Here is a 55,271-nt window from a genome sequence, read left to right as displayed (position 1 = left end):
GTTCCTCTTCCCCACGAACAGAGCAACGAGCATCTGAGCTGACAGTCACACCATCAGCCGACTTCTGTTAGGACCTCTTAGTCGTACGCCAGGCGCGGGCGGCACACCCGCTGCTTCCGCTGCGCGTGTTCCGGTCCCGTGCCGTCGCCGGGGCGATGGGCATCCAGGCCCTCATGATCGCCGGGATGTTCAGCTTCCAGTTCCTGTGCGTGCTGTACGTGCAGAAGGTGCTCGGCTTCGACGAGATCCACACCGGTCTCGCCCTCTTCCCGGTCTCCGTCGCCATCGGCGCCCTGTCGCTCGGCCTCGCGCCCGCGCTGATCGCCCGCTTCGGCCCACGCCGGGTCCTGCTGCCGGGGCTCGCCCTCATCGCGGCGGGGCTCGCGGTGCTGGGGCGCGTACCGGCGGACGGGAGTTACGCGGCGGACGTCCTCCCGGCGCTGCTGCCGCTGGGCATCGGCTTCGGCCTCGCCATGCCGTCGCTCGCCACGCTCGCGATGTCCGGGGCGACGCCGGAGGACTCGGGCATCGCGTCCGGCATGTTCAACACCATGCAGCAGATCGGCAGCGCCTTCGGCCTGGCGGTCCTCAGCACCCTCGCCGCCTCGCACACGGACACCCTGCTCGGCGAGGGCGCGAGCACGGCGGAGGCCCTGACGTCCGGCTACCGGCTGGCCTTCCTCACGGGGGCGGGGCTGGTCGTGGTGGCGTGGGTGGCGGCGGCGGTGGTCCTGCGGAAGGCGGCTCCGGCGCGCGGCGGAGGAGCATGCGGTGGAGGAGCGCGCGGCCTCCACGGAAGCGGAGGCGCCCCGGCAGCCGGCCCGCTGAGCCGCCGGAGGGCCTCGGGCGTCGCGGCGCCGCCGGTGCCTCGACGCCCGCCCCGGCGCCCCGCATCATGGACGCATGCGCACCCCGCCCGACGAGTGGATCACCGTCGCCGCCTACGAGAACCTGCCGGGCCGCCTCACACCGATGGCGGCCGTGCGCGGTTGACTGCGAGACCGGGGCATCGACTGGATGCCCTTCGCGCCGGACGAGATCCAGGTGAACCTGGCCTGCGGGGTCGGCGCGGACGGGCACTGGCACGGCTGGTTCGACGTCCGCGTGCCCGCCGACGCGCTGCGGCCGCTCGGGCTGCATCCTGACCAGCCGCTGTCGCGGGTGACCGGCGTCTCCCCGCCCCGATGGTGGCACGCCGAGGCCGAGCGTCGGGCGCGCTGACCGGCACCGGCGGAGTAAAAAATCATGCAAGCATGCTTGATTGTTTTACGCTCCCCTGGCAGGCTCCCGGGCACGCCGTCACGCCCCGAGGGGAGCGCACCGTGTCCGATGCCTCAGCCGTGCTGGACGATCTGCGCAGCGAGAGCCTGGAGCTCGATCTGCTCGTCGCCGGGGCGACCGCGAGACAGTGGGCGGGGGAGACCCCGGCCGAGGGGTGGACCCTGGCCCATCAGATCGCCCACCTGAGCTGGACCGACGACGTCGCGCTGATCTCCGTCACCGACCCCGGCCGCTTCGGGGACGAGGTGGCGAAGGCCGTGGCGGACCCCGAGGGCTTCGTGGACCGGGCCGCCGAGGAGATCGTCGCCGCCTACCCGCCCGACGCGCTGCTCGTCCGCTGGCGCGAGGGCCGCGAGCGGCTGGGGGAGGCCCTGCGCGCGGCGCCCGCCGGGGTGAGGTTGCCCTGGTACGGACCGCCGATGAGCGTCGCGTCCATGGCCACCGCGCGGCTCATGGAGACCTGGGCGCACGGCCAGGACATCGCCGACGCCCTCGGGGTCACCCGCGCCCCGACCGCCCGGCTGCGGCACGTGGCCCGCATCGGGGTCCGGGCCCGCGACTACGCCTTCCTCGTACGGGGCAAACAGCCGCCCGCCGAGGAGTTCCGGGTGGAACTGGTCGCGCCCGGCGGCGAGTTGATCACGTACGGCCCCGAGGGCGCCGGCCAGCGGGTCACCGGGTCGCTGCACGACTTCTGCCTGCTCGTCACGCAGCGCGCCCACCGCGACGACCTGGCGGTGTGCGCGCAGGGGGCGGACGCGGACGACTGGCTGTCCATCGCGCAGGCGTTCGCGGGGCCCGCGGGGGCGGGCCGGGCGCCGAAGGGGGAGCGATGACGGAGCCCCGGCCCGCGCCCGCGCCCCTGCGCATCGGCAACGCCTCCGGCTTCTACGGCGACCGCTTCGACGCCCTGCGCGAGATGCTCACCGGCGGCCCGCTCGACGTCCTCACCGGGGACTACCTCGCCGAGCTGACCATGCTCATCCTCGGCCGCAGCCGCCTCAAGGACCCGGCGCGCGGCTACGCCACCACGTTCCTGCGGCAGCTGGAGGACGGGCTCGGGCTCGCCCACGAGCGCGGGGTGCGGATCGTCACCAACGCGGGCGGCCTCAACCCGGCCGGGCTCGCCGACGCCGTCCGGGAGCTGGCCGAAAAGGTGGGCGTGCCGGTGCGGGTCGCGCACGTGGAGGGCGACGGCATCCCCGTACCGGACGGCTTTCTGACCGCCAACGCGTACCTTGGGGGAGCGGGCATCGCGGCGTGCCTGCGGGCCGGTGCCGAGGTCGTCGTCACCGGCCGGGTGACGGACGCCGCCCTCGTCACCGGCCCAGCCGCCGCCCACTTCGGCTGGGGGCCCGAGGACCACGACGCGCTCGCCGGGGCCGTCGTCGCCGGGCACCTCCTGGAGTGCGGCACGCAGGCCACGGGCGGCAACTACGCCTTCTTCCGCGACCACGACGTCCGCCGCCCCGGCTTCCCGGTCGCGGAGATCCACGCGGACGGCAGCTCGGTGATCACCAAGCACGACGGCACCGGGGGCGTCGTGGACCTCGGCACGGTCACGGCCCAGCTGCTGTACGAGACCGGCGGCGCCCGGTACGCGGGACCGGACGTCACCGCCCGGCTCGACACCGTACGGCTGAGGCAGGACGGTCCCGACCGGGTCGCGGTCTCCGGCGTACGCGGCGAGGCCCCGCCGCCCACGCTCAAGGCCGGGCTGACCCGGTTCGGCGGCTGGCGGGGCGAGGTCGTCTTCGTGCTCACCGGTCTCGACATCGAGGCCAAGGCGCGGCTGGTGCGGGACCAGTTCGCGGACGCCTTCGCGCGCGCCGGACGGGAGCCCGAGGAGGTCCGCTGGGAGCTGGCGCGTACGGACCGGGCCGACGCCGACACCGAGGAGACCGCGAGCGCCCTGCTCCGGCTGGTGGTCCGGGACCGCGAACAGGAGCCCGTGGGCCGCGCGTTGTCCGGTGCGGCGATCGAGCTGGCCCTCGGCAGCTACCCCGGCTTCCATGTCACCGCCCCGCCCGGGAAGGGCGCGCCCTACGGGGTGTTCGAGGCGCGGTACGTACCGGCGGGGGACGTGGAGCACGTCGCCGTACTGCCCGACGGGACGCGCCTCGAGTTGGCCCACCCCGCGCGGACGCTGGAGCTCCGAGACGTCGAACAGCCCCCGCTGCCCCCGCCGTCGGAGCCCGGCCCCACCCGCCGTGCCCCCCTCGGCCGGGTCGCCGGGGCCCGGAGCGGGGACAAGGGCGGGGACGCCAACGTCGGGGTGTGGGTCCGGGACGAGGACGCGTGGCGGTGGCTGGCGCACGAGCTGACCGTCGACCGCTTCCGCGCGCTCCTCCCGGAGACCGCCCGGCTCACCGTCGTACGCCATGTCCTGCCCAACCTGCGGGCGTTGAACTTCACCGTGCACGGGCTGCTGGGGGAAGGCGTCGCCGCGCAGCACCGGTTCGACCCGCAGGCCAAGGCGCTGGGGGAGTGGCTGCGCGCCCGCCATCTGGAGATACCCGTGACCCTTCTGGAGGTGCCCGCATGACCGTCCTGCCCACCGGCCTCGACACCGCGAGCCCCGACTACGCGGCCAACCGGGCCGCCATGCTCGACAAGCTGGCCGAGCTGGAGGCCGCGCACGCCAAGGCGCTGGAGGGCGGCGGCGAGAAGTACGTCGAGCGGCACCGGAGGCGCGGCAAGCTGCTCGCCCGCGAGCGCGTCGAGCTGCTTCTCGACCCGGACACGCCGTTCCTGGAGCTGTCGCCGCTGGCCGCCTGGGGCAGCGAGTACGCGGTCGGCGCGTCGCTCGTCACCGGGATCGGGGTGGTGGCGGGCGTGGAGTGCCTGATCACCGCCAACGACCCGACCGTACGCGGCGGGGCGTCGAACCCGTGGACGCTGAAGAAGGCGCTGCGGGCCAACGAGATCGCCTTCGCGAACCGGCTCCCGGTCATCAGCCTGGTCGAGTCCGGGGGCGCGGACCTGCCGTCCCAGAAGGAGATCTTCATCCCGGGCGGCGCCCTCTTCCGCGATCTGACCCGGCTCTCCGCGGCCGGCATCCCGACCGTGGCCGTGGTCTTCGGCAACTCGACCGCCGGAGGCGCGTACGTCCCCGGCATGTCGGACCACACGGTCATGATCCAGGAACGGTCGAAGGTCTTCCTCGGCGGACCGCCCCTGGTCAAGATGGCGACCGGTGAGGAGAGCGACGACGAATCGCTCGGCGGCGCCGCGATGCACGCCCGCACGTCCGGGCTCGCCGACCACTTCGCGGTGGACGAGCACGACGCGCTGCGCCAGGCCCGCCGCGTCGTCGCCCGCCTCAACTGGCGCAAGGCGCACGCCGACCCGGGCCCGGCCGAGCCGCCGAAGTACGACGCGGACGAGCTGATCGGCATCGTGCCCGGGGACCTGAAGGTGCCGTTCGACCCGCGCGAGGTGATCGCCCGGCTGGTCGACGGCTCGGACTTCGACGCGTTCAAGCCGCTGTACGGGACGAGCCTGGTCACCGGATGGGCCGCCCTGCACGGCTACCCGGTCGGCATCCTCGCCAACGCGCAGGGCGTGCTGTTCAGCGAGGAGTCGCAGAAGGCCGCGCAGTTCATCCAGCTCGCCAACCAGCGCGACATCCCGCTGCTGTTCCTGCACAACACCACCGGTTACATGGTCGGCAAGGAGTACGAGCAGGGCGGCATCATCAAGCACGGCGCGATGATGATCAACGCCGTCTCGAACTCCAAGGTCCCGCACCTGTCGGTCCTGATGGGTGCCTCCTACGGCGCCGGGCACTACGGGATGTGCGGCAGGGCCTACGACCCGCGCTTCCTCTTCGCCTGGCCGGGCAGCAAGTCCGCCGTCATGGGCCCGCAGCAGCTGGCCGGGGTGCTCTCCATCGTCGCCCGCGCCTCGGCCGCAGCGAAGGGCCGCCCGTACGACGACGAGGCGGACGCCGCCCTGCGCGCGATGGTCGAGCAGCAGATCGAGTCCGAGTCGCTGCCGATGTTCCTGTCCGGGCGGCTGTACGACGACGGGGTCATCGACCCGCGCGACACCCGGACCGTCCTCGGCCTGTGCCTGTCCGCCATCCACACCGCACCGGTCGAGGGCGCCCGGGGCGGCTTCGGCGTCTTCCGGATGTGAGGGGGCTCCCCTTCCGCGGCTGTGCCGCCGCCGCTCTCGCGGAGGTGGTCGCTCGCCGCCGGGTTCCTCAATCGATGGTCGCGGTGTTCTAGCGGAAAGAGTTCTCCCTTGACAGTCACCGTTCACTCACTGCTCGTCGCCAACCGGGGCGAGATCGCCTGCCGGATCTTCCGTACCTGCCGGGCCCTCGGCATCGCCACCGTCGCCGTGTACTCGGACGCGGACGCCGGCGCGCTGCACGTCCGGGAGGCCGACACCGCCGTACGGCTGCCGGGCGCGGCCCCCGCCGATACGTATCTGCGCGGCGACCTCGTCGTGGCCGCCGCGCTCGCGGCCGGGGCGGACGCCGTGCACCCCGGATACGGGTTCCTCTCCGAGAACGCCGACTTCGCCGCCGCCGTGCTGGACGCCGGGCTGCGGTGGATCGGGCCGCCGGTGAAGGCGATCGAGCTGATGGCGTCGAAGACCCGCGCCAAGGAGCTGATGGCCGCCGCCGGGGTGCCGCTCCTCGCGCCGGTGGACCCGGCCGCCGCGACCGCCGAGGACCTGCCGCTGCTGCTGAAGGCGGCGGCCGGCGGCGGGGGCCGCGGGATGCGGATCGTACGGGAACTCGGCGACCTGCCTGGTGAGTTGGCCGCCGCCCGGGCCGAGGCGCGGTCCGCGTTCGGGGACGGCGAGGTGTTCGCCGAGCCGTATGTGGAGCGCGGCCGGCATGTCGAGGTCCAGGTGATGGCCGACGAGCACGGCGGGGTGTGGGCGCTGGGGACCCGGGACTGCTCGCTCCAGCGGCGGCACCAGAAGGTCATCGAGGAGGCGCCGGCGCCGGGCCTGCCGGACGGGCTGCGGGGGCGGCTGCACGAGGCGGCGGTGGCCGCCGCCCGGGCCGTGGGTTACCGGGGGGCCGGGACCGTGGAGTTCCTGGTCGCTCCCGGCGGGCGGCCGTACTTCCTGGAGATGAACACGCGCCTCCAGGTGGAGCATCCGGTGACCGAGGAGGTGTTCGGGCTCGACCTCGTCGCGCTCCAGCTCCGGATCGCGGAGGGCGAGCCGCTGCCCGCCGCCGCGCCCCCGGCACCGGCCGGACACGCCGTGGAGGCCCGGCTGTACGCGGAGGACCCGGCGCGGGACTGGCAGCCGCAAACCGGAGCACTGCTCTCGCTGGATGTGCCGGAGGAGCCGGGGGTGCGGCTGGACACGGGGTACGCGGGCGGCGACACGATCGGCGTGCACTACGACCCGATGATCGCCAAGGTGATCGCCCGGGCGCCGAGCCGGGCCGAGGCGGTGCGGCTGCTGGCCCGCGCGCTGGAGCGGGCGCGGATACACGGGCCGGTGACCAACCGGGACCTGCTCGTGCGGTCGTTGCGCCACCCGGACTTCGTGGGCGGGCGGCTGGACACGGGGTTCTACGACCGGCACCTGGCGGAGCTGACGGGGGTTGTCGATGCGGCCTCCGCCCGGCTCGCGGCGACCGCCGCCGCCGTGGCCGAGGCGGCGCGGGGCGCCGGGGCGGGCGGCGTCGCGCGCTTCGGGGCCTGGCGGAACCTCCCCTCCCGGCCCCAGACCCGGGGGTACCGCAGCGAACCGGACGGCGGCGAGCACGAGATCGCGTACCGCTCGGCCCGCGACGGGCTGTCCGTCGCCGACGACGGCGTCCGCGTCGTGGCCGCCGCCCCCGACCGCGTCACGCTGGAGACCGACGGGGTGACGAGGACCTTCCGCGTAACCCTCCACGACACGAAGGCGTACGTGGACACGGCCTCCGGCGCGTACACCTTCACCGCCCTGCCCCGCTTCACCGACCCCGCCGGCCGCGCCGAACCCGGCTCCCTGCTCGCACCCATGCCCGGCACGGTGGTCCGCCTCGCGGACGGCCTCGCGGAGGGGGCCGCCGTGGTGGCCGGGCAGCCGCTGATCTGGCTGGAGGCGATGAAGATGGAGCACCGCGTCCTCGCCCCCGCCTCCGGCACGCTCACCGCCCTGCACGCCGCGCCCGGCCTCCAGGTGGAGGTCGGCGCCCTGCTCGCCGTAGTCACCGACCCCGCTGAGGAGCAGCCCGCATGAGTACGAGCACCGTCCTCGAAACCGAAGAGCACCAGGCCCTGCGCGCCGCCGTCGCCGCCCTCGGGAAGCGCTACGGCCGCGCCTACACGCAGTCCCTCGCCGGCGAGGGCGGCCACCCGCGCGAGCTGTGGGCGGAGGCCGCGAAGGCGGGCTTCCTCGGCGTGAACCTCCCCGAGGAGTACGGCGGCGGAGGCGCCGGCATGGCGGAACTGTCCATCGTGCTGGAGGAGTTGGGCGCCGCCGGCGCCCCGCTCCTGATGATGATCGTGTCGCCCGCGATCTGCGGCACGGTGATAGCCCGCTTCGGTACAGAGGAGCAGAAGCGGCAGTGGCTCCCGGGCCTCGCCGACGGCTCCCTCACCATGGCGTTCGGCATCACCGAGCCGGACGCCGGTTCCAATTCGCACCGCATCACGACCACGGCACGCCGGGACGGCGGGGACTGGCTGCTCACCGGCCGCAAGGTGTTCGTCTCGGGCGTCGACATCGCGGACGCCACGCTGATCGTCGGCCGCACGGAGGACGCGCGGACCGGCAAGCTCAAGGCGTGCCTGTTCATCGTCCCGCGCGAGACGCCCGGCTTCCAGCGGTCGCGGATCGACATGGAGGTCCAGGCCCCGGAGAAGCAGTTCGAACTGGTCCTGGACGACGTGCGGCTGCCGGCGGACGCGCTGGTCGGGGATGAGGACGCGGGGCTGCTCCAGCTCTTCGCGGGGCTGAACCCCGAACGCATCATGACCGCGGCCTTCGGCATCGGGATGGGCCGCTACGCGCTCGGCCGGGCCGTCGACTACGCGAAGACCCGCCAGGTGTGGAAGGTGCCCATCGGCGCCCACCAGGCCATCGCCCACCCGCTGGCCCAGGCCCACATCGAACTCGAACTGGCCCGCCTGATGATGCAGAAGGCCGCCCGGCTGTACGACGCGGGCGACGACTTCGGCGCGGGCGAGGCGGCGAACATGGCGAAGTACGCGGCGGGCGAGGCGTGCGTGAAGGCGGTGGACCAGGCGGTGCACACGCTGGGCGGGAACGGCCTGACGCGCGAGTACGGGCTGGCCTCGCTCATCACGGGGGCACGGGTGGCGCGGATTGCCCCGGTCAGCCGGGAAATGATCCTCAACTACATATCGCATCAGACGCTGGGGCTCCCCAAGTCGTACTGAACACCCCATAGTTGCCCGTACGCACGCGAGAGGCCACTTCCCCGCACCGAAGGGACCGACCCGACATGGCGCACGTGTTCCGCAGCGATTACCCCGACGTCCAGCCGCTCGACGCCGCCATCCACGACGCGGTGCTCGGGCACGCCGCCGAGCGCTTCGGGGAGACCGTCGCCCTGATCGACGGCACGAACGAGAGCAGTCGCCTCACCTACGCGCAGCTCGACGCCTTCCACCGCAGGATCGCCGCCGGGCTGGCCGCCGCCGGCCTGGTCAAGGGCGATGTGCTCGCCCTGCACAGCCCGAACACCATCGCCTACCCCGCCGTCTTCCACGCGGCGACCCGGGCGGGCGCCACGGTCACGACGGTGCACCCGCTGGCGACGGCGGAGGAGTTCGCGAAGCAGCTCCGCGACTGCTCGGCGCGCTGGATCGTCACGGTGTCCCCGCTGCTCGCGGTCGCGCGCCGGGCCGCCGAACTCGTGGGCGGCATCGAGGAGGTGTTCGTCTGCGACCACGCGGAGGGCCACACCTCGCTTCTGGACATGCTCACCACGACCGCCCCGGAACCGGTGGTGGCCGTGGACCCGGCGGAGGACGTCGCGGCCCTCCCGTACTCCTCGGGCACGACGGGCGCCCCGAAGGGCGTCATGCTGACGCACCGGTCGATGGCGACGAACCTGGAACAGCTGAGCCCGTTCGTGCCGTTGGGGGAGGGGCACCGAATATTGGCGGTACTGCCCTTCTTTCATATATATGGGCTCACCGCTTTGATGAACGCCCCCCTGCGCCTGGGCGCCACGGTCGTCGTCCTCCCCCGCTTCGACCTGGCCCAATTCCTGGCGGCGATCGAGACGCACCGCATCAACGGCCTGTACGTGGCCCCGCCGATCGTGCTGGCCCTCGCGAAGCACCCGGTGGTCGACCGCTACGACCTGTCCTCGCTGGAGTACATCGTCAGCGCCGCCGCCCCGCTCGACGCGGACCTGGCCGCCGCGTGCTCCCGCCGCCTGGGACTGCCGCCGGTCCGCCAGGCGTACGGCATGACGGAACTGTCCCCGGGCACCCACGTCGTCCCGCTCGCCGCCGAGAACCCGCCGCCGGGGGCGGTCGGCACCCTGCTCCCGAGCACGGAGATGCGGATCGTGTCCCTGGACGACCCCGCGCTCGACGCCCCACCCGGGGAGCCCGGCGAGATCCTGATCCGGGGCCCCCAGGTCATGAAGGGCTACCTGGGCCGCCCCGACGCCACCGCCGCGATGATCGACCCGGACGGCTGGGTGCACACCGGCGACGTCGGCCGGGTCGACGAGGCGGGCTGGCTCTTCGTGGTCGACCGCGTGAAGGAGCTCATCAAGTACAAGGGCTACCAGGTCGCCCCCGCGGAGCTGGAGGCGCTGCTGCTCGGCCACGAGGGGGTGGCGGACGCGGCGGTGATCGGCGTCCGGGACCCCGACGGCAACGAGATCCCGAAGGCGTACGTGGTGCGGGGGCCGGGGGCGGCCGGCCTGACGGGGGAGGCCCTGATGTCCTGGGTGGCCAAGCGGGTGGCGCCGTACAAGAAGGTCCGGGCGGTCGAGTTCATCGGGACGGTGCCCCGGGCGGCGTCGGGGAAGATCCTGCGGCGGGAGCTGCGGGGGCGGGCCGGGAGCCGCTGAGCGGGCGGGGGCATCACATCGCCCGGCTGCCCGGTCCGGCGTGCGCGGCCTCGTGGCCCGGACCCGGCCGAGTCGATACGGTTGAGCCATGACCGCACTGCCCGACTGGATGCGGCCGCCCCGCGCGGAAGGCTGGGACGCGGAGGATCTGGACCGCCTCCCGGGAGCGCCGCGTCACATCGAGTTGATCGACGGAGCCGTCGTCTTCAGGAGGTCCCCGCAGCGGTGGTGGCACGGCCATCTCGTCACGATGCTCACTGTGGCTCTCATGGAGCAGGCACCGGCCGATGTACGGGTCGGACGGGAGATGACCGTCGAACTCGACCAGCGCAATCGGCCCGAGCCGGATCTGCTGGTGACGACGGCCGACTTCGACGGTGACCGCACCTGGTTCGCACCGGACGAGGTGCGACTCGCCGTCGAGGTCGTCTCCCCGGAGTCCGCGCACCGGGACCGCACGGTGAAGCTGCGGAAGTACGCGGAGGCCGGCATCCCGCACTACTGGTGCATCGAGGACGAGGACGGGGCACCCGTCGTGCACGTCTACGAGTTGGACGGGCCGACCGCGACCTACGTACCCGTCGGCATCTTCAGGGGCTCACTCACCAGGCCGGTGCCCTTCGAGATCGACCTCGACCTGGCGAAGCTCGCGCCGCCCCGCCGCGGCTGAGGCGGCTTCCGGCGCCGCCGGCGGGACGCCCGCGTCGTTCCGCCGGCGGTGAACCCCGGCCCGGCCGTGCCCGACGCCCACTACGGTCCGTCCCATGACGACGGTTACCACGCGCACGGTCGAGTACCCGGCCGACGGTCTGACGATGGTCGGGCACCTCGCGCTCCCGGCCGGGGCCGGCCGCCGGCCCGCCGTGCTGCTCGGGCCGGAGGGCATGGGGCTCAGCGACGTCGAGCGGCGCCGGGCCGAGGCCCTTGCCGAACTCGGCTACGTAACGCTGGCCTTCGACCTCCACGGCGGGCGGTACCTGGGCGAGCCGGCGGCGATGCTGGCCCGTTGCCTGCCGCTGCTCGACGACCCCGGCCGGATGCGGGGCATCGGTCACGCGGCGCTCGACGTGCTGCGCGCCGAGCCGAGGGCCGACCCCGACCGGATCGCCGCCATCGGCTACGGCACCGGCGGCATGATCGCGCTGGAACTCGGGCGCGACGGCGTGGACCTGCGTGCGATCGGGACCGTCAACGGCCTGGGCACCGGCCGACCCGGCGAGGCCGCGCGCATCCGCTGCCCGGTGTGGGCCGGGGTCGGGTCGGAGGACCCGATCATGGCGCCCGCGCAACGGGACGCGTTCACGGCCGAGATGCGGTCCGCGGGCGTGGACTGGCGTTTCACGGTCTACGGCGGCGCCCTGCACGCCTTCCACCACCCACCCGTCGACCACGCCGTGCTCCCCGGCGTCGGACACCACCCACGGCATGCGCGGCGCGCCTGGCGCGATGTCCTCGACCTGCTGGCGGAGTGCCTGCCCGTGACGGAGTGATCCGGCCGGCCCGTGTGGACGGCGACGACCTGCGGGTGCGCGGTGGGCAAGCCGGCCAGGACGTCGGGCTGTTCGAGCATGCCGGAGTGGGGCAGGGGGTGGTGGAGTGGCACCCGGCGCGGGTCTCGGGGAGGCGTACGGGCCGGATGGTGTCACCCGTTTCGCGCAGGCGCACCCGGGGGACACGGATCGACCGGGGCAGACACGTACGGCAGGTTTCCCACAGCGCCCTGGCTGTTTCCGGCTCCGGGCGGCGTCAGTAGGGTGCGCTTGTGGAGACGGACATCACCTACGAACGCTTCGAGCAGGCCGACGCGGAGGAACTCGTCGGGCTCCTCTCCGGCGACACCTGGCCATTTCACGGCCGCGACGTGGTCGCCCCTGCCGAGGTGCGCCGTTGGATCGACGAGGGCCGCTTCGGGGGCGAGGACAACAGGGCATTCTGGATCACGCGGTCCGGTGAACGCGTCGGCTTCGTCCGCCTGATGGACCTGTGCGACAACGCGCCGCTCTTCGACCTGCGCATCCGCTCCGAGCACCGGGGTCGTGGCCTCGGCGGCCAGGCCGTTGCCTGGCTCACGCGGTACGTGTTCACCGAGTTCCCCCAGGTCCGGCGGATCGAGGGCAACACGCGGCAGGACAACGCGGTGATGCGCCGTACGTTCCGGAAGTGCGGTTACGTGAAGGAGGCGCACTACCGCGACGCGTGGCCGGCCGCCGACGGATCGGTCCACGATGCCGTGGGGTACGCGATCCTGCGCCGCGACTGGGTCTCGGGCACCACGACGGTTCCGGACTGGAACGACGAGCGCGTCGCGCCGTCGCGCACGAGCCGGGAGAGGCCGACGTAGGCGCCTTTCGCCGGACGGAGTCGCCATCGGCCATCACGACGGAGTGGCCCGGTCCCGCGACGAGGAACAGTGGCCAGGTCTCTGCCGAGACGGGGGCGCCGGGGGCGCGGTCGTAGCGCGGACACGCGGACGACGACGGAGTGCCCGTGCCGCTCGGGGATGGAGGCGGCTGTGGGACCGGTCCGGCCGGCGTCGTCTCGTGGCCGGGTGCGGCGAATGGCTACGGTTGAGCCATGACCGCACTGCCCGACCGGATGTGCTCGCCCCGCGCGGAAGGCTGGTACGCGGACGACCTGGACCGCCTCGCAAAAGCACCGCGTCACACCGGGCCGATCGACGGAGCCGTCGTCACCCGTCCGGTCGGTGAGCGCCCCTTCGTCGAGCTGGAGCCCACCGGCCCCCCTCTCGCCGTCGAGCAGCGCACGGGGATCAGCCTGGAGCGCGTACGGGAGATCGCGTCGACCGTGCTCCACGCCGGTGACGGGGAGGGCGGCCGTGGCTGACCAGCCCGTATCCTCCGTCCCGGTCGCGCCTGACGGCCTCAGCTCCAGGGCCCGCTGGTTCATCGAGACGCAGGGTGTGCGCGTGCACCGACGGGACATACGGCGGCACCGTGACGCGTGGCTCCAACGCGGTGTCCCCGCCGCGGAGATAGAGCGGGCCACAGCCTTCCAGGACCGCTGGGGCGGCCTCGCCCTGCCGCCGGCCCCGTTCTACGAGGGCGGTCCGCGGGTCTTGGGCGCCGGCCGTCCCGAGGAGACGCCCGCAGGCTGGTCGTTCGGGGCCGGGGACTGCCGGGTGTCCATGGCTTACGGCTTCATGATCGGCCCCGAGGGTGCGTTCGGGATCGACGCCGACCGCTGGACGCCCCTGCACGCCGGCATCGAGGGGTGGGTGGAATCCCTGGCGCTCGCCGGCCATGCCCGCCGCTGGGCGACCACCGTCACCAGGGTCACGGGCCGGGCCGTCGAAGCACTGGATCTCGGGGCGTTCGAGCCGGTGCCCGAAGTGCAGGGCGTGACGGACTCCTGGTGGCGGGGCGAGGACTCCCTCATCGCCGTGTACCGGGGTGAGGCCGTGGGCCTCGACGCCCCGCGGTGCCTCGAAGCGCTCGTCTACGGAGGCCTCGACGAGTGGGGCCTCCACGGCGGCTGAGCTGCGGGTCTCCCCGCACTCCGGAGCCTCGGGCGACAGCTCCGCGCGTGGGCCGACACGTCGCCGAGGCCGCAGCCGGACGCGGGTGGGTCCGCGGCATTCGGGGGCCGGGGTGCCGGGGCTGCGGTGCGGAGGGGATCATGGCGCGCGCATACGGGTTCTACGGAGGGGGCGTACGTGTTCGGCAAGGTCTCACGCATGGTGCGGAATCTGGAGGCGACCGGGGTCGGGCTCGTGCCGGATCACGCGGTCGAGGTGGACGCGCCGGACGCGCGTGCCGTCGAGGCGCTGGGCGCCGCCCGCCGGGGTGCGTACGCGCCGGCCGCCGCGCTCCTCGCCGCCGCCCGCGCGGAGGGTGACTGGACGCTCCGGCACGAGGTGGTCACCGCCCTGGCGGAGATCGCCGTGGACGACGCGGCCTGGCTGAACGCCTGGTCGGACGCGTCGCCCGACAGCCCCGACGCGCTCGCCGTGGAGGCCTTCCGGCGCATCCAGGAGGCGTGGGGGGTCCGTACGGCCGCGTGGGCCAAGGACGTGGGCGAGGAGCGGTTCCGCGCCTTCCACGCGCTGCTGAACGACGCGCTGCCGGTCATCGAGGCGGCCGTCGCGGCGAGCCCGGGCGACCCGGTGCCGTGGTCCGCCGCCCTGGCCCACTGCATCGGTGCCCAGGCGCCGCGCGAGGTCTTCGACCGCTGCCTGAACCAGGCGGTCAGCCGTGCGCCCCACCACCTGCCCACCCACCTGAACGCCGTGCAGTACCTCACCGCCAAGTGGCACGGCAGCCACGAGGAGATGTTCGCCTACGCGGCCCGCGTCGCCGCCGGGGCGCCGGAGGGTTCGCCGCTGCGCGCCCTGGAGATCGTGGCCCTGACCGAGGTCACCCCGAGGGAGGCGAAGAAGGCTCCTGGTGCCGGACAGGCCGACTCGATCATCGCCACCGCGCAGGCGTACTCCGTCTCGCGCCCGCCCGAGGACCACGCGGCCCGGCTCATCCGCAACCACCTGGTGTGGGCGCTGAACGGGCGCGAACGCTGGGCCGAATCGCTGGACGTGTACCGCTCCATCGGGCGGTACGCCACCGAGTACCCGTGGCGTCACATGGGCGAGCCCCTGGAGGTGTTCCGGGACATCCGGGACGGCGCCCGCGCCGGACTCGCCGCCTCCGTCCCCCGCAACGGCACCGTCCCCGCCCCCGCGGTGCCCCTGCCGGCCTCCGCGCGGGCGGAGGCGGCCCACGAGATCGCGTACGTGCCCGGCCCGCCGCAGCGCGTCTCGCAGGAGCTGCTGCTGTGCGGGGCGACCGTGCGGCTCGCCCCGGCCGGGCGGTGGACGCTGATGGAGTCGGCCCCCTCGGAGGAGACGCCGGGCAAGCGCGGGCGCCGGGCGACGGTGCTGCGGCTCGACGGGCTGGCGGCGGTGGCGGAGACCGCGTTCGACTCCGCCGGGATGACCACGCTGGTCGCCCGGTGCGAGGGGAGCGACGCGCGGGTGCTGTCCGTCGTCGCCAAGGGGCGGACGGCCGCCCGGCACCGGTGGGCGGGGGCCGGTGCGGTGCCCTCCCAGGAGACCGCGCACCAGCACGCGGAGCTGCTCGTCGCGGCGGCGGGCCGGGGCGACGCCCGCGAGATCGCCCGGCTGCTGCGCGACCCGGGCGAGCCGTCCGGGCTCCTGATCCGCACCCTGACCGCGCTCGGCCTCCCGCCGCTCCCGGTCGGCTTCGGCGAGCGTGACGAGGTCCTGGCCGACGCCCGGGGCGCCACGGTGCACCGGGCCCGGTCGCTGTGGCAGGGCATGAAGGACTTCATGAGCGACGAGAACGACCCGAATCCGCCGTTGCGGCTGGACGAGCGGTAGCCGGGAGGCGCGCGGACCGGCCGTTGACGGAACACGGCGTGGAACGCGGGTGGTTGACCGGCACGGACGGCGGGTGACGCCTCGCGGTCGGGCCCGGGCCGCCGACGGCGGAGTCCCGGGCCGACGGCGGGCGGCCGGCGGCCCGGCGATCCGTCGCCTCCGGCCCTCGGGCGCGCTCAGGCCGTCGGGTCCCAGAGGCCGTTCGCCTCGCCGCGGGCCAGGTGGTCCGCGTAGACGCCGACCTTCCAGCTGATGACCGAGCGGCACTCCTCCAGGGCCGCGATCTGGGCGTCGACGCGACGGCGGTGGGTGTCGAGGAGGTGGAGGCGTTCGGCCTCGTTGCCCGGCCCCTGGCGTACGAGGCCGGCGAACCGCTTCAGCTCGGCCAGGGGCATCCCGGATGCGCGCAGCTTCACGCAGATCAGCAACCAGTCGACGTCCAGCGCGCTGTAGCGGCGCCGGCCGCCGGAGGTGCGGTGCACCGGGCCGACGAGCAGCTCCTCGCGTTCGTAGAAGCGGAGGGCGTGGACGCTCAGGCCGGTGCGGTCGGACACCTCGCCGATGCTCAGGGTGTCGGTGGTGGTCGCCATGGGGTGGAGCGTAGGACTTGATCTAGAGCGAGGTCTAGATCGTAGCGTCACCGGTATGACCCACACCGAACAGCAGCCGCTCGGCTCGCCCTTCTCCGCCGCCAGCACCGCCCAGGACGTCACCGCCGGGCTCGACCTCTCCGGCCGGAACGCCGTCGTGACCGGGGGCTACTCCGGGCTCGGGCTCGAAACGACCCGCGCGCTCGCCGCCGCCGGGGCGCGGGTGATCGTGCCCGCACGGCGGCCCGAAGCCGCCCGCACCGCGCTCGACGGGGTGGGCGGTGACGTCGAGGTCGTCGCCATGGACCTGGGCGACCTCGGCACCGTACGGGCGGCGGCCTCGTACATCCGCGAGACGCTGACCGCGCTCGACCTGCTCTTCGCCACCGCCGGGGTGATGGCCACCCCGGAGCGGCACGTCGGGCCCGGGTGGGAGAGCACGTTCGCGGTCAACCACTTCGGGCACTTCGCGCTCGTCTGCGAGCTGTATCCGCTCCTCGCCGCCGCCCGGGACGGGGCGCGCGTCGTGGTCTACAGCTCCGCCGGCCACGGCATCACCGACATCCGCTGGCACGACCCGCACTTCCGCACCGGATACGACAAGTGGCAGGCGTACGGCCAGGCCAAGACGGCCAACGTGCTCTTCGCCGTACATCTCGACGCCCTCGGCCGGCGCGACGGCGTGCGGGCCTTCGCGCTCCATCCCGGGGCGATCATCACCGGGCTGCAGCGGGACATGACGCTCCAGGAGCAGATCGACAGGGGGTGGGTGGACGAGGACGGCAAGGTGATCGGCCACGGCTTCAAGACGCCGTCCCAGGGCGCCGCCACCGGCCTGTGGGCGGCCACCTCACCGCTCCTGGCCGGCCGGGGCGGCCTCTACCTGGAGGACTGCGAGGTCGCCGGTCTCCACGCCCCCGAAGCGCCCGAGGGCGGCGGCGTGCGCGCGTACGCCGTCGATCCGGAGGCGGCGGCGCGGCTGTGGGACCTGTCCGTGGCCGCCACGGGCGCCGCGCCGATCGTCCGGTGACGCGGCGGCCCGGGTGTCCGCCGGGGCGGTCAGCCGTCGGCCGGGGCCGCCTCGCCGAGCATGGCCAGGGTCAGCACGTTGCCGGAGACGCCCCAGCCGCCGTCGGTGACCTCCTCGACCAGGACCATGGTGTTGGCGCGGGCGCGCTCGCCGTAGATCTCGACGAACAGCTCGGTGGTGCGGGTGACGATCTCCTCCTTCTGCTTCGGCGTGAGGGTCTTCTCGGGGACCTTGAAGTTCGCGAAGGGCATGGCTGGTCGTTCCTTCTTCCTTCTCGTGGGGTGAGGCGGACGGGCGGGCGGGGGCGGGTCAGACGATGCCGCCGTTGGCGCGGACCACCTGCCCGTTGACCCAGTGGCCGGCGGGGGAGGCCAGGAACGCGACCACCTCGGCGATGTCGGCCGGGGTGGCGAGGCGTTCCAGCGGGGGCTGGGCGGCCAGGCGGGCGATGGTCTCCTCGTCCTTGCCGTCCAGGAAGAGATCGGTGGCCGTGGGCCCGGGCGCGACGGTGTTGGCGGTCACGTCCCGGCCCCGCAGCTCCCGGGCCAGGATCAGCGTCAGCGCCTCGACCGCGCCCTTGCCGGCGGCGTAGGCGCCGTAGCCGGGGAAGGCCAGCCCCAGCACCGACGTGGAGAACGTCACGATCGCGCCGCCGGGGCGCACCCGGCGGGCGGCCTGCTGGACGACGACGAACGTGCCGCGGACGTTGGTGCGGTGGAGGTCGTCCAGGACGGCCAGGTCCATGTCGGCGATCGGCGCCAGGTGCATCCGCCCCGCCGCGTGCACGACGACGTCGACACCGCCGAACTCGGCTTCCGCCGCGTCGAACAGGGCGGCGACCGCGTGTTCGTCGGCGACGTCCGCGCTCACCGCGATCGCCCGGCCGCCGGCGGTGACGGCCTCCTTCGCCGCGGCCTCGGCCGCGTCCCGGCCGCCGGCGTAACCGACGACGACGGCGTACCCGTCGGCGGCCAGCCGGGCGACGGTCCCGCGGCCGATGCCGCGCGAGCCCCCGGTGACGATCGCGACCCGGGGTGAGGGGGAGGGCCGCTGCTCCGGGGCAGCGGTCCCGTCGGGGGAAGTGGGGAGGGGCATGACTGTCTCCTCTGGAAGGCGGGGCCGGGCCGTCGTCCGGCGGTGTCTTCAACGATCGGCCGGTTCCCCGGTCCCAGCCAGGGCTGCGGCTACCCGGGGGACGCCACCCCCTGGCTCCGCTCCGCCGTACGAGCGAGCATGGAGGGGTGAACCTTTCCGAGCTCGGTGCCTTCCTCAGGACCCGTCGTGACCGCATCCGCCCCGCCGAGGTCGGCCTCCCCCACGGTCCGCGCCGACGCGTCCCCGGGCTGCGTCGCGAGGAGGTCGCGCAGCTCGCGGGGCTGTCGGCCGACTACTACACCGAGCTGGAACGCGGGAGCGCGAAGAACAACGTGCAGCCCTCGGCGCAGACCCTGGCCGCCCTCGCCCGGGCCCTGCGCCTGAACGGCGACGAGCGCGACCACCTCTTCCACCTGGCCGAACGGCCGGTCCCGCCGCCCGCGGACGGAGCGTCGGCACATGTGCAGCCCGCGCTCATCGGGCTCCTGGACCGGCTCTCCAACACCCCCGCGCGCGTCATCACCGACCTGCACGAGACGCTGCTGGAGAACAGCCTGGCGCTGGCCCTGCTCGGCAGGTCGCCGGCCAGCCGCGGTCCGGCGGCGAGCTTCGTCTACCGCTGGTTCACCGACCCGCGGGCCCGTGAGATGTACCCGAGGGAGGACCACCCCCACCACTCCCGGGTGTTCGTGGCCGACCTCCAGGCGGTGGCGGCCCGGCGTGGCCGGGACGCGGAGGTCGCGAAGATGGTCGCCGCGCTGCGCCGCCGCAGCCAGGAGTTCGCGGACCTCTGGGACACCCACGACGTCGCGGTGCGCCGCGTGGATCACAAGAGGATCGTCCACCCCACGCTCGGCGTCATCGAACTCGACTGCCACAACCTCCTCAGCGAGGACGGGCGGCAACGGCTGCTGTGGTTCACCGCCCCGCCCGGGACCCGGGCGGCCGAGCAGCTGGAACTGCTGTCCGTCGTGGGGACCCAGGAGCTGACCCCCACGGCGGACGCGGCACCGGCACCGGAGAGGCTGCCGGCGGCGGACGCGTAATGACGGGCGCGTGAGCGCGAGCGCTCGTACGTGCCCCGCGCGGCACCGCTCGTACGTGCCCTGCCCGGCACCGTTCGTACGTGCCCTGCCCGGCACCGTTCGTACGTGCCCCGCCCGGCACCGTTCGTACGGGCCCTGCCCGGCATCCCTCGTAAAATCATGCAAGCGCGCTTGATTGTTACCGGCCCTCCTGCCACCCTCGACGCGACGGCCGGCAGAGAAGCGAAGAAGCAGAGAAGCGAAGAAGCACCGAAGGAGAGCCTGCGGATGAGCCCCCTCGCACCGCCCGCCCACACGCGCGGCGTCACCACCCTCACGCTGGACTCGCCCGCCAACCGCAACGCCCTCGGCGCCGGGCTCGTCGCCGCGCTGGCGCAGGCGCTGGACGCGTGCGCGGCCGACGACTCCGTGCGGGCGGTCGTGCTCACCCACACCGGGACCACCTTCTGCGCGGGCGCCGATCTGCGCGCCCCGGCCGATCCGCACGACTTCGTGGCCCTGATGCGGCGGATCGTCGCGCTGCCCAAGCCCGTGGTCGCCCGGGTCACCGGGCACGTCCGGGCCGGCGGGCTCGGGCTGCTCGCGGCGTGCGACATCTCCGTCGCCGGGTTCGGGGCGACCTTCGCGCTCACCGAATCGCGCCTCGGGCTCGCGCCCGCCGTGATCTCGATGCCGCTGCTCCCGCGCATCGACCCGCGCGCCGCCGCCCGGTACTTCCTGACCGGCGAGAAGTTCGACGTGGAGGAGGCCGAACGCATCGGGCTCGTCACGCTGGCCGCCGAGGACGTGGACGGGACGCTCGACGGCGTACTCGACGACCTGCGGCGGGCCTCCCCGCAGGGGCTGGCCGAGTCCAAGGCGCTGGTCACCGCTACTGTGCTGCGGAGTTTCGACCAGCACGCCGAAGACCTCATCGCCCGCTCGGCCCGGCTCTTCGCCTCCGACGAGGCCCGGGAGGGGATGACGGCCTTCCTCGAACGACGGGACCCCGCATGGGCGTTGTGACACCGGGCTCGGCCGGCCCGGGCCCCAAACAGGACCGCAGCCGCGCCACCCGCCGGCGCCTTCTGGAGGCCGCCGTGGCCTGCCTCGCCGAGCACGGCTGGGCCGGGTCCACCGTCGCCGTCGTCGCGGAACGGGCCGGGGTCTCGCGGGGCGCGGCCCAGCACCACTTCCCCACCCGCGAGGACCTGTTCACCGCCGCCGTCGAATACGTCGCCGAGGAACGCTCCGCCGCCCTGCGCGCCGTCCCCGCCCAGGACCGCGCCGCCGTCGTCGCCGCCCTGGTCGACCTCTACACGGGCCCCCTCTTCCGCGCCGCCCTCCAGCTCTGGGTCGCCGCGTCCAACGAGGAGCAACTGCGGCCCCGCGTGACGGAGCTGGAGGCCCGGGTGGGCCGCGAGACCCACCGCATCGCCGTCCACCTCCTGCGCGCCGACGAGGCGAGGCCCGGCGTGCGGGAGACCGTGCAGGGGCTGCTCGACATGGCCCGGGGGCTCGGCCTCGCCAACGTCCTCACCGACGACACCGCCCGCCGCCGCAAGGTCGTCGCCCAGTGGGCGGCCCTGCTGGACGAGGCCCTGGGCTGAACGGGCCGGGAGCACAAACGCCTTGGTGCCGGCGGACCGCCCGGATAGGGTCCCCACCATGACCAGCAGCGCCACGCCTCCCTTCCCCGCACACGTCGAACTCACCGGTGAGGGGCTCGTCCTGCGCGACTGGACCGAGGACGACCTCGCCGCCATGCCGGACCTCTTCGACCACCCGGACATCGCGTACTGGACGCCGATCGTCTCGCCGTTCGACGCGGAGGCCGCCCGCGCGCGGCTGGCGAAGGCCCGGCAGCTGCGGGCGGACGGCACGTCGATGCTGCTCGCCATCACCCTGGACGGCGGCGCACCGCTCGGCGAGGTCATGCTGCGGCGCGCCCCCGAGGGCACCGAGCTGGGTTACGCGGTCGGCCCCGCCCACCGCGGGCAGGGGCTCGCCGGGCGGGCGGTGCGGGTGATGGCCAAGTACGCCTTCGAGGAGCTGGGCGTCGACCGGGTCATCCTGGAACTGGAGGCGGAGAACGCGGCCAGCGTCGCCGTCGCCGCCGCGAACGGCTTCCGGCTGCTCGGCGTACCCCTCATCGAGGGCGAGGAGAAGGGGCGGCCCTACGCCCTCCAGACCTGGGCGCTCGACCGGGGCTGAGCCCCTGCGGCTACGGCCTGGGCAGCTCCGCGTAGCCCGCGACCTCGCGCGGGCTCCGCGCGGCCGGGCCCACGTAACGCGCCGACGGGCGCACCAGGCGGCCCGTGCGCTTCTGCTCCAGGATGTGGGCCGACCAGCCCGCCGTGCGGGCACAGGTGAACATCGACGTGAACATGGGCGCCGGCACCTCGGCGAAGTCCAGCATGATCGCCGCCCAGAACTCCACGTTCGTCGCGAGCACCCGGTCCGGGCGCCGCGCGTGCAGCTCCTCCAGGGCCGCCTTCTCCAGCGCCCGCGCCACCTCGTAGCGCGGCGCGCCCAGCTCCTCGGCGGTGCGCCGCAGCACCCGGGCGCGCGGGTCCTCCGCGCGGTAGACGCGGTGGCCGAAGCCCATCAGCCGCTCGCCCTTGTCCAGCGCCTTCTTCACGTACGCCGTGGCGTCCCCGGTCCGCTCGATCTCCTCGATCATGCCGAGCACCCGGGACGGGGCGCCGCCGTGCAGCGGGCCCGACATGGCGCCCACCGCGCCGGACAGCGCAGCCGCCACGTCCGCCCCGGTCGAGGCGATGACCCGGGCGGTGAACGTCGAGGCGTTCATGCCGTGTTCGGCGGCGGACGTCCAGTACGCGTCGACGGCCTTCACATGGCGCGGGTCCGGCTCGCCCCGCCAGCGGATCATGAACCGCTCCACGACGGACTCGGCCTTGTCGATCTCCCGCTGCGGGACCATCGGCACGCCCTGTCCGCGCGCCGACTGCGCCACGTACGACAGCGCCATCACGGCGGCCCGCGCCAGGTTCTCGCGGGCGGTCTCCGCGTCGATGTCCAGGAGCGGCCTCAGCCCCCAGACCGGGGCGAGCATCGCCAGCGCGGCCTGCACGTCGACGCGGACGTCGCCGGAGTGCACGGGGAGCGGGAACGGCTCGGCGGGCGGCAGACCGGGCTCGAACGCCCCGTCCACCAGCAGCCCCCACACATGGCCGAAGGAGACGTGGCCGACGAGATCCTCGATGTCGACGCCCCGGTACCGGAGCGAACCGCCTTCCTTGTCGGGTTCGGCGATTTCCGTCTCGAACGCGACGACTCCTTCGAGTCCGGGTACGAAGTCGGACATCAGGCGGCTCCCTCGGATCGACGGTTGCGCCGGGCGGGCCTTTGGCCCGTCCGGCCGCTGCGGCAGGATGGCACCGTGCCCACCCCAGACTCCTCCTTCGATTCCACCACCGATCCGGCCGCGATGCGCGAGCAATACCGATCCGAGACCTTCACCGAGGACTCTCTCGCGCCCGACCCGATGGACCAGTTCGCGCGCTGGTTCCGACAGGTCGCCGCCGGCGGCACGCTCCACGAGCCGAACGCCATGGTGGTCTCCACGGCGACCCCCGAGGGCCGCCCCTCCTCCCGCACGGTGCTGCTGAAGATGTACGACGCGCGCGGCTTCGTCTTCTTCACCAACTACGGCTCCCGCAAGGGCCGCGAGCTGACGGCCAACCCGTACGTCTCGCTGCTCTTCCCCTGGCACCCGCTGGCCCGCCAGGTCATCGTCACCGGCAGCGCGGCCCGCGTCGCCCGCGAGGAGACCGTCGCCTACTTCCGCACCCGCCCGCACGGCTCCCAGCTCGGCGCCTGGGCGAGCGACCAGTCCGCGGTGATCGGCAGCCGCGAGGAGCTGACCGCCCGTTACGAGGAGTTGTCGGCCCGCTACCCGGAGGGCGAGAAGGTCCCGGCGCCCCCGCACTGGGGCGGCTTCCGCGTCGTCCCCGAGACGATCGAGTTCTGGCAGGGCCACGAGAACCGGCTCCACGACCGGCTGCGTTACGTCCGCGAGGGCGGCGAGGACGGCAAGTGGCGCGTCGAGCGGCTGTGCCCGTAAAGCCGTACGTGGAGCCGCACGTAAAGCCTTACGTGGAGCCGTACGAGGCTTACGGGGGCCGGGAAAAGCAGAACCCGCAGGCTCTGGTCCCCTCCTCGCGGAGGGAGCCGGCCGGATCTACCGGCGAGCCTGCGGGTCGGTGACTGCTTGGGTTTCGGCGGACTGCCCGCCGAGGTGCACGACGTGCGACGACGGGCAGTCAGCCCGCAGCCACCTCACGAATCCGATAAGACTGCACTTTTCGGATCACCTCCTTTCGCGTGTACGGCCACCTTAGGAACCGCCCCCCGGGCCGGGCAAGTGAATTAACGGCGGACCGATTTCCGGCAAAGTCGCTGTGCCGTGGGTCACGTTCGAGTTCAATGGTCTGACGTGCGGCTATGGCGGACACCTCTCGCAAGGGGACCGGGATGAGTGCTTCCACGAGCAGGGGGACGGCCGGTGCGGAGCTGCTGGCGGCCCTCCTCGACGGCATGGACGCGGCGCTCTGCGCCTTCGACGCGGACGGCACCGTCACCCACTGGAACCGCGAGGCCGAGCGGGTCCTCGGCTGGTCCGCCGAGGAGGCCGTGGGCCGGCCGGGGCTGGCCGGCTGGGCGGTCCGCCGGGCCGACGCGGACGATGTGCAGCGGCGGCTGATGGCCGTCATGGGCGCGCCGGGCCGCCGGGTCCACGAGTTCGCGCTGCTGCGCAAGGACGGCGGCCGGGTCCTGGTGCGCACCCAGTCCGCCGGGGTCCGGGGCGCGGACGGGAAGCCGGCCGGGGTGTACTGCGCGTTCAGCGAGGTGCACGCCCAGATCGACCTGGAGCGGGCCATCGCGCTGAGCGAGGCGCTGTTCGAGGACGCCTCCTGGGGCGTCGTCCTGGTCGACGTGGACCTGCGCCCCACCGTCGTCAACGCCCACGCGGCCCGGGCGTTGGGCGCCGGCCGTACGACGCCGCTCGGCCGGCCGCTCGGCGAGCTGATCGCCCAGGGGGTCGAGGAACTGGAGGGCGCGCTTCAGCACGTCCTCGCCGAGGGGGCGCCGGACGCACCCGCCGAGCTGTGGGTGACCCTGCGCGAGGGTGCGGGCACCCGCCGTCGCTGCTGGCGCAGCGGCTTCCTGCGGCTGGCCTCCCCGCTCACCGAGGAGCCCGTGCCGCTGGGCGCCGGCTGGGTCTTCCAGGACGTCACGGAGGCCCGGCTCGCCGCCCAGGAGGCGGACCGGCTGCGCTTCCGCTCCAACCAGCTGCACCGCGCCTCGCGGTCCGCCGCGGAGTGCGAGGACCCGATGGAGGCCGCGATGGCGTCGCTCGACTTCGCGCTGGCCGGGTTCGCCGACCACGCGCTGGTCGACCTGGTGGCGGGGGAGCGGCTGGTCCGGGCGGCGGCCACCCCGGCCGACGCGCCGGGCCCCTGCCTCCCGGTGGCCGGGGGCGGCATCCCCGTGCGGTACGCCCCGGGCCACCCGGCCCTCCAGGCGGTGGACCGCACGGGCCCGGTGCGCGCGTCGGCGGGGGCCGGGCGGACGGACGGCGAGTGGGCCCGCCGGCGCCAGTGGCCGCCGGACGCGGTCCACGTGCTGTGCACGGTGCTGCGCAGCCGCGGTCGCACCCTGGGCGTGGTGACGTTCCTCCGCTCCGCGCACCGCAGCGCGTTCGAACGCCCGGACGCGGTGTACGCGGAGACGGTGGCGGCCCGGGTGGCGGCCTCGGTGGACCTGCACCTGGCGGGGGGCCGCTCCGGCCCGTCCGGCGGCCTTCCCGGCCCGTCCGGCGATTGAGGACGGAACCGGTGCCGCCGGGGGCGGCGCCTTTCGGGCCGGGGCGCCCGGGGGCCCGTACGCCTCAGTGCCGGTAGAAGATCCGGTCCGCTCAGTGCCGGTAGAAGATCCGGTCCGCGTACTGCCTCATCACGCGCCCGTTCCACTCGTGCCCGCCGTCCACGTTCCCCGACCGCAGCAGCGGCGGCTCGATGCCCCGCTCCAGCAGCCGCTCCGCCGCCGCGGCCATCATGCTCTGCATGATCGCGCTGGTGACCACCGTGGAGGCCGGCGCGAACGGCGCCTCGACGCCGTCCACCTCGATCTCCGCGTCGCCGACCGCGATCTTGCTGTCGAGGACGATGTCGCAGTGGTCCCGCAGGAAGCCGCCCGAGCTGTGCCGGGACCGGGTCTCCGCCGCGTAGGCGACCGAGGTGACGCCGATGACCTTCAGGCCCAGCGCGCGGGCGTTGAGCGCCATCTCGACGGGCAGCGCGTTGCGCCCGGAGAGCGAGATGATCACGAGCACGTCGCCGGACTTCGCGGGGCTGGAGTCGAGCACCGCGCCCGCGAGGCCGTCCACGCGTTCCAGGGCCGAGCCGAGGGTCGCGGGCATGACGTCCACGCCGAGGGCCCCGGGCACGGCCATGAGGTTCATCAGGGCGAACCCGCCCGCCCGGTAGACGACGTCCTGCGCGGCGAGCGAGGAGTGCCCGGCGCCGAAGGCGAAGAGCCGGCCGCCCGCCTCGACGGTGTCGGCGATCGCGGCACCGGCGGCGGCGATGTTGCCGGCCTCCTCGTCCCGCACCCGCCCCAGCAGGCCGATCGCCGCATCGAAGAACTGACCGGCCAGCTTGCTTTCGCTCATCGAGGAGGACCTTTCCGGCGGGGTGGGACGCCCATGGGGCGTCCGTAACGCCGATCACGTTGCGGTCTGGACCAGTGACCTGTCAATACCGCACGGCCCCGGTGGCGACGGCGGGGCACGGTTCCGCGCGCGATGCGTCAGAATTGGTGCAGGGCCAGCGCACGATTGCATCGAGGGGCACGAATGTCCGGACTGATCGACACCACGGAGATGTATCTCCGCACCATCCTCGAACTCGAAGAGGAAGGCGTGGTCCCCATGCGCGCCCGGATCGCGGAACGGCTGGACCAGAGCGGTCCGACCGTCAGCCAGACCGTGGCGCGGATGGAGCGCGACGGCCTGGTCCAGGTCGCGGGCGACCGGCACCTGGAGCTGACGGAGGAGGGCCGCCGGCTGGCGACCCGCGTCATGCGCAAGCACCGGCTGGCCGAGTGCCTGCTGGTCGACGTGATCGGCCTGGAGTGGGAGCAGGTCCACGCCGAGGCGTGCCGGTGGGAGCACGTGATGAGCGAGGCGGTCGAGCGCCGGGTGCTGGAGCTGCTCCGCCACCCGACGGAGTCGCCGTACGGGAATCCCATCCCGGGCCTGGAGGAGCTGGGCGAGAAGGCCGAGGCGGACCCGTTCCTCGACGAGGGCATGGTCAGCCTGTCCGATCTCGACCCGGGCGGCGACGGCAAGACGGTGGTGGTCCGCCGGATCGGGGAGCCGATCCAGACGGACGCCCAGCTGATGTACACGCTGCGGCGGGCGGGCGTGCAGCCCGGCTCCGTGGTCAGCGTGACGCAGTCGCCCGGCGGGGTGCTGGTCGGCAGCAGCGGTGAGGCGGCGGAGCTGGACTCGGAGATCGCCTCGCACGTCTTCGTCGCCAAGCGGTAGGGCTCGTTTTCCGGGCAGACCGTCCGAGACCGTTCCGGGCGGACCGCCCGAGACCTTCCGGGCGGACCGCCCGAGACCTTCCGGGCGGACCGTCCGAGACCGTTCCGGGCGGACCGCCCGAGACTTCCGGGCAGACCGTCCGAGACCTTCCGGGGGACCGGGCACCGGCAGCCGCCGGTGGCCGGTCCTTCTTTTTTCGTCCCGAACCGCAGCGCTCCGGCGCGGACCGTGCCAGGCTGTGGCGGAGGGGTGGCTGAGCGTGTGGGCCGCCGCCGGTGCCGCCGGGGAGGGGAGCCGCGATGCGCCCGTCGTACGAGACAAGCGGATGGCCCCGGCGCCGCAAGGCACCGGGGCCTGTCCCTCCCTGTGCCCGACCTGGAGCCCCGAGCTCTCGAGGTCGGTCCCGCGAGCCCTCATCCCCGAGTGGCGCGCCTCCCGCAGAAGATCTCCCCGCAGCTGCCGTCGTCAATCCTGGGAAGCAGTCACTCGAACGAGCGGTGTTGGCTGGCAGATCCCCGTTTTCGAATAGAGGTTCGATAGTCTGGCCTACGTGACCACCCGGTGACCCAGCAGGTGTTCCCAGGGAGAGAAGGGGGTGCCAGAAGCTATGGCGCGGCGCATCGAAGTGACCGGATCGGACGGCGTACGCCTCGCGGCCTGGGAGTTCGCCGACCCGCCCGGGGCGGGCGCGGACGGCGCCCCGGCCCCCGCCGTCTTACTGCTGCACGGCCTGATGGGCAGGGCCTCGCACTGGGCGTCCGCCGCCGGCTGGCTCGCCGAGCGGCACCGGCCGGTCGGCCTCGACCAGCGCGGCCACGGCGACAGCGGGAAACCGGCCGACGGCTCCTACACCCGCGACGCCTACGTGGCGGACGCCGAGGCGGTGATCGAACAGCTGGGGCTCGCCCCCGTCACGCTCGTCGGCCACTCCATGGGAGCGCTCACCGCCTGGCAGCTCGCCGCCAAGCGCCCCGACCTGGTCCGCGCGCTCGTCGTCTGCGACATGCGCGCCTCCGCGCTCGGCGCGGCCTCACAGCGCGAGTGGGAGGACTGGTTCGCCGGCTGGCCGCTGCCCTTCGCCTCGCCCGAGGCCGTGCGGCGGTGGTTCGGCGAGGAGGACCCGTGGGTGGAGCGCCCCAGCCCGTCCCGGGGCGCCTTCTACGCCGAGGTGATGGCCGAGCGGGACGGCGGCTGGTGGCCCGTGTTCTCCCGGCGCCACATGCTGGAATCCCGCGCCACCTGGGTCTTCGACGCGCACTGGGAGGAGCTGGCCCAGGTCAGGTGCCCGACGCTGGTGCTGCGCGGCCTGGACGGCGAGCTCGGCCGGGCGGAGGCACAGGAGATGGTCCGGGTCCTGCCGCGCGGTCAGTACGCCGAGGTGGCCGACGCCGGCCACCTCGTGCACTTCGACCAGCCGGAGGGCTGGCGCGCCGCGGTCGAACCCTTCCTGGAGCAGCTGTCGAAGGACGCGCGGGAGGACCGCGAGCCGGTGTCCCCGTAAGCCGGTGTCCCCGTAAGCCCGCGTTCCCGCGGGCCTTCAGCCCTTGCTGACCGCCGTCAGGATCTCCGGCAGCCGCATGGCCATGCGCGGGGCCGCGAGCCGCAGTCCGCCCCAGCCGATCAGTGCCCCGTACCCCGCGCCGGCCGGCAGCAGCAGCCACAGCCAGTCCGTCCGGCCGGTGACGTGCAGGGTGATCGTCAGCGCGATCACCGGGGCGCTCAGCACGGCCGCCGAGACCATGCCGCCGAGGATGGAGATCCAGGCGAGACCGGCCTGTCCCGGCGCCACGTTCTTGAACGCCCCCTCCTGCGGCACCGAGTACGGGAAGCTCACCGAGGCCACCGCGCCCGTCGCCAGCATCGCGCCCAGCAACGCGAACGACAGCCCGGTCACCCCGGGCAGCAGCTTCCAGTCGCCGAGCAGCGCCGCCGTCACCACCGCCACGAGCACCGTGTACGGAAGGGTGATCAGCAAGAGCGCCAGCGCCCGGGCGCGCAGTTCGAGGTACGCGTCCCGGGACGAGGAGATCGTCTGGGCGACCATCCAGAAGGCGGAGGTGTCCTGCCCGAACTGGTTGTACATCTGCATGCCGAGCATCCCGGACGCGAAGCAGGCGAAGTACACCGTGCCCTGCCCCTGGAGGGCGTTGATCAGCGGGACGATCAGCCCGATCGCCAGCGCGGTCACCCAGGCGGCCTTGGTCTTCGGGTCCCGTGCCACGTACCGCAGGGTCCGCTGCATCACCGTGCCGGTGCGGCCCTCGGGGAGCAGGGCCCACAGGCCCGCCCCGGTCCGGCCGGACTTCTCGCGGTCCGGCCCGGCGGCGGCCGTGGAACCGTCCGGCGCGGTCATCAGCTTCGTCAGGCTGCGCTGCCACAGCCACAGCAGCGCGACCAGCGCCACCGCCGCGATCAGCAGCTGGGCGACGGCCCGCCCGTACGCCCCCGCGCCGGCGGAGTCCACGGACCCGATGGCCGAGGCGGGCGGCAGCCAGCGCACCACGTCCGCCGCCGGGTCGAGCGAGGCGAGCCCGCCGGCCCGGCCGAGGCGCTGGGCGCCGAAGTTGACGACCTGGATGCCCACCGCGATCAGCAGGCCGCTGAGGACCGCCAGGTCCCGGCCCTTGCGGGAGGTCAGCAGCCGGGTGTTGGCGGCGGCGACCGCACGGGCCAGGGCCACGCAGACCAGCAGGGTCAGCGGGACGGCGAGCACCGCGAAGACCACCGCGCCCGCGCCCTCGGCCAGCGCGGCGACCGAGCCGGCCGCCAGACACAGTGTGAACAGCGGGCCCAGCCCGATCAGCGAGGAGACCAGCAGTGCGGTGATCAGCGGCCGGGGCCGCAGCGGCAGCATCACGAGGCGGGTCGGGTCCAGGGTCTCGTCCCCGGCCGAGAAGAACAGCGGCATCACCGCCCAGCCGAGGGCCAGCACCCCGGTGAGCAGCACCACCAGCGAGGCCGCGTGGTCGTGGCCGCGCAGCAGCACGAGCCCCAGCAGCAGCCCGGCCGCGGCCAGCAGGGCGCCCACGACCGAGATCAGGTAGACCGCCTTGCGCCCGCTGGACTGGCGCAGCCCGTTGCGGAGCAGGGCCAGCTTGAGCCGGGCGAACACGGGGACCAGCGCCGAAGCACCGGTCGCGGCCCCGGGACCGGCGGGGGCGTCCAGCACGCTCATCGGTCGCCGCCCAGCCAGTCCAGGGCGGCGCCGGTGTCGCGGTCGCCCGCGCCGACCAGTTCCAGGAACGCGTTCTGCAGCGAGGGCGCCTCACCGCGCACCTCGGCCAGGGGGCCCTGGGCCCGGATGGTGCCGGCCGCCATGACGGCCACCCAGTCGCACAGCGACTCGACCAGCTCCATCACATGGCTGGAGAAGACGACGGTCGCCCCGGATCGCGTGTAGCGCTCCAGGACCTTGCGGATGGTCTGCGCCGAGACCGGGTCGACGCCCTCGAACGGCTCGTCCAGGAACAGCACTTCGGGGTTGTGCAGCAGGGCGGCGGCGAGCCCGATCTTCTTGCGCATCCCGGTCGAGTAGTCGATGACCAGCTTGTGCTGGGAGCCCGCCAGGTCCAGCACGTCGAGCAGCTGGGTGGCCCGGCTGTCCACCTCCTGGCCGGGCAGCCCGCGCAACCGGCCGGTGTAGGCGAGGAGTTCACGCCCGGACAGGCGCTCGAAGAGGCGCAGACCCTCGGGCAGGACCCCGATCCGGGACTTCACCCCGACCGGGTCGCCCCAGACGTCGCGCCCGCCGATCTCGATCCGCCCCCGGTCGGGCCGGAGCAGCCCGGTGACCATGGAGAGCGTGGTGGTCTTCCCCGCCCCGTTGGGCCCCACCAGGCCGATGAACCTGCCCGCGGGCAGCTCCAGATCGATGCCCGCGACGGCGGTCTGCTCGCCGAATCGTTTCCACAGCCCCTCGACGCGCACCGCGGGCGGGGTCGCCCGCGGTGCGTCGGTCCCGTCAGCGCCCTCGCGTTCCGCCCGGTCCGGCATGTGCACGCCTTTCGAAGTCCCCGTATGTGGGGGCCACCCTACGAAAGACGTGTCCGCCGCGCGTCGGCCGCGGCACGCCCGCAGGCGTACGCGAGCGGGCCGATCAGCTCCTCGACCTCGGGCAGCCAGCGGTGGGCGGTCGGGGGGGAGCGGGCCCACTGCACCGCGCCGGCCCCGCCGCCCCGGGTCGGCGGCGCGCCGCCGTAACCGCCCGCGCCGATGCCGCGCCGGCCGCTCGACGCGGCGTTCCACCCGGCCCGGCGGGCCAGGTCGTCCGCCTTCGCGGCGGCGCCCGGCAGCACGAAGAACTGCATGCGGCGGTCCGGGGTGCGGGTGACCGGGCCGAGCGGCAGGCTCATCCGCTCCATCCGGGCGAGCGCCAGGAAGCCCGCCGACTCCGGCACGTCGACGGCGTCGAACGCGCGCCCGGTGGGCAGCAGCACCGCGGCGCCCGGCCGCCGGGTCCACATCCGGCGGGCCGCCGCGCCGCTGCCGGTGGCCCCGTCCGCCCAGCCGTCCCCGGCGGGGTGGGCACCGGGCGCGGCGCACGCCGCCTCGCCGCACGAGCAGCTCCGGCCGCCGCCGGACGGCTCCAGCCAGGTGCCCGGGCACACGTCCCAGTGCCGCTCCTCCGTGTACCGCACGGCGGCGTCGAGCAGCTGCTCCACGCGCTGCCGGGGGACCTGCGCCGCTTCCTTGACTCCGATGGGCTCTTCCACGTCCGGCTCAACTACGGGCTTCACGAAGAGTTACGGCCGCCGGGTGCGCGGTTCCGCATGCGGGGCGCACGGGTGCATGGGCGGGGGCGCGTGGGAGAGGCATGGGCCCTGGGCGGGTAGCTGGTTACGGGACGTCCGGCCGGTGCGGTTCGGCGCGGCATTTTAGTGACTCGCCGTGACGAATGCGGTAAGTCGCGCGGAAAGTGACCAACACGATGAATCAGCGCATTTCTCAGGCATATGTCGGGCAGTGATCCCGCCACCTATCACCGCGGCCTCAGGGGGATACACATGGCAGCCAGGCCACTCATCGCACGTCAGCCGAACGAACGGCTCCAGGCGCTCATCCAGGAAGCCGGATGCTCCAACGCGGGCCTGGCCCGCCGGGTCAACATGGTCGGCGCCGAACGCGGCCTCGACCTCCGCTACGACAAGACCTCCGTGGCCCGCTGGCTGCGCGGCCAGCAGCCACGCGGCCGGGCGCCGGGCACCATCGCCGAGGCGCTGGGCCGCAAGCTCGGCCGCACGGTCACGATCGACGAGATCGGGATGGCCAACGGCAAGAACCTCGCCTCGGGCGTCGGCCTGCAGTTCGCGCCGACGGTGACCGGGGCGATCGAGCAGGTCTGTGAGCTGTGGCGCAGCGACGTCGGCCGCCGCGACTTCCTCACCGGCTCGGCGGTCGCCTCGTCCGCGCTCGTGGAGCCCAGCCGGGACTGGCTGATCACCGGCCCGGACCCGCAGGTCGCCCGGCCCGCCGGGTCGCGGGTCGGGATGCCGGACGTGGAGGCGGTGCGGGCGACGACGGCCGCGCTGGTCGACCTCGACCACCGCTTCGGCAGCGGCCATGTGCGTCCCGTCCTCGTGCACTACCTCAACAGCGTGGTCTCCGGGCTGCTTTCGGGGGCGTACCGGGAAGCGACGGGCCGTCAGCTCTTCGCCGCCGTCTCCCGGCTCACCGAACTCGCCGGCTACATGGCCATCGACACCGGCCAGCCGGGCCTGGCCCAGCGCTACTACATCCAGGCGCTGCGGCTCGCGCAGGCGGCGGGCGACCGCGCGTACGGCGGCTATGTGCTGGCCGCCTCGATGAGCCACCTCGCCGCCCAGCTCGGCAATCCGCGCGAGATCGCGCAGCTGGCCCGGGCCGCGCAGGAGGGGGCGCGCGGCCGGGTCACCCCGCGCGCGGAGGCGATGTTCTACGCGGCGGAGGCGCGCGGCCACGCGCTGCTCGGCGACGCCCGCACCTGCCTGGAGACCGCGGGCCGGGCCGAGGCCGCCCTGGAGCGGGCCGAGCCGGACAGCGGGGACGACCCGGACTGGATCGCCCACTTCGACCACGCCTACCTGGCGGACGAACTCGCCCACTGCCACCGGGACCTGGGGCAGGCGGACGCCGCCGCGCGCCGGGCGAAGGAGTCGCTGGACGGCCACCCGGAGTCCCGGGCCCGGCGCCGGGGCATCGGCCTCGCGCTGCTGGCCACGGCCCAGGTGCAGCTGCGGGAGGTCGAGCAGGCGTGCCACACGGGGACCCGGGCGATGGAGCTGCTCGGCACGGTGCGCTCGACCCGGGGCGCGGAGTATCTGGAGGACCTGCAGCAGCGCCTCCTGCCGTACGGGGACGAGCCCGCGGTACGGGAGTTCGGGGCGCGGCTGGAGCTCCAGGCGGCGTGAGCCGGGAAGGGGGAGCCGTTAACTGCGTCCCGGGGGACCGCGGTGTTACACCCTGTGTCACGGGTGTGCTGCGGACCTCGGGCACTTGGCGCGCCGCGGCTGCCACCCGATAGCGTGAGTCGACGATTACATAGTTGACACGCACGTAGGAGTCCCGGTGACACAGAGCGGACAGGGCGACGAGCAGCAGCACCCTGCTGTACGACCCGCGCACGAGGGTGTCGTGCTGCCCTCGGACGGCGGCGAGCCCTGGACGCCGGGGAGAGCGGCGGACCGGGCGGCCCCGGCCGGTGGCCGGCCGTGGGGACAGGAGTGGGGCCCGCAGGACGGCGGTGGGCAGGGCGCGTACGGGCAGCAGCAGCCGTACCAGCAGGGCCCGCACCAGGGGGCCTACGGGCAGCAGCCCGGCGGCTACGGCCGGGACCAGGGCGCCGCGTACGGGCCGCAGCAGGGCGCCGCGCCCCTGCCGCCCGCACAGCAGCCGCCCGCGCAGCCCCAGCCGTACGCGCAGCCGCTGCCGCCCGAGGCCGGGCCCGGGGCGGCCCCGGGCGGGGACGCCGACGCCACGCAGTACATCGCGCCGATACCGGGCGGTCCCGCGCCCGGCGGACTGCCGCCGGCACGCCCTGCGGAGTCCACGCGGTTCCCGGGCGGGGACGCCGACGCCACGCAGTACATCGCGCCGATACCCGGTGGTCCCGCGCCCGGCGGGCTGCCGCCGGAGAGCCCCGCGGAGTCCACGCGGTTCCTGGGCCGGGCCGCGCAGGCCCCGCAGGGCGGCGGCGGGGACGCCGAGGCGACCCAGTACCTCCCCCCGGTGCCCGGCGGCGCCCCGTACGGCATCCGGCCCGGGGCGCCCGGCGAGCGGCAGCCCCCCGCCGAGTTCGACAACCTCTTCCGCAGCGACGAGCCCGAGGGCGCGACGCAGCAGATGCCCCGGTTCGACCCGGCCCAGCAGCAGCCCCCGTACCAGCAGAGCCCCCCGCGGCAGCCGTACCAGGCGGGCCCGCCGCCGCAGCAGGGCTTCCAGCAGCCGCCCCCGTACAGCGGCCCCCAGGACGGGCCGGGGCAGGACGGGGGCGACGGCGGGCGGCGCAAGAAGTCCGGCGCGGTGCCGCTGATCGCGGCCGTCGTGGTCGGCTGCGCGGTGATCGGTCTGGGCGCCGGCGCCCTGATGAGCGGCGGCGACGACGACAAGGACGCCAAGCAGCCGGTGGCCTCCGCGAGTTCACCGGCCGCCGGTGAGCCGTCCGGGGAGCAGGAGCAGCCCCCCGCCGACCCGGCGAAGCCGCAGGCCGAGGAGTTGGACAAGCTCCTCGCGGACAGCAACAACAGCCGCGCGGCGGTGATCGGGGCGGTCGAGAAGACCAAGTCCTGCAGCGACCTGGACACGGCCGTCTCCGACCTCAAGGGCGCCGCCAAGCAGCGCCGCGAACTGGTCACCCGGCTCCAGGCGCTCGCCGTCGACAAGCTGCCCGACCACGACCGGCTGACCGCCGCGCTCACCACGGCCTGGCAGGCGTCCGCGTCCGCCGACGACCACTACGCCGCCTGGGCGGTGCAGGCCAAGAGCAAGAAGGTCTGCAAGCACGGGCACGCCAAGACCACCTCGCACACCCAGCAGGCGACCGTGAAGAGCGGCGAGGCCAGCAAGGCGAAGCGGGAGGCGGCCGAGCTGTGGAACAAGATCGCCCAGAAGTACGGCCTGACGACACGCCAGGCGACCGCGCTCTGAGCGGGGCCCGCCGGACCGGCGCGGCGCGCCCGTGCCGGTTCAGCGGGTCGCGCTGGCCTCGGCCATGGTCTCCGTGACGTCCACGAAGTCCTTCCGCGCGGCGACGAGCCGCCCGTCGCGCACCACCTGGAACGTCACCTTGCTGTTGACGACACGCGGGTACGACCGCGAGCCGATCATGTCCTGGTAGCGCCAGCGCAGGGTGGGTGTCAGGCCCCCGGTGTCGGCGCGGGCGCCCTTGCCGAGGGCCCGGGTGAGCTTCGCCGCGGTGATCTCGGACTCGTGCATCGACTCGATGACCGACTTCAGCGCGGTGTACGCGATCCACGTGGTCTGCACGCCCGTGTCGTCCGGGTCGATCCGGTTGTCACCGAACGCGTACGCGCGGATCACCTCCCGCATCGGCTTCCACCTGGCATCGCCCGGGGGCGGGTACCAGCCGGTGACGTACGCCCCCTCGAACGGGCTGTCCCGGCCGCCGGTGCGGTCGATGAGCGGCTGGCCCACGCTGCCGAGCACCGAGGCCACGCGCACGGTGGCGTCCTTCGGTTCGAGCCGCCGGAACGAGTCGAAGAAGGTCCCCGTGCGGTCGCCCAGCACGGACGTCACGCAGCCGCCGGCCGCGCCCGCCCCGGAGAGCGCGCGTTCCGCTTCCGCGTCGTAGGAGGTGGCGCCCTCGGCGGCCGGTATGTCGAGCGGCGCGGGCCGCCCGGCGCCCTTGAGGCCGGTGCGCAGCAGCCAGGCCTGGCTGTCACCGGTCAGCGTGTCCGGGCGCACCAGCGAGACCCGGTCGCAGTCGTGTGACAGCTGCTCGGCGGTCCCGGCGAGCAACGCGGACTGGCCGCCGTTCACCGGGTAGGACGCATAGCTGCGGAACTCCTCCTCGGAGGCGCCGTAACCGCCGATGTACGGGATTCCGGCGACCTCCAGCGGGGCCATGTACGCCCGCCCGTGCCGGCTGTACGAGCCGACGACCGCGACCGCCTTCTCCTCGACGGCCTTGCGGGCGCAGTCCCCCGCCCCGGTCGAGGCGTCCTGTTCGTCACAGGTGACGACGCGCAGCTCGTGCCCGTCGATCCCGCCCCGCGCGTTGATCCAGCGCCCGTACGCCTGCGCCATGGCGGTCATCCCCGCCATGTTGTCGGCGTCCGGCGCCGAGGCGCCGCTGGGTGCCCAGGTCATGACGGTGACGGGCTCCCTGGAGTCCCCCGATCCCCCAGGGAGCGCGCCGCAGCCGGACAGCAGCATGGCCCCGGCCGTCACCGCGCCGGTGAGCAGTCCGAAGGAGCGGGAAGGGAAGGGGCGTCGCCGTCCGGTCATGGACCCAGACCCTTCCCCGCCCCGGGTAACACCGTGGTGGGCGGCGGGCAACGGCTGGTGACGTCACCGTGAACGCCAGGGGCCGGTCCCGGGCGCCGGAAGGGGAACGTACGATCGACAACCGTGCAGCAAGGTTCCGAGAACTCTTCCCGTCGCGGCCGTCGCTCCTCCACCATGGGCGGCATGCCGCTCAACGACCTTCCGTGGTGGCGCTGGCGCAGCAACGTGCGCTCGGCGCTGCACATGCTCTCCGACCCCGTCTTCCACCGCGACTGCTGGCTGGCCGGCCGCGAGGGGTACGGCGACGTCACCGACGCCGTGTACCGCCTGGTCGAGGACACCTGGCTCGACAACTGGTCCGCCGAGAAGTACGTCGGCACGATCTTCCGGGACGCCACCGAGGCCGCCCTCGTGGACGCCGCCGTGCTCCGGGTGCTGCGCATCCTGCACCAGGTCGGAGCGGACGCCCCGGTCTCCGTCTACCTGGAGCACCCCGGCTGGCCGGAGGCCGTCGCGGCGGCCCGCGAGGCGCACGTGCTGCTCGCCGGCAACGACGGCGAGGACCCGGAGGCGCCGCCGCGCTCCCTGGACGTCCTCCGCATTCTGACCAGGACCGCCTGACCGGGCGTGGTTGTGGCACGCTACGGGGATGACCGCGCCGCAGCCCGCTCCCGACCAGTACGTCCTCACGCTGTCCTGCCCGGACAAACAGGGCATCGTGCACGCCGTGTCGAGCTACCTCTTCATGACCGGCTGCAACATCGAGGACAGCCAGCAGTTCGGTGACCACGACACCGGCCTGTTCTTCATGCGCGTCCACTTCTCGGCGGGCACCCCGGTCACCGTCGACAAGCTGCGGGCCAGCTTCGCCGCGATCGGTGACTCGTTCGCCATGGACTGGCAGATCCACCGCGCCTCGGAGCGCATGCGGATCGTGCTGATGGTCAGCAAGTTCGGCCACTGCCTCAACGACCTGCTCTTCCGGTCCCGGATCGGCGCGCTGCCGGTCGAGATCGCCGCCGTCGTCTCCAACCACCCGGACTTCGCCGAGCTCGTCGCCTCGTACGGCGTGCCCTTCCGGCACATCCCGGTGACCCGCGACAACAAGCCGCAGGCCGAGGCGGAGCTGCTGGAGCTGGTCCGCGAGGAGAACGTGGAGCTGGTCGTCCTGGCCCGCTACATGCAGGTCCTCTCGGACGACCTGTGCAAGCAGCTCAGCGGCCGGATCATCAACATCCACCACTCCTTCCTGCCGAGCTTCAAGGGCGCCAAGCCCTACCACCAGGCGCACGCGCGCGGCGTGAAGCTCATCGGCGCCACCGCCCACTACGTCACCGCCGACCTCGACGAGGGCCCGATCATCGAGCAGGAGGTCGAGCGCGTCGGCCACGGCGTCACCCCCGACCAGCTCGTCGCCATCGGCCGGGACGTGGAGTGCCAGGCCCTGGCCCGCGCGGTGAAGTGGCACGCGGAACGCCGCATCCTGCTGAACGGCCGCCGCACGGTCGTCTTCGACTGAGCGCCGTACGGGGCCGGGCTACAGCCGGCTGAGCGAGGCGGCGGCGAACAGCACGTCGCGGATCGCCTCGCGGTCCCCGTGCTGCCCGGCCGCCGCCTCCACGGGCGGCACGTGCCCCGCCACCAGCCGGCAGAACTCCACGCCGTCCAGCGCGATCTGCGCCACCGCGTGCTCGGCGGACCCGAGGGCGGCGGGGGAGTCCAGCGCGATGTACCAGTCGCCGCCGCCCGAGCCCTCGATCTCCAGGTGCAGCGAACGCCCCGGGGACCCGGCCGACACCAGCCGCCCGCCCGGCCCGGCGAGCCCCGCCCGGCGCCGTACCGCCAGCGCCCCCGGCAGCATCCGGACCGCCAGGTCGATCATCCGGTGCAGATGTCCGGCGGCCGGCGGCTCGTAGGGGTAGTCCACCGCCTTCGCGATGTCCCGGGCGTGCACCCAGCACTCGAAGGCCCGGTCGAGCATCGCGTCCCGCAACGGCAGCGCGAGGTCCCCGTAGGGCACGGACAGCTCCGCCGCCCCGCTCCGCGCGAACGACGCGGTCCGGATCAGCGTGTGGCTCTGCTCGCGCCACGGCTCACGGACCGCGCGGGTGAGCGGGCGCCGGGCGGACGACCAGTAGGCCTCGGTGCGGGCGGCCGGCGTGAGCGGGGCGTCCGGGAGCGGGTCGTCGAGCCCCAGCGCGGCGCCCACCAGGCCGTCCACGCTCATCAGGTGCCCGATCACCCCGGCGACGGTGGTCCGGCGGCCCGCCTGCCGGTCGTCCTCGAACCACTGAAGCCGCACCGGGGCGTGCCACTCGGCGGCGCCGATGTCCCGCAGCAGCGCGTCGAGCCGCGCCGTCTCGGCGTCGTACGGGGCGGCCCAGTCGGGCACCGGGACCTTCGCGGGGCGCCGGGCGAGGCAGCTCTCCAGCACCCGGGCCCGCAGCAGCGGATCGAGGTCCAGACTCCGGTCGGTGTGCAGCAGCCCGACCGCGTCCCGCAACCGCAGCGCCTCCTCGGCACAGGGCGCGCACTCGGCGAGGTGCGCGCCGACGGCCTCGGTCTCCTCGGCGGAGCACGCGGCGAGCGCCCAGGCGCCCAGGAGGGCCTGCAGCACGCGGTGGGGGAGGACCGGGACGGGGGCGGCCTCCGGCGCCAGGCGGCCCAGGTCGCCGAAGTCGTCCGCGGCGGCCCTGGGGCCCGGCAAGCGCCGGGCGCCGCGCCCCTCGTCGGGGCCCTCCCCGTCCCGGTCGCCGCTCACAGCGCTCTCCCGTATCCGGGCGGCGGGGCGCCCTCGGCCGGGTGGGTCCGGGCGGTGGACAGGAGCTGCAGCCCGAGCCGCAGCCGGCGCCGCGCCTCGTCCTCCGTGACGCCGAGGTCCGCCGCGGCCTGCCGGTAGTCGCGGCGCTGCGCGTACGCCAGCTCCAGGGCGGCCCGCAGCGGCGCGGGCATGGAGGCGACGATGTAGTCGGCCCGGGCCGCGGCGGTGGCCCGGCGGACCCGCTCGTCCAGGGCGCCCGGATCGTCGGGGCCGTCGCGGTCCACGCCGTCCGCCCCGCCGCGCAGCCGGCGCACGGACGCGCGGTGCGTGAGGAAGGCCAGCCAGGCCCGCATGGAGCCCTGCTTCGGGTCGTACATGTCCGGGTTCTCCCAGACGTAGCCGAAGACCTCGCGGGTGACCACCCCGGCGGCGTCCTCGTCGTCCAGCATCCGGTTGGCCTGGCTGTGCACGAGGGCGGCGAACCGGTCGTACATCTCGCCGAGAGCGGCGGCCTCGCCGCGCGACAGCCGCTGCTGCATCCTGCGGTCCCAGCGGGGTGGTGCTTTTTCGGCCATCTGCCCCCCAGCCCTCTGCCGTCGGACCTGTGCGTCGCTGTACCACTCGTCCTGTCCGAATGTAGTCCCCGCCTCCCGGGACGCACGCCCCTTTACGACAAGAACGTCCCGGGAACGCGCCCTCTTTGCGAGACGGGTGTTTCGCGAGGGACGTGCGGGGGCAGCCGCCCTGGGAGGAACGCAAACTTCCGGATCATCGGGCTGCCCCGGAAATCCCCGGAACGAGAGGCCCAGTCGCGTGACCCTGAAAGTCTCGGAGACCGAGCGGGGCGGGTGGACCGTGCTGCGCATCGGCGGCGAACTGGACCTGCTCACTTCGGCCACCGTCCGCCAGTCCGTCCACGAGGTGGTGGCCATGGGCCGCCACGACGTGGTGCTGGACCTGTCCGGCGTCCGGTTCTGCGATTCCAGCGGCGTCGGGGTGCTCATCGCCCTGCGCCGCCTGATGCGGTCCTGCGGGGGCCGCCTGCGGCTGATCCTGCCCGCCCGGGGCGCGGAGGAGGGCTCCCACGTCAACCGCGTGCTCGCCGCCCTCGGCGTGCGCCGCTTGTTCGAGGTCTACCCGGACCGGGACGCGGCCGTGGACGAGGAAGCCGAGCCGCTGACGGCCTGAAACCGTCGCCGCCGCACCGGCGCTTACGGAGCCGTCACAGGGCTGAGCCGCGTAAGTGACACGTGACGCCTGAAGGCGTCGTACGCTCCCCGCATGGACAGCGCAGAGTATGAGCGCAAGATCGCCTTCCGCTTCGCCGCCTTCGACCAGGACGGCAACGGATACATCGATCGCGCGGATTTCAACGCCGCCGCGGCCCGTCTGCTCACCGAGTTCGGTACGACGGCCCGCTGCGACAAGGGCCAGGCGCTCTACAACGGCGCCGAGGCGTTCTGGCAGGGCATGGCGGGCATCGCCGATGTGGACGGGGACCAGCGCGTCACCCGGGAGGAGTTCACGGGCGGCGCGGTGAAGCGGCTGCGCGACAACCCGGAGCGGTTCGGGGAGATCGCCCGCCCGTTCCTGCGCGCGGCGCTCGCGGTGGCGGCGGGGCCGTCCGGCGACGGCAGGACCCCGGTGCCGGCCGTGGAGCGGGCCCTGAAGGTCCTCGGCGCCGGCCCGGACGCGGCGGCCCTCGCCGCCCAGAGCCTGGACACGGACCGGGACGGCGGCGTCGTCGAGGAGGACGTGGTCGCCGCGCTGGCGGCCTACGTCACCGTGATCGAACCGGACTAGGCCGCGGCCCGGGGCGCCCGGTCGGGGCACCGCGCCCCTGGGCGTGACGCAGCGCGACCGCCGGTCACCGATACCGGCTCGGGTGTTCCGCGTCAATCGTCACGGCGTGGAGTCGGCGCCCGCCTCGGGTACCCTCCGTGGGATGCGAGTGGTTCTGGAACCTGTCGGTCCGGACGCGGCCGGTGCGGCGCGTCGGGTCCGGGCGCGGTGCTGTTCGACTCCCCGCAATGTGCGTCGCACAGTATGCACCACGCGTACTCCTTCGCGCTGGAATATGCCCGAAGCGCTTGTTGCGGTGACTGTACGTCAACCATGCTGTCGTGCAAGGGAATCACGTTCCGTGACCCTGTGGAGGCGCGAGGCGATGTGTCCGCCGGTTCGGATGGTGTGAGCGGTGCAGGTGCTTCAGGTTCAGTTGGAGGTCGGGCCCGACCCCGCGGAGGTCGGACGGGCCCGCAGATGGGCGCGCTCACGGCTCGCCGGCTCCGGCGTCGCAGAGGACGAGCCGCTGGCCGAGACCCTGGTCCTGCTCATCTCGGAGCTGGTCACCAACGCGGTCGTGCACACCGGCTGTCCGGCCGTGCTGCGCATGCTCTTCGGCCCTTCGGGCACCCCGGGTGCCGCCGGGACCGTGCGCGTCGAGGTGGCCGACGCCAGCTGCCGCCCGCCGCAGCAGCGGCACGCACGGGGTGAGGACACCGGCGGCCGGGGCCTGGAGCTGGTCGACGGCCTCGCCGACCGCTGGGGCTGGCAGCCGGAGGGCGCGGGCAAGCGGATCTGGTGCGAGGTGGACCGCAGCGTCCCGCTGATCCAGGGCCGGCTCCAGCCGGGCGCCCACGGCGCCGAGCCCGCGGTCCCCTAGGCACTCCTGCCCGCCGTCGAGCGGAAGGTGCGGCGGTAGACCGTCGGTGAGACGCCCAGCGCCGCCTGGAGGTGCTGCCGCAGTGACGTGGAGGTGCCGAAGCCGGCGTCCCGGGCGACCTGGTCGATGGACAGGTCCGTGGACTCCAGGAGCCGGCGCGCCAGCTCCACGCGCTGCTGGGTGAGCCACTGCACGGGGCTGACGCCGACCTCCTCGCGGAACCGCCGGGTGAACGTCCGTACGCTCATCGACTCCTGCTGGGCCATGTCCCGCAGCAGGATCGGCCGCTCCAGCCGGGCCAGCGCCCAGGCCCGCGCGGTCGTCGTCGTGGCGAACTGGGTGTCCGGCACCGGCCGCTGGATGTACTGCGCCTGGCCCCCGTCCCGGTGCGGCGGCACGACCGTGCGCCGGGCGACGTCGTTGGCGACGGCGGTCCCGTGGTCGCGCCGCACCATGTGCAGGCAGAGGTCGATCCCGGCGGCGACCCCGGCGGAGGTCAGCACGTCGCCGTCGTCGATGAACAGGACGTCCGGGTCGACCCGCACGGCGGGGAAGAGCCGCTGGAAGTGGTCGGCGGAGGCCCAGTGCGTGGTGGCGGGGCGCCCGTCGAGGTAGCCGGCGGCGGCCAGGACGTAGCCGCCGGTGCAGATGGAGACCATGCGGGTGCCCGGCCGCACGTACGCGAACGCGGCGGCCAGCTCGTCGGTCAGCCGCCCTTCGGTGTAGACGGGGCCCAGCTCGTAACTGGCCGGGACGACGACCGTGTCCGCCGTGGCGAGGGCCTCCGGGCCGTGTTCCACGAGGATCGTGAAGTCCGCGTCGGTGCGCACGGGGCCGGGCGGCCGGGCCGAGCAGGTCACGACCTCGTACAGCTTCCGGCCCCGGTTCAGCGGCTCGGAACCGAGCGAGCGCCCGAAAATCCGCTGGGGAATGCCCAGTTCGAAGGGCAGCAGCCCGTCGAGGGCGAGAACGACGACCCGGTGCGGCACAGCGGACTCCCTTCGGCCGGCCGGGGCCGGCGCAAAGCCCCTAGCTGGTATAGACCATAAGCTGATACATGTTCCCGGTGTGAAGGAAAAGTCAGCAGACCCCGTGCGCATTCCCGCCGCGGACCCCCAGGCCGCCCTCGGTGGCCCGTCCCCTCTTCCGCCCCTGCCGCCGTTGTCCGAGGAGCCCGGCGGGCAGCTCTGGAACCGCAACTTCAGGCTGTTCTTCGTCGCCCGCACCGCCGCCGTCTTCGGCGACGGCATGATCCCCGTCGCCCTCACCGCGGGGCTCCTCGGCGCCGGCCGGCCGGCCTCCTCGGTCGGTTACGCGCTGGCCTGCTGGATGGGCCCGCTCGCCGTGTTCGTCCTCTTCGGCGGGGTCCTCGCGGACCGGTTCACCCCGCGCCGCATGATGATCATCGCCGACGCGCTGCGCCTGGTCGGCGCCTCGGTGCTCGCCGTGTCCTTCGCGACCGGCAACCCGCCGCTGTGGGCGGTGTACGCGCTGAGCTCGGTGGCCGGTGTCGGCGCGGCCCTGTTCCAGCCGGGCGTCGCCTCCACCGTGCCGCGCGTCGCCCCGGACGTGCAGCGCGCCAACGCCGTGCTGCGCGTCTCCGAGGCGCTGATGACCATGGCGGGCCCCGCCTTCGCGGGCGTCCTGGTCGGCCTGGCGAGCGCCGGCGCGGTCTACGCGGCCAACGCCTCCACCTTCCTGGTCTCCGGGGCGTGTCTCTTCCTGCTCCGGCTGGCCCCGGCCCCCTCGGACGAGGCGCCGCGCGGCTCGTTCCTCGCCGAACTCGTGGACGGCTGGCGCGAGTTCACCGCGCGCAGCTGGCTCTGGGGGGTCATCGCCGTCTGGACGGTGTACGGCTTCGCCGTGCTCGGCCCGATGCTCCCGCTCACCGCCGTCCGCGTCACCGAGGCGCACGGCTCGGGCACGTACGGCGCGATGATGGCGGTGAACGGCGCGGGCAGCGTCGTCGGCGGCCTGCTCGCCCTGCGCCTGCGCCCCCGCCGCCCCCTCGCCGCGGGCGCCGTCGCGCTCACCGGCGTCTGCGCGAACCTCGTGGTGCTGGGCCTCGGCCTCTCCGTCCCGGCCCTGGGCGCGGGGCAGTTCGTGGCCGGCGCGGCCTCCGCGTTCTGGCTGGTGATGTGGTCGACGACGGTCCAGACCCACGTGCCGCCCGAATCGCTGAACCGGCTGCACGCCTACGACGTCGCGGGGTCGCTGCTCATGGTGGCGGCGGGCCGGGCGCTGGCGGGCCCGCTCGCGGACGAACTCGGGGCCCCGGAGGTGCTGTTCGCGGGTGCGGTGGTCAACGTCCTGGCGGTCGGCGTCCTCCTCGCGGCCCGCCCGATCCGCCGCCTGGAACGGATCGGCTGACGCGGGGCGGGGGCCGGCCGGGTGGTGGCCCGATTCTTGCGAAGCATGTCCCTCGGGCCACTCGTGAGGGGCGGTGCCGCGCCCGGATGCTGGGCGGGTGAATCCGACAACAGAGAGCGCCGTCCCCGTCGCCCCGCAGCCGAACGCCCCCGGCGGGCCGCGCCGGTGGCGTATCCACCGTGCGTGGATCGTCGCCGCCGTCACCTTCGTGACGATCATCGGCGGGGCCGCCTTCAACTCCCTGCCCGGTCTGCTCTTCGACCCGCTCCAGGACGACTTCGGCTGGTCGCGCGGGCAGATCGGGCTGGCCGTCTCCATCGACATGGCGCTCTACGGGCTCACCGCGCCGTTCGCCGCCGCGCTGATGGACCGGTTCGGCATCCGCCGGGTGGTGGCCGTGGCGCTGAGCGCGGTCGCGGCCGGGGCGCTGGCCAGTGTGTGGATGACGGCCGCCTGGCAGCTGATGCTCTACTGGGGCGTCCTGGTCGGCCTCGGCACCGGATCGATGGCGCTGGCCTTCTCCGCGACCGTGACCAACCGCTGGTTCACCGCCCGGCGCGGCCTGGTCACCGGAATCCTCACCGCCGCCGGGGCCTCCGGGCAGCTGGTCTTCCTGCCGCTCTGCGCGTGGATCGTGGACGAGCACGGCTGGCGTCCCGCGTCGGTGACCGTGGCGCTCGCGGCCCTGGTCGTCGTCCCGTTCGTGTGGCTGCTGATGCGCGACCACCCGGCCGACGTGGGCCTCGCCCCGTACGGCGGGGAGTACACCGAGAAGCCGGAGCCCGCGCGCGGGGCGGCGGGCCGGGCCGTCCGGGTGCTGTTCGACGCGGCGCGCACGGGGCCGTTCTGGCTGCTGGCCGGGTCCTTCGCGATCTGCGGCGCTTCCACCAACGGCCTGATCCGTACGCACTTCGTGCCCTCGGCGCACGACCACCACATGCCGATCACGACCGCCGCGTCGCTCCTCGCGGTCATCGGGATCTTCGACATCATCGGCACGGTCTTCTCCGGCTGGCTCACCGACCGCTTCGACGCGCGCCGGCTGCTCGCGGTGTACTACGCGCTGCGCGGCGTCTCGCTGCTGTTCCTGCCGCTCCTGATGCAGGCCACCGTGGAGCCGCCGATGGTCTTCTTCATCGTCTTCTACGGCCTGGACTGGGTCGCCACCGTCCCGCCGACCCTGGCCCTGTGCCGGGAGCAGTACGGGGAGGACAGCGCGATCGTCTTCGGCTGGGTCCTCGCCTCGCACCAGGTGGGCGCCGCGCTGGTCGCCTTCCTCGGCGGGGTGGCGCGCGACTACTTCGGCACGTACGACGTCGTCTGGTACGCGGCGGGGGCGCTGTGCGCGGTGGCGGCGCTGATGGTCCTGGTGATCCGGCGCGTGCGGGGCCCCGAGGGGGCGGCGCCGGCGGTGTAGGGCCAGAATGAGTGCGGGAGGGGGCTCTGATGTCGACGAACACCGCGTGGTACGCACCCGGACGGGCCGAGGTGGCGGACGGGCCGCCGAATGTCTGGACGGGGCGGGCGATCGCGACCGGGGCGGTCGCGGTGTGCGTGGGTACGGTGCTCGCCTTCGAGGTGTACGGGTTCGCGGAGTTGGCCATGGACGCGCCCACGCCGCCGGACGGCCCCGCGAGGGCGCTGCTCGTGCTGCCGCTGCTGCTGTGTTTCGGAGGCCCCTTCGCAGTGCTGGTGACTCTCCTGCTGACGCTGCCGACGGTGTCCGCGGCTCGCTGGGTGAGCGCCCGGACGACCGGGCCGGACACCTGGTGGTGGGTGCCGGTCGTCGCGGTGGCGGCGATGAGCGCGGTCGCGGCGGTCGTCGGTGCGTGGTGGCGGCCGGGAGCCGGTGCGTCGGTCCTGCTCTGGCTGACCGGTGCGGCGCTGCTGACCGGGGCCGCGCTCCTCGCGCGGGACGCCGCCCTGCGTGGGCGGCGGCTCCTGCGCGTCCTCGGTTACGGGGCGCTGGCGGCGGTGGCGGTGGCCGCCATCGGCGGTGCCGCGTACGCGACCGGGGCGGTCACCGAGTACCGCCCGCCGAAGGCCGACGCGGCCCGGCTGGTGGGCACCTGGTCGGACGGGCACGGTGGCACCCTGCGGCTGTCCGCCGACGGAACGGCCCGCGCGGAGGGCCTCCGGTCCGACTGCACGGGCGTGGGCACCTGGTCGTCGGAGCCCGACGGCCCCACCGCCTGGGACCAGCTCGTGCTGACCGAGGTCACGGACTGCTCGTTCGACTGGCGGATCAGCGGTACGCCGGAGCACCCGAAGCTGAACCACGACTACGGCGAGGTGGACGACCCGCACTGGTACACCCTCACCCGCTGACCCTCAGCGCGCCCTCCGGGCGACCCGCTTCGCGATCCGTTCGGCGTCGCGGGCGAGTTCGCGGAGCATGCCGCTGATGGGGTTGGTGAAGCCGGTGAAGTAGAGGCCGGGGGCCTGCTTGGGGGTGCGGGGGCCGTGGACCAGCGGGCGGCCCCGGGCGTCCAGCACGCCGAGGTGGCCGACCAGGGGTTCGAGGGCGCGGTGGTAGCCGGTCGCGGCGATCACGGCCTCCGGGGTGACCCGGGTGCCGTCCGCGAGGACCACCGCGTCCTGGTCGAACGACTCGACGGCCGCCACGGGCCGCACCCGGCCGCGCTTCACCGCGTCGATCAGGCCGACGTCCTGGACCGGGATCGCGCCCTCCTTGACGCGGGAGTACAGCCCGGTGCCGGGGCGGGGCAGCCCGTGCGCCGACAGGTCCGGCACGGCCGCCCGCGCCATCAGGCGGCCGGCCCGGTCCACCAGGGCGACGGGCAGCCGGCGGACCAGGATGCCGGTCGCCTGCGCGGGCCAGCCCGCCGTGGAGCGGCGCACGATGTGCGGGACGGTGCGCACCGCGAGCCGTACGCGCGAGGCGCCGCCCTCCACGAGGTCCACGGCGATCTCCGCGCCCGTGTTGCCGACGCCGACGACCAGGACGTCCTTGCCCGCGTAGGGGGCCGGGGAGCGGTAGTCGGAGGCGTGCAGCAGCTCCCCGGTGAACGTCTCGCGGCCGGGCCAGTCCGGCAGCCGCGGGGTGTGGTTGAAGCCGGTGGCGACGACGACGGCGCGGCCGGTCAGCTCGCGGCCCCCGCTCGCGCTCAGCCGCCAGCCGGTGCCGTCCGCCGCGCGGTCGATCCGGGAGACCTCGACGCCGGTGATCACTTCCAGCTCGTGGTGCTCGGCGTACTTCTCCAGGTACCGCACGACGTCGTCGCGGGCCACCCAGCGGCCGAACCTCCTCGGCATCGGCAGCCCGGGCAGCGCGGACCAGCGCCGGGTGGTGTGCAGGTGCAGCCGGTCGTAGTGGCCGCGCCAAGAGGCGCCGACGGCCCCGGACTTCTCCAGCACGACCGCCCGGACGCCCCGCGCGCGCAGGCAGGCCGCCGCGGCCAGTCCGCCCGGGCCGCCGCCGATGACGTAGACGGGGCGGTCCTCGGTGAGGTCGGTGGGGGCCGGGGAGGTGCTGCCGGCGGTGGGTGCGCTGTCGGGCATGCATCGGAGCGTAATCGCGTGACTCCTTGATGGGTCTCGGTCAAGATCGGAATCGATTGCGAATTGATCACGCTCGAACGCGAGTGCGGGGGTGCGGTACCCGCGCGCCGGCCGGAACGCCCCCGGTGGCAGGCTGTCGGTGCCCGATCCGTACGGCCGTGAGGGAAGCATCCGTTGAACACCGGCAGCTACTACGAGCGCATCGACGCCCACCGCTACAAGCCGACCGCCCACGCGAGCGGTGCGTGGAGCACGGACGAGGTGCACTTCAGCCCGTTCGGCGGGCTCCTCGTCCACGCCGTCGAGCGGCACCTCGCCCAGCGGCCCGGCGAGCGGCTGCTGCTGTCCCGGATCAGCTTCGACATCCTCGGCCGGCTCGCCCTGGACGAGTGCGAGATCCGCGTCGAGACCCTCCGCCCGGGCCGCACCATCGAGTTGGTGGAGGCCGTCGCCCTGATCGCGGGCCGCCCGGTCGTGCGGGCCAGGGCCTGGTCGCTCGCCCCCGTCGACACGGCCGGGGTCGCCGACGGCGAGGACGACCGGCTCACCCCGCCCGAGGCGCTCGCCCCCTGGCCGATGGCCGACCTCTGGCCCGGCGGCTACATCGCGTCGCTCGACGTCCGCCCGCTCGCCCCGCCGCTGCCCGGCCGCACGACGGCCTGGATCTCCACCCCGCTCGACCTGGTCGCGGGGGAGACCGCCGGGCCGCTGGCCTCGTACGTGGCGCTCGTGGACACCGCCAACGGCATCGCCGTGCGCGAGCGGCCCACCGAGTGGATGTTCCCCAATGTGGACCTGACGATCCATCTGCACCGGCAGCCCGAGGGGCGCTGGACCGGCCTGGACACCTCCGTCGTCTTCGGCCCCACCGGCCAGGGCCTCACCAGCACGGTCCTGCACGACGTGAACGGGCCGGTCGGCCGGGCGGAGCAGATCCTCACCGTCCGGCCGCTCTGAGCGGCGTCAGCGCTTCCTGCGGCGTTCGCGCAGGCCCGGGCGGCGGATGCGGACGCCGCCCACGCCGCAGGAGCCGGTGATCCGCAACAAGGGGGCGCCCGGCGTCCGTTCGCCCGTGACCTTCGACTTCAGGCCGCCGAGCGCCGGGTCCAGCGCGTCCGTGTCCACGCCCCAGCCGTCCGGCACCACGATCCGGACCCCGCCCATCTGGCCCTCGACCTCGATCTCCACCTCGCGCACCCGGCACTCGGCCCCGCTGAAGTCGAGCAGGGCGCCGCCGATGCCCCCGTGCACGAGGACGCGCGACGGGACCTGCCAGGCGCCCTTGCGCTGCACCCCGTGGATGCCGCCGCGCAGGACCAGCGGCTCGGCCGTGGACCGCACGGCCGGGCCGCCCAAGTCCTCGGTGATCGGCGCGAGTTCGCCGTAGGTCTTGGCGGTGAGGGCCAGGTTGAGCCGTTCGTCCAGCTCCTCCATGTCGATCCGCCCCTCCGCCGCCGCTTCCCGCAGCTGCTCCACCACCGCCTCGCGGTCGGCATCGGACGCGCGCAGACGGTCGGTGGAACGTGCGGGCTCGGCAGTCATGCGCCTGATGATACGGAGCCGGACGCGCCCTGGCCGCGCCGCCTCGTACGCTCCAGCCACGGGCCGAACTCGCTCTCCAGGACCAGCCGTCCGAGCTTCCGGTACTCCCCGAGCACCGCCCCGACCAACTGCTCCGTGTCCAGCGGACGGCCCGACTCCGCCGCCTGGTACGCGGCGGTCACCGCACACGCCCGGATCGAGCCGCCCGTCAGCTCGAACCGGTCCGCGCAGGTCGGCAGGTCGAGGTCGGGGGCGCGCGGGATCTCCGTGCCCAGGCAGCGTTCCCACAGCGCGAGCCGCTGCCGCGCGTCCGGCACGGGGAAATCGGCCACCACGTCCAGGCGCCGGGTGAACGCCTCGTCCAGGTTGGCCCGCAGATTGGTGGTGAGTACGGCGATGCCGTCGAAGGACTCGACGCGCTGCAGGAGGTACGCCGACTCCACGTTCGCGTGCCGGTCCTGGGCGTCCTTGACCTGCGAGCGCTTCCCGAAGACGGCGTCCGCCTCGTCGAACAGCAGCACCGCGTTGACCTCGGACGCCTCCACGAAGATCCGTTCCAGGTTCTTCTCGGTCTCCCCGACGTACTTGTCGACCACCGACGACAGGTCGACCACGTACAGCTCCATGCCCAGGTCCGCCGCGACGACCTCCGCCGACATGGTCTTGCCCGTCCCGGACTCCCCGGCGAACAGCGCGACGATGCCCCGCCCCCGGCCCCCGCCCGGCCGCATCCGCCACCGCCCGAGCACCTGGTCGCGGTGGCGGGCGCGCAGGGCCAGGTCCGAGAGCTGGCGGCGGGTCGCCGGCGGCAGCACGAGGTCGTCCCAGCCTACGGTCGGCTCGATGCGCCGGGCGAGACGGGCGAGCCCCGCGCCGTTCTGCGCCCGGACGGCCGTCCGCAGGTCGGCGGCCTCCACCGGGCGGCCCTGCTGCGCGGCCAGCCGGGCGGCCACACCGGCGGCCCGGCGGATCTGGCCGGAGTCCAGCCGGTACGCCCGGGTGGCGTCCGCGAGCAGGGCGTCGGCCTCCTCCGTCCCGGCGGCGAGCCCGGCGGCGGCCCCGGCCCCGGTGAGCGCGGTGCGCCACCGCCGTACCGCGTCCGCCGGGTCCGGCGGCGGGACCGGGACCGTCACCGGGCTCTCCCCGGCCCACAACGGGTCCCAGTGCTTCCGCCCGTACACGAGCAACGGCGAGCCGCCGCCGACCGCCGCGACCAGCGCCCCGACGAGCGCGGCGCCCTTGGGCTGCTCCGGCGCCAGCCGCTCCAGCGGGCCGAGGACGAGCCCGCCGCCGCTCAGCCGCGCCTCGGTGGCCAGCATCCGGACGGCCCGCTCCGGTTCGGGCGCCGCCGCCAGGGCGGCCGGGTCCACGACGAGCGGGCGCAGCCCGGACGCGGCGAGCGCCCCGACGGCGAGACGGGCCGGGTCGCCGCCCCGGTCCAGCAGATGCGTGAACCCGCTCCCGGTGGCCGCCACCTCCGCGACGCGCCGGGTGACCGGGACGTCGAGCGGCTCGTCGTCCGGTTCCGCCACCCGGACCAGCCCGTGCGCCCGGGCGTCCACCTCGTCGTCGCCGAGCAGATGCGCGGTGATCCGGTCCGGGACGCGCAGCACCCGGGACAGCAGGGGGCGTTCGGTCTCCAGCACCTCCACCAGCCCGGCCGCGACGAGCGGCGCGGACGGCGCGAACCGGAACCGGCCGGGGCCCGCGCAGGGCAGCCCGCACAGTTCGAGCGCCAGGCCGATCGTGGCGCGGCGCCGGGTCAGGTCGTCGTTGAGATACCCGTACAGCCGCTCGAACCGTGCGTCGATGTCCGGGGCCAGGGCGACGAGCAGGAGGTCGACGTCCGGCCCGGTCAGCCCGAACCGATCGGCCAGCTCCGCGATCCGCCCGCGCTCGGCGGGCGCGCCGGGGCCGAGGTCCGGCACGGGGAGGAACGCGTCGCGCGCGTCCAGGAGGCGCTCGGCGCCGGCGGGCGTCAGATACTGCCCCCGCAACGGATCGTCCGGCGCGGGGTCGTCCGCGTGCCGCAGCGCGACGGCGGCCCGTACGCGCCGCTCGACGTGCCCGAGCCGCTCCCAGAGCTCGGCGAGAGCGGTGTCCGCGGCGGAGAGCCGCTGAGCGGTGGTCACCGGAGCACCCCGCCCCCGCGCCTGCGCCGCCCCGGCGGCAGTCGCCGTTCCCGCTCGGCCGCGAAGCCCTCGCCCGCCGGGTCCGTCGCGCCGTCCGCGTACCGCAGCCGGCGCCCCGGTTCCGTCGCCTCGCCGTCCACGGCGGCGGCCGTGCGGATGAGCAGGCCCTCCGTGACCGGCGGCCCGGCCGGCTCCACCTCGCCGGAGAGCGGGGCCCAGACGCGTACGTCGATCGCGGCCTTCAGCTCGCCGCCCAGCGCGGACCAGACGTCCACCGTGGAGGGGCGGTCGCCGGAGCCCGCCGACGCGGTCTCCATCTCGACCGTGAGACCCAGCTCGGCGAGGCTGCCCGTCAGGGTGCGGGCGGGCAGCGCGCGGGTGCGGATCAGGCAGCGCAGGACCTCGGAGAGCAGGCGGTGTTCGTCCTGGGGGCGGTTGGTCCAGGCCGTCACCAGATACGTCAGCTCGAACCAGCGCGGGGGCTCGCGGCGGCCGGTGACCAGGCCCTCGGCGTCGTACTCCTCGGACGTGCCGCTGCGCCGGCGCGTCGCGTCCTCGCGGATGCCGTACAGGAAGACGCTCACCGTGGGCGCGTTGCGGCGGGCGGACCAGTCCTTCGTCGGGGCGTCGAAGACCAGGTCGACGCCGCTGTCCTCAAGGCCCGCGTCCACCAGCAGCAGCCGCAGCGCCTCGTCCACCTCGTGGATCACCGGCGCCCCATCTCGTCCGGCGGCACCAGATTGCCCGTCACCACGAGGAAGTCCGTGCTCACCGGCGAGAAACCGGGGCCGGAGGCGGTGATCGTGCGCGGCCCGGTCCGGTCCTTGACCACGATCAGGAGCTGGGCGATGAACGTGCCGTCCCGGCCGGGCAGGGTGGGCGCGGCGGCGGCCGTGATCCCCGGCTTCCAGGCCAGTTTCACGGGCACCCCGGGCGGGAAGTCCTTGCCGCGCACCGAGGTGACGAACCCGGGCTTGCCGATCTCCGGCACCGAGACGATCCGGGGCTGCAGGATGCGCAGCGGGACGCGCGAGACGTTGTCGCCCCGGTCGGCGTCGGTGCCGGTGGTCGTCAGCGTGCCGGTGACCGTGGTCCGCAGGGCGCGGTCCGGGGCGAGCACCACCCGCAGGACCGAGGAGGCGCCCGGCGCCAGGTCGGGCAGCGCGCACACCCCGCCGGTGCAGCCCGCCGGGAGCGCGGCCACGGGGACGCGGGCCGGCAGCCCGAGCCGCAGCCGGAGGCCGGTGGCCAGGGCGTTCTCGCCGTTGCGGACGGTGTACGTCACCACGACCCGGCCGCCGACGTAGCCGGGGCTGGGCTGCGCGCGGACGACGACCCCGGGACCGGCCTCCGGTGCGGGCGGCAGCGCGGGCGGCTGCGCGGCCGGGGGCGGCAGCTTGGGCGGGGTGGCCGGTCCGGAGGGCGGCGGGCCGGGCACGGCGGGCGTGGTGCGGACCCGTACGGCCGTGCCGGTGGCGTTGTCCGTGGGGTTCGGGTCCACGACCGATCCGTTGACCGACCAGCCCAGCTGCCAGGGCCCGTCGGTGACGCCGATGAGCCGCACGGTGACCGCCACCTTCGCGCCGGGCGCGAGCACGCCGAGGTCGCAGGCCGGTGACGTGGTGGCGCAGGGGCCCTCGGGGGTGGTCATGCCGTCCAGGCGGACGCCCGGCGGGAGGTCGGCGACCAGTGTGGTGCCGGGGGAGGGGGCCGGGCCGTTGTTGGTGACCGTGACCGTGACGGACACCGGGGAGCCGGTCTCCACGGTGGGCGCGGTGGGCGGCGCGGTGACGGCCAGGTCCACCTGCTGCTGGAACGCGGGCTCCTTCTGGCGTCCGGGCAGCTTGGAGGTGAGCGGGGTCAGGGTGCCGGTGGCGAGGTCGAGTTGGGACAGCTGCTCCGGGGAGTTGGGCGCCCGGCCCCGGCGGTGGCTGAGGACCAGCCGGGAGGCGTCCGGCGACCAGGCCACGTCACGCGGCTGGTACGGGCCGGTCGTCTCGACGTCCGGGATCTGCGCCGCGCACGCGGTGGGGTCGTCGCGCCGGCCGGCCGGCAGCACGACCCGGCAGTCGTCCCCGTCCGGCGCGACGACGACGACGCTGGCGCGCTGGTTGATCTGGTCGGCCCGGTCCTTGCGGTTGAAGGCGACGGACTTCCCGTCCGGCGAGAACGCGGGGCTGTCGTCGATGACCTTGCACTCGCCGGGGCAGCCGCCGAGCAGGCTCAGGTCCTCCTGCCGCTCCAGCGCCTTCACCGGGGCGGTCCAGACGTGCTTGATGCCGCCGAGGCCCCGGATGACCTCGGCGCGGGTGAACGCCAGCAGGGTGCCGTCCGAGGACCAGGCGGGCTGCGCGTCGGCACCGGTGAGCTCGTCCTCGGGCGGGACCACTTCGCCGGTGATCCGCCCGGAGGCCACGTCCGCGATCAGCACCCGGCTGCTCCAGCCGCCGTTCGCGCCGGGCGTGGACCGGGTGAAGGCGAGCCGGGTGCCGTCCGGCGAGAACGACGGGTCGGTGTCGCGGTCCCGGGGGCCGCGCCCGTCCAGCTTCATCGGCGACGGCTGCTTCCCGTCCGTGTCGGTGAGCCAGATCCGCTGGACCCGCTGCCCGTCGATCGTCTCGAAGCGGGTGACCGCGATGGCGCGGCCGTCGGGCGTGTACGTCTGCCGCTCGGTCCAGGGGTCGTAGCCCTGGCCCGGGTGGAACAGCGGGTCGACGGCGGGGTCGTCGCTGGTGTTCGTGCGGGCCGCGGGGTCCTCGCGCAGGACGTCGATCCGCAGGTCGCGGGGGTCGGAACCGTCCTGCCGCATGTCCTGGAGCGTGACGAGGGCGGCGTCCTTCGTGGTCCTGCGGGTGACGACCGCGGACCAGGAGTCCCGGGGGCCGAGGACCGCCGGGGTCGCCACCTCGCGGTCCTCGTCGAGCAGCATGTGCGGGGCCGGGTCGTCGAGGGACCCGATCCGGTAGACGTGGTCGTAGACGGAGCAGCCGCAGTCCGTGTTGGGGCTGAGGAAGAGCAGGCCCTCGCCGTCGGGCAGCCAGGCCGGTGAGCGGGAGCCCCAGTCCTCGCCGAGACCGGTGAGCACGGGCCGGGCGGCCCCGGCCCCGTCGGTGGCGACCCGCAGCCGGTGCCCGGTGTCCGTGGCGGAGGCCGGCTCGACGTGCAGCGTGTAGACGACGAGGGAGCCGTGGGTGCCGTCGTCGACGGGATTCCACTCGGGCTCGTCCGCGTCGCCCTCGGCGCTGTCGCTCAGGCACGTCTCCGTGCCGCCGTCCAGGTCGCGGGCGTAGATCTGCGTGCCGGCCTCCGGGCCGCCGTTGCTCGCGTACGCGATGCGGGTGCCGTCCGGCGAGAGCGTCGGGGACGTCTCCTCGGCCGTGGTCTTCGTCAGCTGCACCGGTTCCCCGACCCCGTCGGTGCTCACCGACCACAGGTCCCGGTGGCCTCCCTCTCCGGGCGAGTCGAACACCACGGTCTTCCCGTCCGGGGAGAGTTCGGGGTGCGCGGCGTCCATGCCGGTGGTCAGCCGCAGCACATTGCCGCCCGCGTCGCGCAGGTAGACCTGGGGGCGCGCCTCGTCCCGGAGGCTGGTGAAGACGAGCGCGTCGCCGCGTCCGTAGGCGTCCTGGTCGTAGTGGGCCGGCCCGTCGGCCTCGAACAGGTCCTCGGTGGCCTTCTCGGACGAGACCTCGCCGAGGCTGCGGTGCCCCGTACCGGCGAAGGCGATCCGCCCGGTGTCGGTCACCGCCTTCGACGCGGCGGCGGCCGGCTGGGCGCCCTGCGGGGCGGACACGGAGCCCGCCACCAGCAACGGCGCCAGCAGCACCACCGCACCGCCGAGCCGGCGCAGCCGGGCACCTCTCGCCGGGCCA

At 74.4% G+C, this 55,271-nt stretch carries 50 protein-coding genes and 1 pseudogene (1 of these 51 running past the window's edge); 34 read left to right on the top strand and 17 right to left on the bottom strand.

The features are described 5' to 3' along the window. Positions 1-155: 155 nt before the first annotated feature. The 14 genes and pseudogenes from FKN01_RS33720 to FKN01_RS15145 form a co-directional block, all read left to right on the top strand. Positions 156-518: pseudogene (locus FKN01_RS33720) on the top strand (MFS transporter); the annotation flags it as partial. A gap of 499 nt (positions 519-1,017) precedes the next feature. Beyond that, entirely contained in the window at positions 1,018-1,221 is a 204-nt protein-coding gene (locus FKN01_RS15210; protein WP_143620606.1) for a hypothetical protein, read from the top strand. A 101-nt stretch (positions 1,222-1,322) separates the two neighbouring features. Further along, entirely contained in the window at positions 1,323-2,117 is a 795-nt protein-coding gene (locus FKN01_RS15205; protein ID WP_143620604.1) for a TIGR03084 family metal-binding protein, read from the top strand. Next, positions 2,114-3,826, top strand: a complete 1,713-nt coding sequence (locus FKN01_RS15200) for an acyclic terpene utilization AtuA family protein (protein ID WP_143620601.1) — start codon at positions 2,114-2,116, stop codon at positions 3,824-3,826. The genes FKN01_RS15205 and FKN01_RS15200 overlap by 4 nt, the downstream gene beginning before the upstream one ends. Beyond that, positions 3,823-5,421: an acyl-CoA carboxylase subunit beta gene (locus tag FKN01_RS15195; RefSeq protein ID WP_143620599.1), complete on the top strand. Its 1,599-nt coding sequence runs from the start codon at positions 3,823-3,825 to the stop codon at positions 5,419-5,421. Before FKN01_RS15200 ends, FKN01_RS15195 begins: the two co-directional genes overlap by 4 nt. A gap of 108 nt (positions 5,422-5,529) precedes the next feature. Then, positions 5,530-7,485 (top strand): biotin carboxylase N-terminal domain-containing protein, encoded by a 1,956-nt coding sequence (locus FKN01_RS15190; protein WP_143620597.1) that lies wholly within the window; start codon positions 5,530-5,532, stop codon positions 7,483-7,485. Next, the gene (locus FKN01_RS15185; RefSeq protein ID WP_143620595.1) at positions 7,482-8,648 is read left to right on the top strand and encodes an acyl-CoA dehydrogenase family protein; all 1,167 of its coding nucleotides are present in this window, start codon (positions 7,482-7,484) and stop codon (positions 8,646-8,648) included. Before FKN01_RS15190 ends, FKN01_RS15185 begins: the two co-directional genes overlap by 4 nt. A gap of 65 nt (positions 8,649-8,713) precedes the next feature. Then, a complete protein-coding gene (locus FKN01_RS15180) occupies positions 8,714-10,303 on the top strand; it encodes an AMP-binding protein (RefSeq protein ID WP_143620594.1) in 1,590 nt (529 codons plus the stop codon). 88 nt (positions 10,304-10,391) lie between these two features. Beyond that, positions 10,392-10,973 carry a Uma2 family endonuclease gene (locus FKN01_RS15175; RefSeq protein ID WP_143620592.1) on the top strand — a complete coding sequence of 194 codons (582 nt, stop codon included), beginning with the start codon at positions 10,392-10,394 and terminating at the stop codon, positions 10,971-10,973. Between the two features lie 94 nt (positions 10,974-11,067). Further along, a complete protein-coding gene (locus FKN01_RS15170; RefSeq protein WP_143620590.1) occupies positions 11,068-11,793 on the top strand; it encodes a dienelactone hydrolase family protein in 726 nt (241 codons plus the stop codon). 272 nt (positions 11,794-12,065) lie between these two features. Further along, positions 12,066-12,644, top strand: coding sequence for a GNAT family N-acetyltransferase (locus FKN01_RS15160; RefSeq protein ID WP_143620588.1), 579 nt, complete (start codon positions 12,066-12,068; stop codon positions 12,642-12,644). 233 nt (positions 12,645-12,877) lie between these two features. Beyond that, the gene (locus FKN01_RS33715) at positions 12,878-13,147 is read left to right on the top strand and encodes a DUF2199 domain-containing protein (RefSeq protein WP_143620586.1); all 270 of its coding nucleotides are present in this window, start codon (positions 12,878-12,880) and stop codon (positions 13,145-13,147) included. Continuing rightward, complete coding sequence (locus FKN01_RS15150) at positions 13,140-13,799, top strand: hypothetical protein (protein ID WP_143620584.1); 660 nt, start codon at positions 13,140-13,142, stop codon at positions 13,797-13,799. The genes FKN01_RS33715 and FKN01_RS15150 overlap by 8 nt, the downstream gene beginning before the upstream one ends. A 198-nt stretch (positions 13,800-13,997) precedes the next feature. Next, positions 13,998-15,653 carry a DUF4034 domain-containing protein gene (locus FKN01_RS15145; RefSeq protein ID WP_260696890.1) on the top strand — a complete coding sequence of 552 codons (1,656 nt, stop codon included), beginning with the start codon at positions 13,998-14,000 and terminating at the stop codon, positions 15,651-15,653. A 176-nt stretch (positions 15,654-15,829) separates the two neighbouring features. On the opposite strand, the gene FKN01_RS15140 is transcribed toward FKN01_RS15145, so the two are convergent. Continuing rightward, the gene (locus FKN01_RS15140) at positions 15,830-16,243 is read right to left on the bottom strand and encodes a MerR family transcriptional regulator (RefSeq protein ID WP_143620580.1); all 414 of its coding nucleotides are present in this window, start codon (positions 16,241-16,243) and stop codon (positions 15,830-15,832) included. Positions 16,244-16,298: 55 nt separating this feature from the next. Here FKN01_RS15140 and FKN01_RS15135 point away from each other — a divergent pair, with 55 nt between their 5' ends. Next, positions 16,299-17,273: an SDR family NAD(P)-dependent oxidoreductase gene (locus FKN01_RS15135; RefSeq protein ID WP_143620578.1), complete on the top strand. Its 975-nt coding sequence runs from the start codon at positions 16,299-16,301 to the stop codon at positions 17,271-17,273. A gap of 29 nt (positions 17,274-17,302) precedes the next feature. Here the strand turns inward: FKN01_RS15135 and FKN01_RS15130 are convergent, their stop codons facing one another. Both FKN01_RS15130 and FKN01_RS15125 read right to left on the bottom strand, forming a co-directional pair. Further along, the gene (locus tag FKN01_RS15130; protein ID WP_143620576.1) at positions 17,303-17,524 is read right to left on the bottom strand and encodes a tautomerase family protein; all 222 of its coding nucleotides are present in this window, start codon (positions 17,522-17,524) and stop codon (positions 17,303-17,305) included. 58 nt (positions 17,525-17,582) lie between these two features. Continuing rightward, on the bottom strand, positions 17,583-18,368 hold the full coding sequence (locus FKN01_RS15125) for an SDR family oxidoreductase (protein WP_143620574.1): 786 nt from the start codon (positions 18,366-18,368) through the stop codon (positions 17,583-17,585). A gap of 146 nt (positions 18,369-18,514) precedes the next feature. On the opposite strand from FKN01_RS15125, the gene FKN01_RS15120 reads away from it, so the two are divergent. The 4 genes from FKN01_RS15120 to FKN01_RS15105 all read left to right on the top strand — a co-directional run bounded on the left by FKN01_RS15120 (position 18,515) and on the right by FKN01_RS15105 (position 21,607). Continuing rightward, positions 18,515-19,414 carry a helix-turn-helix domain-containing protein gene (locus FKN01_RS15120; RefSeq protein ID WP_143620572.1) on the top strand — a complete coding sequence of 300 codons (900 nt, stop codon included), beginning with the start codon at positions 18,515-18,517 and terminating at the stop codon, positions 19,412-19,414. A 267-nt stretch (positions 19,415-19,681) separates the two neighbouring features. Then, positions 19,682-20,419, top strand: a complete 738-nt coding sequence (locus FKN01_RS15115; RefSeq protein WP_143620570.1) for an enoyl-CoA hydratase family protein — start codon at positions 19,682-19,684, stop codon at positions 20,417-20,419. Next, positions 20,407-21,003: a TetR/AcrR family transcriptional regulator gene (locus tag FKN01_RS15110; RefSeq protein ID WP_143620568.1), complete on the top strand. Its 597-nt coding sequence runs from the start codon at positions 20,407-20,409 to the stop codon at positions 21,001-21,003. The genes FKN01_RS15115 and FKN01_RS15110 overlap by 13 nt, the downstream gene beginning before the upstream one ends. A gap of 58 nt (positions 21,004-21,061) precedes the next feature. Next, positions 21,062-21,607, top strand: coding sequence for a GNAT family N-acetyltransferase (locus tag FKN01_RS15105; protein WP_143620566.1), 546 nt, complete (start codon positions 21,062-21,064; stop codon positions 21,605-21,607). A gap of 10 nt (positions 21,608-21,617) precedes the next feature. Here FKN01_RS15105 and FKN01_RS15100 read toward each other — a convergent pair whose 3' ends face one another. Continuing rightward, positions 21,618-22,721, bottom strand: a complete 1,104-nt coding sequence (locus FKN01_RS15100) for a citrate synthase 2 (protein WP_143620564.1) — start codon at positions 22,719-22,721, stop codon at positions 21,618-21,620. A 123-nt stretch (positions 22,722-22,844) separates the two neighbouring features. Between FKN01_RS15100 and pdxH the strand changes: the two genes are divergently transcribed. Next, a complete protein-coding gene (gene pdxH, locus FKN01_RS15095; protein ID WP_143620636.1) occupies positions 22,845-23,480 on the top strand; it encodes a pyridoxamine 5'-phosphate oxidase in 636 nt (211 codons plus the stop codon). A 410-nt stretch (positions 23,481-23,890) separates the two neighbouring features. Continuing rightward, on the top strand, positions 23,891-25,243 hold the full coding sequence (locus FKN01_RS15090; protein WP_143620562.1) for a PAS domain-containing protein: 1,353 nt from the start codon (positions 23,891-23,893) through the stop codon (positions 25,241-25,243). Between the two features lie 91 nt (positions 25,244-25,334). Here FKN01_RS15090 and FKN01_RS15085 read toward each other — a convergent pair whose 3' ends face one another. Next, entirely contained in the window at positions 25,335-26,090 is a 756-nt protein-coding gene (locus FKN01_RS15085) for an SIS domain-containing protein (RefSeq protein WP_143620560.1), read from the bottom strand. Positions 26,091-26,273: 183 nt separating this feature from the next. Between FKN01_RS15085 and FKN01_RS15080 the strand changes: the two genes are divergently transcribed. Both FKN01_RS15080 and FKN01_RS15075 read left to right on the top strand, forming a co-directional pair. Further along, positions 26,274-26,966 (top strand): metal-dependent transcriptional regulator, encoded by a 693-nt coding sequence (locus FKN01_RS15080; RefSeq protein ID WP_143620558.1) that lies wholly within the window; start codon positions 26,274-26,276, stop codon positions 26,964-26,966. A 607-nt stretch (positions 26,967-27,573) separates the two neighbouring features. Continuing rightward, a complete protein-coding gene (locus FKN01_RS15075) occupies positions 27,574-28,467 on the top strand; it encodes an alpha/beta fold hydrolase (protein WP_143620634.1) in 894 nt (297 codons plus the stop codon). A gap of 36 nt (positions 28,468-28,503) precedes the next feature. Here the strand turns inward: FKN01_RS15075 and FKN01_RS15070 are convergent, their stop codons facing one another. The 3 genes from FKN01_RS15070 to FKN01_RS15060 are packed head-to-tail and all read right to left on the bottom strand — an operon-like array spanning position 28,504 to position 31,678. Further along, positions 28,504-30,141 (bottom strand): transporter, encoded by a 1,638-nt coding sequence (locus tag FKN01_RS15070; protein ID WP_143620556.1) that lies wholly within the window; start codon positions 30,139-30,141, stop codon positions 28,504-28,506. Further along, positions 30,138-30,959 carry an ABC transporter ATP-binding protein gene (locus FKN01_RS15065; protein WP_143620554.1) on the bottom strand — a complete coding sequence of 274 codons (822 nt, stop codon included), beginning with the start codon at positions 30,957-30,959 and terminating at the stop codon, positions 30,138-30,140. The genes FKN01_RS15070 and FKN01_RS15065 overlap by 4 nt, the downstream gene beginning before the upstream one ends. Before the next feature lie 38 nt (positions 30,960-30,997). Further along, the gene (locus tag FKN01_RS15060; protein WP_143620552.1) at positions 30,998-31,678 is read right to left on the bottom strand and encodes a bifunctional DNA primase/polymerase; all 681 of its coding nucleotides are present in this window, start codon (positions 31,676-31,678) and stop codon (positions 30,998-31,000) included. Positions 31,679-31,969: 291 nt separating this feature from the next. On the opposite strand from FKN01_RS15060, the gene FKN01_RS15055 reads away from it, so the two are divergent. Then, positions 31,970-33,352: a transcriptional regulator gene (locus FKN01_RS15055; protein WP_143620549.1), complete on the top strand. Its 1,383-nt coding sequence runs from the start codon at positions 31,970-31,972 to the stop codon at positions 33,350-33,352. A gap of 223 nt (positions 33,353-33,575) precedes the next feature. Beyond that, positions 33,576-35,087 carry a hypothetical protein gene (locus FKN01_RS15050; protein ID WP_143620632.1) on the top strand — a complete coding sequence of 504 codons (1,512 nt, stop codon included), beginning with the start codon at positions 33,576-33,578 and terminating at the stop codon, positions 35,085-35,087. A gap of 39 nt (positions 35,088-35,126) precedes the next feature. Here the strand turns inward: FKN01_RS15050 and FKN01_RS15045 are convergent, their stop codons facing one another. Next, complete coding sequence (locus FKN01_RS15045) at positions 35,127-36,407, bottom strand: ABC transporter substrate-binding protein (RefSeq protein ID WP_143620547.1); 1,281 nt, start codon at positions 36,405-36,407, stop codon at positions 35,127-35,129. Between the two features lie 183 nt (positions 36,408-36,590). On the opposite strand from FKN01_RS15045, the gene FKN01_RS15035 reads away from it, so the two are divergent. Beyond that, a complete protein-coding gene (locus FKN01_RS15035) occupies positions 36,591-37,028 on the top strand; it encodes an SCO4402 family protein (protein WP_260696889.1) in 438 nt (145 codons plus the stop codon). Positions 37,029-37,056: 28 nt separating this feature from the next. Further along, positions 37,057-37,926, top strand: coding sequence for a formyltetrahydrofolate deformylase (gene purU / locus FKN01_RS15030; protein WP_143620541.1), 870 nt, complete (start codon positions 37,057-37,059; stop codon positions 37,924-37,926). A gap of 18 nt (positions 37,927-37,944) precedes the next feature. On the opposite strand, the gene FKN01_RS15025 is transcribed toward purU, so the two are convergent. Both FKN01_RS15025 and FKN01_RS15020 read right to left on the bottom strand, forming a co-directional pair. Continuing rightward, positions 37,945-39,168 (bottom strand): zf-HC2 domain-containing protein, encoded by a 1,224-nt coding sequence (locus FKN01_RS15025; RefSeq protein ID WP_143620539.1) that lies wholly within the window; start codon positions 39,166-39,168, stop codon positions 37,945-37,947. Then, positions 39,165-39,743: an RNA polymerase sigma factor gene (locus FKN01_RS15020; RefSeq protein WP_143620537.1), complete on the bottom strand. Its 579-nt coding sequence runs from the start codon at positions 39,741-39,743 to the stop codon at positions 39,165-39,167. The genes FKN01_RS15025 and FKN01_RS15020 overlap by 4 nt, the downstream gene beginning before the upstream one ends. Positions 39,744-39,981: 238 nt before the next feature. On the opposite strand from FKN01_RS15020, the gene FKN01_RS15015 reads away from it, so the two are divergent. The 3 genes from FKN01_RS15015 (at position 39,982) to FKN01_RS15005 (ending at position 41,833) form a co-directional block, all read left to right on the top strand. Beyond that, positions 39,982-40,356, top strand: a complete 375-nt coding sequence (locus FKN01_RS15015) for an STAS domain-containing protein (RefSeq protein WP_143620535.1) — start codon at positions 39,982-39,984, stop codon at positions 40,354-40,356. A 93-nt stretch (positions 40,357-40,449) separates the two neighbouring features. Beyond that, complete coding sequence (locus tag FKN01_RS15010) at positions 40,450-40,971, top strand: EF-hand domain-containing protein (RefSeq protein WP_143620533.1); 522 nt, start codon at positions 40,450-40,452, stop codon at positions 40,969-40,971. A 394-nt stretch (positions 40,972-41,365) separates the two neighbouring features. After that, positions 41,366-41,833 (top strand): ATP-binding protein, encoded by a 468-nt coding sequence (locus FKN01_RS15005; RefSeq protein WP_143620531.1) that lies wholly within the window; start codon positions 41,366-41,368, stop codon positions 41,831-41,833. Here FKN01_RS15005 and FKN01_RS15000 read toward each other — a convergent pair. Beyond that, the gene (locus FKN01_RS15000; protein WP_143620529.1) at positions 41,830-42,822 is read right to left on the bottom strand and encodes a GlxA family transcriptional regulator; all 993 of its coding nucleotides are present in this window, start codon (positions 42,820-42,822) and stop codon (positions 41,830-41,832) included. The genes FKN01_RS15005 and FKN01_RS15000 overlap by 4 nt on opposite strands. 103 nt (positions 42,823-42,925) lie before the next feature. Here FKN01_RS15000 and FKN01_RS14995 point away from each other — a divergent pair, with 103 nt between their 5' ends. From FKN01_RS14995 to FKN01_RS14985, 3 genes are all read left to right on the top strand, one after another. Continuing rightward, positions 42,926-44,203: an MFS transporter gene (locus FKN01_RS14995; protein WP_143620527.1), complete on the top strand. Its 1,278-nt coding sequence runs from the start codon at positions 42,926-42,928 to the stop codon at positions 44,201-44,203. 97 nt (positions 44,204-44,300) lie between these two features. Further along, positions 44,301-45,620 (top strand): MFS transporter, encoded by a 1,320-nt coding sequence (locus tag FKN01_RS14990; RefSeq protein WP_143620525.1) that lies wholly within the window; start codon positions 44,301-44,303, stop codon positions 45,618-45,620. A gap of 29 nt (positions 45,621-45,649) precedes the next feature. Next, complete coding sequence (locus FKN01_RS14985; protein ID WP_260696888.1) at positions 45,650-46,531, top strand: hypothetical protein; 882 nt, start codon at positions 45,650-45,652, stop codon at positions 46,529-46,531. 3 nt (positions 46,532-46,534) lie between these two features. On the opposite strand, the gene FKN01_RS14980 is transcribed toward FKN01_RS14985, so the two are convergent. Continuing rightward, entirely contained in the window at positions 46,535-47,725 is a 1,191-nt protein-coding gene (locus FKN01_RS14980) for an NAD(P)/FAD-dependent oxidoreductase (protein ID WP_143620523.1), read from the bottom strand. 174 nt (positions 47,726-47,899) lie between these two features. Between FKN01_RS14980 and FKN01_RS14975 the strand changes: the two genes are divergently transcribed. Continuing rightward, positions 47,900-48,682 (top strand): thioesterase family protein, encoded by a 783-nt coding sequence (locus tag FKN01_RS14975; RefSeq protein ID WP_143620521.1) that lies wholly within the window; start codon positions 47,900-47,902, stop codon positions 48,680-48,682. Between the two features lie 6 nt (positions 48,683-48,688). On the opposite strand, the gene FKN01_RS14970 is transcribed toward FKN01_RS14975, so the two are convergent. The 4 genes in view from FKN01_RS14970 to FKN01_RS14955 are tightly spaced (each overlapping or abutting the next) and all read right to left on the bottom strand, a layout consistent with a single transcriptional unit that may run on beyond the window. Further along, positions 48,689-49,267: a DUF1707 domain-containing protein gene (locus FKN01_RS14970; protein WP_143620519.1), complete on the bottom strand. Its 579-nt coding sequence runs from the start codon at positions 49,265-49,267 to the stop codon at positions 48,689-48,691. After that, positions 49,264-51,399 carry an ATP-binding protein gene (locus tag FKN01_RS14965; RefSeq protein WP_143620517.1) on the bottom strand — a complete coding sequence of 712 codons (2,136 nt, stop codon included), beginning with the start codon at positions 51,397-51,399 and terminating at the stop codon, positions 49,264-49,266. Before FKN01_RS14965 ends, FKN01_RS14970 begins: the two co-directional genes overlap by 4 nt. Continuing rightward, on the bottom strand, positions 51,396-52,109 hold the full coding sequence (locus FKN01_RS14960) for a DUF4255 domain-containing protein (protein ID WP_143620515.1): 714 nt from the start codon (positions 52,107-52,109) through the stop codon (positions 51,396-51,398). The genes FKN01_RS14965 and FKN01_RS14960 overlap by 4 nt, the downstream gene beginning before the upstream one ends. Beyond that, positions 52,106-55,271: the 3' portion of a DUF11 domain-containing protein gene (locus tag FKN01_RS14955; protein WP_185992847.1), read on the bottom strand. 14 nt of this gene lie beyond the right edge of the window; only the last 3,166 of its 3,180 coding nucleotides appear in the window; the start codon falls outside the window, past its right edge — the gene reads right to left on this strand; its stop codon occupies positions 52,106-52,108. The genes FKN01_RS14960 and FKN01_RS14955 overlap by 4 nt, the downstream gene beginning before the upstream one ends.

The organism is Streptomyces sp. 130 (genome assembly GCF_007096885.1).
GTDB lineage: Bacteria > Actinomycetota > Actinomycetes > Streptomycetales > Streptomycetaceae > Streptomyces.
Note: the sequence above shows the minus strand (reverse complement) of the source record. Positions and strands in the feature narration are given on the sequence as shown.

Coding starts and splice junctions, on each gene's coding strand:
- FKN01_RS14970 (WP_143620519.1), bottom strand. CDS start 49,267: ATGACTGCCGAGCCCGCACGTTCCACCGACCGTCTGCGCGCGTCCGAT.
- FKN01_RS15185 (WP_143620595.1), top strand. CDS start 7,482: ATGAGTACGAGCACCGTCCTCGAAACCGAAGAGCACCAGGCCCTGCGC.
- FKN01_RS15070 (WP_143620556.1), bottom strand. CDS start 30,141: ATGAGCGTGCTGGACGCCCCCGCCGGTCCCGGGGCCGCGACCGGTGCT.
- FKN01_RS15175 (WP_143620592.1), top strand. CDS start 10,392: ATGACCGCACTGCCCGACTGGATGCGGCCGCCCCGCGCGGAAGGCTGG.
- FKN01_RS15055 (WP_143620549.1), top strand. CDS start 31,970: ATGGCAGCCAGGCCACTCATCGCACGTCAGCCGAACGAACGGCTCCAG.
- FKN01_RS15100 (WP_143620564.1), bottom strand. CDS start 22,721: ATGTCCGACTTCGTACCCGGACTCGAAGGAGTCGTCGCGTTCGAGACG.
- FKN01_RS15035 (WP_260696889.1), top strand. CDS start 36,591: ATGCCGCTCAACGACCTTCCGTGGTGGCGCTGGCGCAGCAACGTGCGC.
- FKN01_RS15010 (WP_143620533.1), top strand. CDS start 40,450: ATGGACAGCGCAGAGTATGAGCGCAAGATCGCCTTCCGCTTCGCCGCC.
- FKN01_RS15105 (WP_143620566.1), top strand. CDS start 21,062: ATGACCAGCAGCGCCACGCCTCCCTTCCCCGCACACGTCGAACTCACC.
- FKN01_RS15085 (WP_143620560.1), bottom strand. CDS start 26,090: ATGAGCGAAAGCAAGCTGGCCGGTCAGTTCTTCGATGCGGCGATCGGC.
- FKN01_RS14980 (WP_143620523.1), bottom strand. CDS start 47,725: ATGCCCGACAGCGCACCCACCGCCGGCAGCACCTCCCCGGCCCCCACC.
- purU (WP_143620541.1), top strand. CDS start 37,057: ATGACCGCGCCGCAGCCCGCTCCCGACCAGTACGTCCTCACGCTGTCC.
- FKN01_RS15170 (WP_143620590.1), top strand. CDS start 11,068: ATGACGACGGTTACCACGCGCACGGTCGAGTACCCGGCCGACGGTCTG.
- pdxH (WP_143620636.1), top strand. CDS start 22,845: ATGCGCGAGCAATACCGATCCGAGACCTTCACCGAGGACTCTCTCGCG.
- FKN01_RS15065 (WP_143620554.1), bottom strand. CDS start 30,959: ATGCCGGACCGGGCGGAACGCGAGGGCGCTGACGGGACCGACGCACCG.
- FKN01_RS15140 (WP_143620580.1), bottom strand. CDS start 16,243: ATGGCGACCACCACCGACACCCTGAGCATCGGCGAGGTGTCCGACCGC.
- FKN01_RS33715 (WP_143620586.1), top strand. CDS start 12,878: ATGACCGCACTGCCCGACCGGATGTGCTCGCCCCGCGCGGAAGGCTGG.
- FKN01_RS15210 (WP_143620606.1), top strand. CDS start 1,018: ATGCCCTTCGCGCCGGACGAGATCCAGGTGAACCTGGCCTGCGGGGTC.
- FKN01_RS15075 (WP_143620634.1), top strand. CDS start 27,574: ATGGCGCGGCGCATCGAAGTGACCGGATCGGACGGCGTACGCCTCGCG.
- FKN01_RS15090 (WP_143620562.1), top strand. CDS start 23,891: ATGAGTGCTTCCACGAGCAGGGGGACGGCCGGTGCGGAGCTGCTGGCG.
- FKN01_RS15110 (WP_143620568.1), top strand. CDS start 20,407: ATGGGCGTTGTGACACCGGGCTCGGCCGGCCCGGGCCCCAAACAGGAC.
- FKN01_RS15130 (WP_143620576.1), bottom strand. CDS start 17,524: ATGCCCTTCGCGAACTTCAAGGTCCCCGAGAAGACCCTCACGCCGAAG.
- FKN01_RS14985 (WP_260696888.1), top strand. CDS start 45,650: ATGTCGACGAACACCGCGTGGTACGCACCCGGACGGGCCGAGGTGGCG.
- FKN01_RS15200 (WP_143620601.1), top strand. CDS start 2,114: ATGACGGAGCCCCGGCCCGCGCCCGCGCCCCTGCGCATCGGCAACGCC.
- FKN01_RS15180 (WP_143620594.1), top strand. CDS start 8,714: ATGGCGCACGTGTTCCGCAGCGATTACCCCGACGTCCAGCCGCTCGAC.
- FKN01_RS15080 (WP_143620558.1), top strand. CDS start 26,274: ATGTCCGGACTGATCGACACCACGGAGATGTATCTCCGCACCATCCTC.
- FKN01_RS15045 (WP_143620547.1), bottom strand. CDS start 36,407: ATGACCGGACGGCGACGCCCCTTCCCTTCCCGCTCCTTCGGACTGCTC.
- FKN01_RS15135 (WP_143620578.1), top strand. CDS start 16,299: ATGACCCACACCGAACAGCAGCCGCTCGGCTCGCCCTTCTCCGCCGCC.
- FKN01_RS15125 (WP_143620574.1), bottom strand. CDS start 18,368: ATGCCCCTCCCCACTTCCCCCGACGGGACCGCTGCCCCGGAGCAGCGG.
- FKN01_RS15115 (WP_143620570.1), top strand. CDS start 19,682: ATGAGCCCCCTCGCACCGCCCGCCCACACGCGCGGCGTCACCACCCTC.
- FKN01_RS15145 (WP_260696890.1), top strand. CDS start 13,998: ATGGTGCGGAATCTGGAGGCGACCGGGGTCGGGCTCGTGCCGGATCAC.
- FKN01_RS15020 (WP_143620537.1), bottom strand. CDS start 39,743: ATGGCCGAAAAAGCACCACCCCGCTGGGACCGCAGGATGCAGCAGCGG.
- FKN01_RS15195 (WP_143620599.1), top strand. CDS start 3,823: ATGACCGTCCTGCCCACCGGCCTCGACACCGCGAGCCCCGACTACGCG.